General features: G+C 67.2%; 57 protein-coding genes and 2 pseudogenes (2 of these 59 only partly in view). 23 read left to right on the top strand and 36 right to left on the bottom strand.

Annotation, left to right across the window (positions count from 1 at the left end; translation table 11 throughout):
• The 8 genes from AACL56_RS07330 to dksA form a co-directional block, all read right to left on the bottom strand.
• Positions 1–666 carry the 5' end (the start) of a peptidoglycan D,D-transpeptidase FtsI family protein gene (locus AACL56_RS07330; RefSeq protein ID WP_339089164.1) on the bottom strand. 1089 nt of this gene lie to the left of the window's left edge, so the window shows 666 of its 1755 coding nt (coding positions 1–666); its start codon is at positions 664–666; the stop codon falls past the left edge of the window.
• A complete protein-coding gene (gene ftsL / locus AACL56_RS07325) occupies positions 663–1028 on the bottom strand; it encodes a cell division protein FtsL (protein ID WP_339089163.1) in 366 nt (121 codons plus the stop codon). The genes AACL56_RS07330 and ftsL overlap by 4 nt, the downstream gene beginning before the upstream one ends.
• Before the next feature lie 94 nt (positions 1029–1122).
• Entirely contained in the window at positions 1123–2046 is a 924-nt protein-coding gene (gene rsmH / locus AACL56_RS07320) for a 16S rRNA (cytosine(1402)-N(4))-methyltransferase RsmH (protein WP_339089162.1), read from the bottom strand.
• An 8-nt stretch (positions 2047–2054) separates the two neighbouring features.
• Positions 2055–2483 carry a division/cell wall cluster transcriptional repressor MraZ gene (gene mraZ / locus AACL56_RS07315; RefSeq protein WP_012746060.1) on the bottom strand — a complete coding sequence of 143 codons (429 nt, stop codon included), beginning with the start codon at positions 2481–2483 and terminating at the stop codon, positions 2055–2057.
• Between the two features lie 272 nt (positions 2484–2755).
• Positions 2756–4084, bottom strand: a complete 1329-nt coding sequence (hslU, locus tag AACL56_RS07310) for an ATP-dependent protease ATPase subunit HslU (protein WP_339089161.1) — start codon at positions 4082–4084, stop codon at positions 2756–2758.
• A gap of 2 nt (positions 4085–4086) precedes the next feature.
• On the bottom strand, positions 4087–4632 hold the full coding sequence (gene hslV / locus AACL56_RS07305; protein ID WP_339089160.1) for an ATP-dependent protease subunit HslV: 546 nt from the start codon (positions 4630–4632) through the stop codon (positions 4087–4089).
• A gap of 56 nt (positions 4633–4688) precedes the next feature.
• Positions 4689–6374 (bottom strand): STAS domain-containing protein, encoded by a 1686-nt coding sequence (locus tag AACL56_RS07300; RefSeq protein ID WP_339089159.1) that lies wholly within the window; start codon positions 6372–6374, stop codon positions 4689–4691.
• Between the two features lie 45 nt (positions 6375–6419).
• Entirely contained in the window at positions 6420–7388 is a 969-nt protein-coding gene (dksA, locus tag AACL56_RS07295; RefSeq protein ID WP_339089158.1) for an RNA polymerase-binding protein DksA, read from the bottom strand.
• A 418-nt stretch (positions 7389–7806) separates the two neighbouring features.
• On the opposite strand from dksA, the gene AACL56_RS07290 reads away from it, so the two are divergent.
• Positions 7807–9327: a YdgA family protein gene (locus AACL56_RS07290; protein ID WP_339089157.1), complete on the top strand. Its 1521-nt coding sequence runs from the start codon at positions 7807–7809 to the stop codon at positions 9325–9327.
• Between the two features lie 131 nt (positions 9328–9458).
• Here the strand turns inward: AACL56_RS07290 and AACL56_RS07285 are convergent, their stop codons facing one another.
• The 6 genes from AACL56_RS07285 to dapF form a co-directional block, all read right to left on the bottom strand.
• On the bottom strand, positions 9459–10520 hold the full coding sequence (locus AACL56_RS07285; RefSeq protein ID WP_339089156.1) for a CobW family GTP-binding protein: 1062 nt from the start codon (positions 10518–10520) through the stop codon (positions 9459–9461).
• A gap of 142 nt (positions 10521–10662) precedes the next feature.
• A complete protein-coding gene (locus AACL56_RS07280) occupies positions 10663–11877 on the bottom strand; it encodes a class I SAM-dependent rRNA methyltransferase (RefSeq protein WP_339089155.1) in 1215 nt (404 codons plus the stop codon).
• 15 nt (positions 11878–11892) lie between these two features.
• Entirely contained in the window at positions 11893–12891 is a 999-nt protein-coding gene (locus tag AACL56_RS07275; protein ID WP_425336993.1) for a tyrosine recombinase XerC, read from the bottom strand.
• Complete coding sequence (locus tag AACL56_RS07270; RefSeq protein WP_339089153.1) at positions 12875–13522, bottom strand: YdcF family protein; 648 nt, start codon at positions 13520–13522, stop codon at positions 12875–12877. Before AACL56_RS07270 ends, AACL56_RS07275 begins: the two co-directional genes overlap by 17 nt.
• A complete protein-coding gene (locus tag AACL56_RS07265) occupies positions 13519–14220 on the bottom strand; it encodes a DUF484 family protein (protein WP_339089152.1) in 702 nt (233 codons plus the stop codon). Before AACL56_RS07265 ends, AACL56_RS07270 begins: the two co-directional genes overlap by 4 nt.
• On the bottom strand, positions 14217–15092 hold the full coding sequence (dapF, locus tag AACL56_RS07260) for a diaminopimelate epimerase (protein WP_339089151.1): 876 nt from the start codon (positions 15090–15092) through the stop codon (positions 14217–14219). Before dapF ends, AACL56_RS07265 begins: the two co-directional genes overlap by 4 nt.
• Before the next feature lie 72 nt (positions 15093–15164).
• Between dapF and AACL56_RS07255 the strand changes: the two genes are divergently transcribed.
• Positions 15165–16571, top strand: coding sequence for a DUF4303 domain-containing protein (locus tag AACL56_RS07255; RefSeq protein WP_339089150.1), 1407 nt, complete (start codon positions 15165–15167; stop codon positions 16569–16571).
• A gap of 9 nt (positions 16572–16580) precedes the next feature.
• On the opposite strand, the gene AACL56_RS07250 is transcribed toward AACL56_RS07255, so the two are convergent.
• From AACL56_RS07250 to AACL56_RS07235, 4 genes and pseudogenes are all read right to left on the bottom strand, one after another.
• The gene (locus AACL56_RS07250) at positions 16581–17210 is read right to left on the bottom strand and encodes a 2-hydroxychromene-2-carboxylate isomerase (RefSeq protein WP_339089149.1); all 630 of its coding nucleotides are present in this window, start codon (positions 17208–17210) and stop codon (positions 16581–16583) included.
• Between the two features lie 1235 nt (positions 17211–18445).
• Positions 18446–19193: pseudogene (locus AACL56_RS07245) on the bottom strand (anti-sigma factor).
• Positions 19190–19768: a sigma-70 family RNA polymerase sigma factor gene (locus tag AACL56_RS07240; RefSeq protein ID WP_425336992.1), complete on the bottom strand. Its 579-nt coding sequence runs from the start codon at positions 19766–19768 to the stop codon at positions 19190–19192. The pseudogene AACL56_RS07245 and the gene AACL56_RS07240 overlap by 4 nt, the downstream one beginning before the upstream one ends.
• Before the next feature lie 81 nt (positions 19769–19849).
• A pseudogene (locus AACL56_RS07235) lies at positions 19850–20333 on the bottom strand (DUF3455 domain-containing protein).
• Here AACL56_RS07235 and AACL56_RS34305 point away from each other — a divergent pair.
• The 4 genes from AACL56_RS34305 to AACL56_RS07220 all read left to right on the top strand — a co-directional run bounded on the left by AACL56_RS34305 (position 20257) and on the right by AACL56_RS07220 (position 21822).
• Entirely contained in the window at positions 20257–20436 is a 180-nt protein-coding gene (locus AACL56_RS34305) for a hypothetical protein (protein ID WP_425337080.1), read from the top strand. The pseudogene AACL56_RS07235 and the gene AACL56_RS34305 overlap by 77 nt on opposite strands.
• 162 nt (positions 20437–20598) lie before the next feature.
• On the top strand, positions 20599–20826 hold the full coding sequence (locus AACL56_RS07230) for a hypothetical protein (protein WP_339089147.1): 228 nt from the start codon (positions 20599–20601) through the stop codon (positions 20824–20826).
• A gap of 43 nt (positions 20827–20869) precedes the next feature.
• Complete coding sequence (locus AACL56_RS07225; RefSeq protein WP_339089146.1) at positions 20870–21433, top strand: Imm21 family immunity protein; 564 nt, start codon at positions 20870–20872, stop codon at positions 21431–21433.
• 146 nt (positions 21434–21579) lie between these two features.
• Positions 21580–21822, top strand: a complete 243-nt coding sequence (locus tag AACL56_RS07220) for a hypothetical protein (protein ID WP_339089145.1) — start codon at positions 21580–21582, stop codon at positions 21820–21822.
• Positions 21823–21834: 12 nt separating this feature from the next.
• On the opposite strand, the gene AACL56_RS07215 is transcribed toward AACL56_RS07220, so the two are convergent.
• A complete protein-coding gene (locus AACL56_RS07215; protein ID WP_339089144.1) occupies positions 21835–22146 on the bottom strand; it encodes a hypothetical protein in 312 nt (103 codons plus the stop codon).
• Between the two features lie 519 nt (positions 22147–22665).
• On the opposite strand from AACL56_RS07215, the gene AACL56_RS07210 reads away from it, so the two are divergent.
• The 5 genes from AACL56_RS07210 (at position 22666) to AACL56_RS07190 (ending at position 28642) form a co-directional block, all read left to right on the top strand.
• Positions 22666–25272 (top strand): hypothetical protein, encoded by a 2607-nt coding sequence (locus AACL56_RS07210; protein WP_339089143.1) that lies wholly within the window; start codon positions 22666–22668, stop codon positions 25270–25272.
• A 223-nt stretch (positions 25273–25495) separates the two neighbouring features.
• Positions 25496–26698, top strand: a complete 1203-nt coding sequence (locus AACL56_RS07205) for an MFS transporter (RefSeq protein ID WP_339089142.1) — start codon at positions 25496–25498, stop codon at positions 26696–26698.
• Between the two features lie 51 nt (positions 26699–26749).
• Positions 26750–27565, top strand: a complete 816-nt coding sequence (dkgB, locus tag AACL56_RS07200) for a 2,5-didehydrogluconate reductase DkgB (protein WP_339089141.1) — start codon at positions 26750–26752, stop codon at positions 27563–27565.
• A gap of 10 nt (positions 27566–27575) precedes the next feature.
• A complete protein-coding gene (locus tag AACL56_RS07195; RefSeq protein WP_339089140.1) occupies positions 27576–27929 on the top strand; it encodes a MoaF-related domain-containing protein in 354 nt (117 codons plus the stop codon).
• 287 nt (positions 27930–28216) lie between these two features.
• Entirely contained in the window at positions 28217–28642 is a 426-nt protein-coding gene (locus AACL56_RS07190; RefSeq protein WP_339089139.1) for a nuclear transport factor 2 family protein, read from the top strand.
• A gap of 25 nt (positions 28643–28667) precedes the next feature.
• Here AACL56_RS07190 and AACL56_RS07185 read toward each other — a convergent pair whose 3' ends face one another.
• From AACL56_RS07185 to AACL56_RS07175, 3 genes are all read right to left on the bottom strand, one after another.
• Entirely contained in the window at positions 28668–28937 is a 270-nt protein-coding gene (locus tag AACL56_RS07185; RefSeq protein WP_339089138.1) for a hypothetical protein, read from the bottom strand.
• Positions 28938–29032: 95 nt separating this feature from the next.
• Positions 29033–29401 carry a hypothetical protein gene (locus AACL56_RS07180; RefSeq protein ID WP_339089137.1) on the bottom strand — a complete coding sequence of 123 codons (369 nt, stop codon included), beginning with the start codon at positions 29399–29401 and terminating at the stop codon, positions 29033–29035.
• Between the two features lie 27 nt (positions 29402–29428).
• Positions 29429–30679 (bottom strand): YbfB/YjiJ family MFS transporter, encoded by a 1251-nt coding sequence (locus AACL56_RS07175; protein WP_339089136.1) that lies wholly within the window; start codon positions 30677–30679, stop codon positions 29429–29431.
• Positions 30680–30780: 101 nt separating this feature from the next.
• Here AACL56_RS07175 and AACL56_RS07170 point away from each other — a divergent pair, with 101 nt between their 5' ends.
• From AACL56_RS07170 to AACL56_RS07160, 3 genes are all read left to right on the top strand, one after another.
• The gene (locus AACL56_RS07170; RefSeq protein WP_339089135.1) at positions 30781–31740 is read left to right on the top strand and encodes a LysR family transcriptional regulator; all 960 of its coding nucleotides are present in this window, start codon (positions 30781–30783) and stop codon (positions 31738–31740) included.
• Between the two features lie 124 nt (positions 31741–31864).
• Positions 31865–32620 carry an SDR family NAD(P)-dependent oxidoreductase gene (locus AACL56_RS07165; protein ID WP_339089134.1) on the top strand — a complete coding sequence of 252 codons (756 nt, stop codon included), beginning with the start codon at positions 31865–31867 and terminating at the stop codon, positions 32618–32620.
• Between the two features lie 30 nt (positions 32621–32650).
• Positions 32651–32884, top strand: a complete 234-nt coding sequence (locus AACL56_RS07160; RefSeq protein ID WP_339089133.1) for a tautomerase family protein — start codon at positions 32651–32653, stop codon at positions 32882–32884.
• 61 nt (positions 32885–32945) lie between these two features.
• On the opposite strand, the gene AACL56_RS07155 is transcribed toward AACL56_RS07160, so the two are convergent.
• The 7 genes from AACL56_RS07155 to AACL56_RS07125 form a co-directional block, all read right to left on the bottom strand.
• Positions 32946–33203, bottom strand: coding sequence for a hypothetical protein (locus AACL56_RS07155; protein WP_339089132.1), 258 nt, complete (start codon positions 33201–33203; stop codon positions 32946–32948).
• Between the two features lie 130 nt (positions 33204–33333).
• Complete coding sequence (locus AACL56_RS07150) at positions 33334–34578, bottom strand: alpha/beta hydrolase family protein (protein WP_339089131.1); 1245 nt, start codon at positions 34576–34578, stop codon at positions 33334–33336.
• Between the two features lie 58 nt (positions 34579–34636).
• Positions 34637–35131: a nucleoside deaminase gene (locus AACL56_RS07145; RefSeq protein ID WP_339089130.1), complete on the bottom strand. Its 495-nt coding sequence runs from the start codon at positions 35129–35131 to the stop codon at positions 34637–34639.
• Between the two features lie 3 nt (positions 35132–35134).
• A complete protein-coding gene (locus tag AACL56_RS07140; RefSeq protein ID WP_339089129.1) occupies positions 35135–36409 on the bottom strand; it encodes a cyanate transporter in 1275 nt (424 codons plus the stop codon).
• Positions 36406–37608 carry an amidohydrolase family protein gene (locus AACL56_RS07135; protein ID WP_339089128.1) on the bottom strand — a complete coding sequence of 401 codons (1203 nt, stop codon included), beginning with the start codon at positions 37606–37608 and terminating at the stop codon, positions 36406–36408. Before AACL56_RS07135 ends, AACL56_RS07140 begins: the two co-directional genes overlap by 4 nt.
• A gap of 33 nt (positions 37609–37641) precedes the next feature.
• Positions 37642–39117 (bottom strand): sodium:solute symporter family protein, encoded by a 1476-nt coding sequence (locus AACL56_RS07130; RefSeq protein WP_339089127.1) that lies wholly within the window; start codon positions 39115–39117, stop codon positions 37642–37644.
• The gene (locus AACL56_RS07125) at positions 39114–39335 is read right to left on the bottom strand and encodes a DUF3311 domain-containing protein (protein WP_339089126.1); all 222 of its coding nucleotides are present in this window, start codon (positions 39333–39335) and stop codon (positions 39114–39116) included. The genes AACL56_RS07130 and AACL56_RS07125 overlap by 4 nt, the downstream gene beginning before the upstream one ends.
• 165 nt (positions 39336–39500) lie before the next feature.
• Between AACL56_RS07125 and AACL56_RS07120 the strand changes: the two genes are divergently transcribed.
• From AACL56_RS07120 to AACL56_RS07110, 3 genes are all read left to right on the top strand, one after another.
• Entirely contained in the window at positions 39501–40292 is a 792-nt protein-coding gene (locus AACL56_RS07120; protein ID WP_339089125.1) for a GntR family transcriptional regulator, read from the top strand.
• 117 nt (positions 40293–40409) lie between these two features.
• Positions 40410–41360 (top strand): DMT family transporter, encoded by a 951-nt coding sequence (locus AACL56_RS07115; RefSeq protein ID WP_339089124.1) that lies wholly within the window; start codon positions 40410–40412, stop codon positions 41358–41360.
• A gap of 50 nt (positions 41361–41410) precedes the next feature.
• Positions 41411–42241, top strand: a complete 831-nt coding sequence (locus AACL56_RS07110) for a TorF family putative porin (RefSeq protein ID WP_339089123.1) — start codon at positions 41411–41413, stop codon at positions 42239–42241.
• Here AACL56_RS07110 and AACL56_RS07105 read toward each other — a convergent pair whose 3' ends face one another.
• A complete protein-coding gene (locus AACL56_RS07105) occupies positions 42242–43249 on the bottom strand; it encodes a Bug family tripartite tricarboxylate transporter substrate binding protein (protein ID WP_339089122.1) in 1008 nt (335 codons plus the stop codon).
• 138 nt (positions 43250–43387) lie between these two features.
• Between AACL56_RS07105 and AACL56_RS07100 the strand changes: the two genes are divergently transcribed.
• From AACL56_RS07100 to AACL56_RS07080, 5 genes are all read left to right on the top strand, one after another.
• On the top strand, positions 43388–45064 hold the full coding sequence (locus AACL56_RS07100; protein WP_339089121.1) for an MBL fold metallo-hydrolase: 1677 nt from the start codon (positions 43388–43390) through the stop codon (positions 45062–45064).
• Entirely contained in the window at positions 45061–45777 is a 717-nt protein-coding gene (locus AACL56_RS07095) for an RNA pseudouridine synthase (protein WP_339089120.1), read from the top strand. Before AACL56_RS07100 ends, AACL56_RS07095 begins: the two co-directional genes overlap by 4 nt.
• Before the next feature lie 19 nt (positions 45778–45796).
• Positions 45797–46330: a hypothetical protein gene (locus tag AACL56_RS07090; protein WP_339089119.1), complete on the top strand. Its 534-nt coding sequence runs from the start codon at positions 45797–45799 to the stop codon at positions 46328–46330.
• A 207-nt stretch (positions 46331–46537) separates the two neighbouring features.
• Positions 46538–47605, top strand: coding sequence for a hypothetical protein (locus AACL56_RS07085; protein ID WP_339089118.1), 1068 nt, complete (start codon positions 46538–46540; stop codon positions 47603–47605).
• Positions 47602–48144, top strand: coding sequence for a hypothetical protein (locus AACL56_RS07080; RefSeq protein WP_339089117.1), 543 nt, complete (start codon positions 47602–47604; stop codon positions 48142–48144). The genes AACL56_RS07085 and AACL56_RS07080 overlap by 4 nt, the downstream gene beginning before the upstream one ends.
• A gap of 1 nt (position 48145) precedes the next feature.
• Here AACL56_RS07080 and AACL56_RS07075 read toward each other — a convergent pair whose 3' ends face one another.
• Genes AACL56_RS07075 through AACL56_RS07050 form a run of 6 tightly spaced genes read right to left on the bottom strand, consistent with a single transcriptional unit; the run spans position 48146 to position 54606 of the window.
• Positions 48146–49363 (bottom strand): multidrug effflux MFS transporter, encoded by a 1218-nt coding sequence (locus AACL56_RS07075; RefSeq protein WP_339089116.1) that lies wholly within the window; start codon positions 49361–49363, stop codon positions 48146–48148.
• Positions 49360–50853 carry an efflux transporter outer membrane subunit gene (locus AACL56_RS07070; RefSeq protein WP_339089115.1) on the bottom strand — a complete coding sequence of 498 codons (1494 nt, stop codon included), beginning with the start codon at positions 50851–50853 and terminating at the stop codon, positions 49360–49362. Before AACL56_RS07070 ends, AACL56_RS07075 begins: the two co-directional genes overlap by 4 nt.
• 4 nt (positions 50854–50857) lie before the next feature.
• The gene (locus AACL56_RS07065) at positions 50858–51799 is read right to left on the bottom strand and encodes an efflux RND transporter periplasmic adaptor subunit (RefSeq protein WP_339089114.1); all 942 of its coding nucleotides are present in this window, start codon (positions 51797–51799) and stop codon (positions 50858–50860) included.
• Between the two features lie 15 nt (positions 51800–51814).
• Positions 51815–52021, bottom strand: a complete 207-nt coding sequence (locus AACL56_RS07060; RefSeq protein WP_108135854.1) for a DUF1656 domain-containing protein — start codon at positions 52019–52021, stop codon at positions 51815–51817.
• Positions 52018–54144 (bottom strand): FUSC family protein, encoded by a 2127-nt coding sequence (locus tag AACL56_RS07055; protein ID WP_339089113.1) that lies wholly within the window; start codon positions 54142–54144, stop codon positions 52018–52020. The genes AACL56_RS07060 and AACL56_RS07055 overlap by 4 nt, the downstream gene beginning before the upstream one ends.
• Positions 54145–54606, bottom strand: coding sequence for a MarR family winged helix-turn-helix transcriptional regulator (locus AACL56_RS07050; RefSeq protein ID WP_339092816.1), 462 nt, complete (start codon positions 54604–54606; stop codon positions 54145–54147).
• A 98-nt stretch (positions 54607–54704) separates the two neighbouring features.
• Here AACL56_RS07050 and AACL56_RS07045 point away from each other — a divergent pair, with 98 nt between their 5' ends.
• Positions 54705–54781: the 5' end (the start) of a hypothetical protein gene (locus AACL56_RS07045; protein ID WP_339089112.1), read on the top strand. 352 nt of this gene lie beyond the right edge of the window; the window shows 77 of its 429 coding nt (coding positions 1–77); its start codon is at positions 54705–54707; its stop codon lies off the right edge, out of view.

Genomic DNA, 54781 nt, shown 5'->3' with positions numbered 1-54781 from the left:
GTCGCCCACGCCCTCGACCACGCGGCCCAGGCGGTCCTTGATGACGCGGCGCGACCCGGCCTTGCCGGCCAGGTCCTTGTTGAACGCGAGCTCGATGCCCTCCTGCCCGCTGTCTTCCACGTTGGTGAAGCCCACCACGTGCGCGGCGGCCTCGCCCTCGGGGTACTGGCGCTTGTATTCGCGGCGCTGGTAGATGCCCTTGATGTTGAGCGCGGCGATCTGCTTGGCGATCGGCTCGTCGACCTGGCGCTTGACCCAGACGAAGGTCTTGTCCTCGTCCTCGAGCTTCTTGTCGAAGTCCTTCTGCGGCATCTCGAGCAGCTTGGCCACCTGCTTGAGCTTGGTGCGAACCTCGGGGTCGTCGCGCTCGATGTCCTCGGGGATGGCCCAGATGCTGGGCGCCACCACGCTGGACGCCAGGATGAGCCCGTTGCGATCGAGGATGCGGCCTCGGTTGGCCGGCAGCTCGAGCGTGCGCGCGAAGCGCACTTCGCCCTGCCGCTGGAAGAAACTGTTGCCGAACACCTGCACGTAGGCCGCGCGGCCGGCGAGCATGACGAAGCCCAGCGCGATGCCGGCGACGATGAACTTGCTTCGCCACACCGGCGTCTTGCTCGCGAGCAAGGGGCTGGTGGTGTAGCGCACGCTGCGGTTGCCGCGGGTCATCGTGCGGACCTCGCTGCAGCGGCGGGTTTGGCGGCGGGCTTGCTGCCCGGCGCGGCGGGCATGGCAGGCGCCACCGGCGCCACGGCCGGAATCACCGAGCCGTCGGGGCGCACGTACTGCGTGATCGCCGGCGAGGTGGTGCGCATCTGCAGCTGCTCCTTGGCGAGCTTCTCGACGCGCAGCGGCGTGGCCTGGGCGCGCTTCTCGACCTGCAGGCGGTCGCGATCGAGTTCGAGGCGGCGCGCCTCCTGTTGCGAGCGGTCGAGCTCGGTGTAGAGCTGGCGCGACTGGTACTGGGTATGCACCAGAAACAACGCCGTCGCGATGACGGCCAGCATCAGCAGGAGGTTCACGCGGGCCATGGTCAGAGAACCTCGCCCAGGCTGCGCCGCCGCAAGGCTCCGCCGAGCCCCTCGCAGTCGAGGGTGCGAGCGCCTTCGAGAAGACGGGCGGCGTTCATGCGGCCTCCGTGCGTTCGGCCACGCGAAGGATCGCGCTGCGCGAGCGCGGGTTGCCCCGCACTTCCTCTTCGGACGGCTTGATGCGCTCGAGTGCGCGCAGCTTCATCACCTTCGGCGCGGCAAACGGCGCGCGGCGGTCGTAGACCTCCTTCGAATGCTTCGCGATGAACTGCTTCACGATGCGGTCTTCCAGCGAGTGGAAGCTGATCACCGCAAGCCGGCCGCCAGGTTGCAACACGGACAGGCTCGCTTCTAGCGCCTGTTGCAGCTCTTCAAGCTCGGCGTTGATGAAAATCCGAAAAGCCTGAAATGTGCGCGTTGCAGGGTTCTGGCCCTGCTCGCGGGTTTTGACCGTGCCAGCCACGAGCTCGGCCAGTTCGGTGGTGGTTGAAATTGGGCCCCGTTCTTGTCGGCGAGCAACAATCGCCTTTGCAATCTGAACAGCAAACCGTTCTTCGCCATAGTCACGGATCACCTCTGCAATCTGCTGGAGTTCGGCCGTTGCCAGCCATTCAGCCACGCTCTCGCCGCGCGTGGTGTCCATGCGCATGTCGAGCGGGCCGTCGAAACGAAAACTGAAACCGCGCACCGGGTTGTCGATCTGGGGCGAGCTCACGCCCAGGTCCATCAGCAAGCCGTTGACGCTCGCGTCGGGCAGTTCGCCCAGCGACCGGAATCCCTGGTGGCGGATGGAAAAACGCGCATCGGAGATGCGCGCTGCTTCGGCCACTGCTTCCGCATCCTTGTCGAATGCGATCAGCCTGCCCTGCGGCCCCAGCCTGGAGAGGATCGCGCGCGCGTGACCTCCGCGCCCGAAGGTGGCGTCCACGTAGGTGCCGGAGGCTTCCGTGCTGCCTGAAAGAAGGGCTTCCACCGCTTCGTTCAGCAAGACGGTCGTATGGGTCCATGGGGTGTTCACGTGAGCCCTCAGAACGCGAAGTCCTGGAACACATCCGGCATCTCGCCCTGGGTGGCCTCGGCCTCCTTGGCCTCGTACGTGGCCTTGTCCCAGAGTTCGAAGTGGTTGCCCATGCCCAGCAGCAGCGTGTCGCGCACGATGCCGGTGGCGGCGCGCAGTTCGGGCGACACCAGGATGCGGCCGGTGCCGTCCATCTCGACATCCATGGCGTTGCCCAGGAAGACGCGCTTCCACCACTGCGCCGACATCGGCAGCGCGGCGATGCGCTCGCGGAATTTTTCCCATTCGGGACGGGGGAACACCATCAGGCATCCGTGCGGATGCTTGGTAATCGTGAGCTGGCCGCCTGCCGTGGCGCTCAGGACGTCGCGATGCCGGGTCGGCACGGAGAGCCGCCCCTTGGCATCCAGACTGAGCGATGAAGCGCCTTGAAACACGACCACGAAACCCCTGTGTTGGGAGGTGCTGCAACACCCGAAAGGGGCACTACCCGCACTTTTTCCCACTTAACTGCACTTTTTTGCACTGTAGCAGGAAACACTTAGGAAGCAACTGGCCGTTAGTGGTATTTTTTGTAATGGAATCAACGACTTAGCGCCGATTCCAAATCCTTGGAATCGGCGAATTTCGTTGAGAATGAACTACTTAGCTCACGCAGTGAAAGTGATGCGTGAAGGATTGCCCCGTAACAGGGGCGAGGGAAGCGGCTTCAGAGAATGAAGCGCGAAAGGTCTTCGTCGTGACTTAGTGCCGCGAGGCGCTGGTCGACATAGGCGGCATCGATGCGGATCGATTGCCCTTCGAGGCGGGTCGCGTCGAAGCTTACCTCATCCAGCAGGCGCTCCATCACGGTCGACAAACGGCGTGCGCCGATGTTCTCCGTGCGCTCGTTCACCTCGAAGGCAATGGTGGCGAGCCGATTCACACCCTCTGGCGTGAACTCGAGCGTCACACCCTCTGTGGCCAGCAGCGCCTGGTACTGCTTCACGAGCGACGCACGCGTCTGCGTGAGGATGCTTTCGAAGTCCGCCACCGACAGCGACTGCAGCTCCACGCGAATCGGCATGCGCCCTTGCAGCTCGGGAATCAGGTCGCTCGGCTTGCTCAGGTGGAACGCGCCGCTCGCGATGAAGAGCATGTGATCGGTGCGCACCACGCCATACTTGGTGGTGACCGCTGTGCCCTCCACGAGCGGCAGCAGGTCGCGCTGCACGCCCTGGCGCGACACGTCGGAACCCTGCGCCTCGCTGCGCGTGGCGACCTTGTCGATCTCGTCGATGAACACGATGCCGTTCTGCTCGGCGTTGGTGATGGCCTGCGCGCGGATCTCGTCCTCGTTGACCAGCTTGGCAGCCTCCTCGTCGATCAGCAGGCGCATCGCCTCGCCGATCTTGAGCTTGCGCGTCTTGCGCTTGCCGCCGCCCATCTGGCCGAACATGCCGCGCAACTGCTCGGTCATTTCCTCCATGCCCGCCGGACCCATGATCTCGAGCGGCGCGCGCGTCTCGGCGAGGTCGAGCTCGATCTCCTTGTCGTCGAGCTGGTGCTCGCGCAGCTTCTTTCGGAAAGCCTGGCGCGTGGGATTGGGGCCGTCCAGCGCAGGCGTAGCGCCATCGGCACCGCGCGCGGGCGGTAGCAGCACATCGAGAATGCGCTCCTCGGCAGCGTCCTCGGCGCGCGCGCGCACCTTCACGCTTTCGGATTCGCGCGTCTGCTTGACGGCGATCTCGGCGAGATCGCGAATGATCGAGTCGACGTCCTTGCCCACGTAGCCCACCTCGGTGAACTTGGTGGCCTCCACCTTGATGAAAGGCGCATCGGCCAGGCGCGCGAGGCGCCGTGCGATCTCGGTCTTGCCCACGCCCGTGGGGCCGATCATGAGGATGTTCTTGGGCGTGATCTCATGGCGCAGCTTGTCGTCGACCTGCTGGCGGCGCCAGCGGTTGCGCAGCGCGATGGCCACGGCGCGCTTGGCGGCGGGCTGCCCGACGATGTGGTTGTCGAGCTCGGAGACGATTTCCTGGGGGGTCATGGACATGGTCAGAGCGCTTCCACGGTGTGGTTCATGTTCGTGTAAATGCAGATTTCTCCGGCGATCGCCAGCGATTTGCGCACGATCTGCTCGGCCGTGAGTTCGGTGTTTTCAATCAGCGCCTTGGCCGCCGACTGCGCGTAGGCGCCGCCAGAGCCGATGGCGATCACGCCGTCCTCGGGTTCGAGCACGTCGCCGTTGCCGGTGATGATGAGTGAAGTGGTCGCGTCGGCCACGGCCAGCATGGCCTCGAGCTTGCGCAGCACGCGGTCGGTGCGCCAGTCCTTGGTGAGCTCGACCGCCGCGCGGGTCAGGTGGCCCTGGTGCTTCTCGAGCTTGGCCTCGAAGCGCTCGAAGAGCGTGAAGGCGTCGGCCGTGGCGCCGGCAAAGCCGGCGAGCACCTTGCCGTGATAGAGGCGGCGCACCTTGCGCGCCGTGCCCTTGATGACGATGTTGCCGAGAGTGACCTGCCCGTCCCCGCCAATGGCGACCTGGTCGCCTTGGGGGGTCTTGCGGCGCACGCTCACGATGGTGGTGCCGTGAAACTGTTCCATCGCAGCCATCTGGGGGTGCGCGGCGCCAATGCAACCGCCAGCTGGCGGCGCAGTTTTTAGTTTTTCCTAACCGCCACGGTGGCGTGATCGGCGATGCCTACCAGGTTGAACAGCGCGGCAATCAGCCGATGCGCATCGACGAACTGCACGCGTTCGCCGTTGGCGTCGCGTGCGCGCACCCAGCTCAGCAGCGTGCCCGCCGCGGCCAGGTCCATCCGCAGGAGTGCCGCGCACGAGATGACCGGCGCAGTGGTGTGCCGCAGGTCGTTGTCGAGCCGCTGCCAGCACGACAGCGACTCGCCCCGCAAGTCGCCGGCCAGCGCGGCGAAGCCGCTGTCGGTGGACGGGAAGCTCTCGGAATCGCCGCCGACCGACAGCAGCGACCACACCGAGTTGGAACGGCTCACCGGCGGCGCGGCCAGCGAGGTGCATTCGCCGCGCGGGTCTTGCCATGACGGCGGCGACACCTCGTAGGTGATGCAGTAATTCAGCGCCACCAGTTCGAAATCGTCGGGCATGTGCATCAGCCGCAGCGCCGCCAGATGCAGCTGCCACCAGACGTCCGGGGTGCTGCGTTCGTTGTTCGGCGCGGCTTCCGAGAGCACGGCCAGCAGCTGGGCCGAACCCATGAAGCGGATCTGCACCGGGGAGTCGGCCCAGTGGTTGAACAGCACGCGCAACGGCGAAGCCGCATCGGCCTCCACCGCGGTCAGCGCGCGCCAGTCGAGCGTCCAGACCGACCCGGCCTTCGAGAGGGCCCGCGTGAGTTCCACCAAACCTTCGCGCGCCAGACGCGGCGGACAGGCCCAGTCCGCATGCGCCGCACCGCCGGAAGCCGTGACCGCCTCCTCGCTGGCAGTGACCGCCTTGACGCTGCGAGCCAGTTCCTCGAGCGAGACCCAGTCGGGGCCCATGCGGCGCATGCGCTGCGCATAGCGCATGCGTGCGGCCGCGAACTTGGCGGCGTCACCCGTCGCACGGTACAGGTCGAACAGCGCGCGCCAGCGGTCGTCGTCGCGCTGGACGGCGGGGGCGTTCTCGTCGTCGTCGGGCGCGGCGCCCTCGGAAGCGAGCGCCTGCAGCAGGATGGCTTCGACGCCGGCGTCATCGCCGTGCGCGAAGCGGATCACCGCTTCCTCGAGCGCACCGTCGTGCGCCAGGCGCGACGACATCAGCGGAACGCCGGCAGCGGGCACGGATAGCTGGGCGTCGTCGAGGACGTCCGGCTCGGCATGCTGAACGGAAGGGGCCGTGGCAGCAGGCACGCGCGGGGCCGGTTCCTCGAGCAGGTCGTCGGTGTGCACCGGCGGCAGCGTCTCGGCGCCGGCGTCGGGTGGCGCGTTGACCAGGGTCTCGCCGTTCGGCCCCCGGCCCTTCCACCATTGCTGCGACATCTGCTCTTCGATCTCGTCGATCTTCTTGAGCGTGAGCGCGCGGCCGTCGTGCTTTCCGGAGGCGCTGTTGGGATTGAACGACGATGGCGTCACCGTCGCGTCGAAGGCATGGGCGGCGGCTTCGCGCTGGCGCAGCTTGCGCAGCATGTCGAACTCGCGGCGGCGCACGAAATCGTTGCGCTGGCGCCGCTCGATCATCTCCTTCAGCATCTCGCGGCTGTAGGTCTGGTCGGGCAGCGACGAGTCCGACGCCGAGGGAGGGGCATCCAGTTCCGACCAATCCTTCAGTGGATTGCGGACAAACTTGGCCACCTTGGAGAGCAGGCGACCCGATTCTTCCTTGGCCATGCGATGAAGACTATCGAACGGGGGGTGTCCTGTGCCTGTTCTCGATCAATCCCCGAACATCTTCTGCTTGAGCTCGCGGCGCTGCTGCGCTTCGAGCGACAGCGTGGCGGTCGGGCGGGCCAGCAGGCGGCCGACGCCGATGGGTTCGCCGGTCTCGTCGCAGTAGCCGTAGTCGCCGGCGTCGATGCGCTGGATCGACTGTTCGATCTTCTTGAGCAGCTTGCGCTCGCGGTCGCGCGTGCGCAGTTCGAGGGCGTGTTCTTCCTCGATGGTGGCGCGGTCGGCCGGATCGGGCACCACCACCGTGTCTTCGCGCAGGTGCTCGGTGGTCTCGCCGGCGTTCTCGAGGATGCCGCGCTTGAGTTCTTCGAGCTTCAGGCGGAAGAAGGCCATCTGCTTTTCGTTCATGTACTCGTCATCGGGCATGGCGATGACTTCGGCATCGGTCAGCTCGTTGGCGGACTTGGTCTTCCAGTTGTTGGCCAGCTTGGGATCTTTCTTGACGGCCAGCGGCGGCGGCGGCACCAGCGCATTGGAAGGCGCCTGCGAGAAACTGGACTTGGCCGCGGTCGACGCCACGGATTGCGGCATCGAGGGAACGGTCAGTTGCGACAGCCGGGACACGCGGCCACCACGCGCGGGAGCGGGCGTGGCGGTTTGAGCGGGCATCGAGGGTGTCGCCGGGGCGGAAGTGGAGGCGGCAGCCGTTTTTTTCATGGGACTCGAGGGGACGGAAGGAACGGCAGCAGGGCGGCCGACGGGTTTGGATGACGATGGACCCGCGCCTGCGGTCTTGGTGGCGGCAGTAGCAGGCTTGGCGGACTTCTTGGTCGCAGCGGTCTCGGCCTTGGCCGTGGGTACTGCGGGCTTTTTGGATGCGCTTGTCTCTTTCGCGCCGGTGTCATGTGCAGCGGAGGAAACCTTCCTGGCCGCAGGTACAGCCTGCTTCGCAGCCGGCGCCTTCTTGACGGCGGGCTTGGTGGCGGGCGTGGCCTTTGCGGCGGGTTTCTTCACGGTGACTGGCTCCTTTGACGAACTGGAACGCGCTTTCACTGGGTGTCTCCTCCCATGGAACCTCGCGCGGCGTTCAGACCGCCCGTGGTCCCTGGTGTCGGGGTGCCCGCCAGTGGCGAACCCCGGGGTTATACCCCCGAAAGCCCGCCACAAACGTGCGGCGCCCCGTGCCGGAAGTCACTTCTTGTCCATGCGGATCGAACGTGGCTGCCGGAACAGGCGCGCGATTGTATAGAGAACTCGCCAGCGCGGGCGATGTGTCTGCATGCGGCCGGAGCCGATGGGTAACTCCCTCGGCAACTCCGTTAGCATCGCCCGGCGTTGTCGGAGGGGGCAACGCGGGCCCGGCGCCTTGCCTGTGCTTGTCCACATGGCGGCGGGGGCCTATCCGATCATTCGACATAAAAGAGAGAAAGCCTTGAGCAAGAAAGCAGTTTTGGGAGTGGGAATCCTGGCCGCGGCCATCGCGGTGGCCTACGGCGGCAGCACCTGGTGGGCCGGTTCGCAGGTCAAGTCGCGCTACGACACGGCGCTCGACGAGTTGCCCAAGCAGACCGCACTGGTGCGCGTGATCGACCGCCAGTACGACCGCGGCTTCTTCGGCGCCGTCAGCACCGTGACGCTCGAGATCGGCTGCGCGGCCGATGCCGCCGCCGTCGCGCAGGCGCCCGCCAAGCCGGCCAAGCCCGAAGGCGCCGAGGAGGACGAATCGGAGGAAGACGAGGCAGAAGCCGACGCCACGCCGCCCAAGCCGATCCGCTTCACCCTCCGCGACACCATTCACCACGGCCCGCTGGCCGGCGGCTCGCTGGCGGCGGCCACCATCGACAGCGAACTGGTGCTCGACGCCAAGACGCAGGCCGACGCGAAGAAGCTATTCGGCGACGCCAAGCCCCTCACCGCCCGCACCAAGGTCGGCTTCGACGGCGGCTTCACCACCGACATGACCGTCGCGCCCGCCAGGTTCGCCGAGGAAGGCAAGGGCCAGCTCGCCTGGCAGGGCGCACAGGCGCGCATGCAGGTCAACGCCAGCCGCACCCAGGTGCACTACGACATGACGCTGCCCGGCCTGGACTTCAGCGACACGCGCAGCGGCGTGACCATGAAGATGGGCAAGCTCACCGCCAACGCCGACATGGACAGCAGCGCCGGCTGGTTCCTGGTCACAGGCAAGACCACGGGCAAGCTCGACACGCTCGAATTCGCCGTCAAGAAGAAGAAAGCGGCCGGGGAAGATGCCGAGACGCCCGCCATCGACCCGGTCAAGGCCCTGCCCACCCTGGTGCTCCAGGGCCTGGACCTGTCGGGCGACGCCACCCTCAAGGACGGCCTCTATGCCTCCGGCGGCACGCTCAAGGGCAGCGGCAAGATCGGCGAGACGAAGATCGACAGGTTCGAGATGACCAGCGGCGCACGGCGCATCCATGCCGCCACCTACCGGAAGCTGGCCGACGCCTGGATGCAGTCCAGCGCCGCCAACGGCTGCGGCAAGGGTGGCAACAAGGCCGCGCAGGCGGCCATGAAGGCGCTGGCCGACCAGCTCGCTCCCGACCTGAAGAGCATGGCCAAGTACAGCCCCGAGGGCGGCGTCGACAAGATGCTGGTCGAGATCGACGGCAAGCGCGGCGAGGTCAGCTACTCGGTGAGCATGACCGGCGTGACCGACGAAGACCTGCAGCTGCCCGGCACCGCCCTGCTCATGAAGCGCGGCGTGCTCAAGGCCAACGCCCGCCTGCCCGTGAAGTGGCTCGAGAAGATGGCCGAGACCGGCGCCCAGACCGGCCAGACGCCGCCGCCCGAGATGGTGGCCGGCTTGGTCGAACAGGGCGAGGAACAGGGCTACGTCAAGCGCGACGGCGACGACGTGACCGGCCAGGTCGAGTTCAGCGACGGCAGCCTGAAGATCAACGGCAAGCCGCTGGGCGAACTGGGCAAGTAAGGTATTTCTCCCTCCCCCGCTGGGGGAGGGCCGGGGTGGGGGCACAGCGGCATTCAACGCCATGCAGCCTCGAAGGCCGCTGTGCCCCCATCCCAACCTTCCCCCAAAGGGGGAAGGAGCAAGTCAGAGCTTCAGACCAGGCACTGCTCCAGCCCCTGCTCCAGGATCTCGCGCGGCAGCTCGATGCCGATGAACACCATGCGGCTCTGGCGCGCCTCGTCCTTGCCCCATTCCGGACCCAGGTCGCTGCCCATCAGCTGGTGCACGCCCTGGAAGATCACCTTGCGCTCGGTGCCCTTCATATTCAGCACGCCCTTGTAGCGCAGCATGCGCGGGCCGTAGATGTTGACGATCGCGCCCAGGAAGTCTTCGAGCTTGGCCGGATCGAAGGCGCGGTCGGCCTTGTAGACGAAGCTCTTCACGTCGTCGTCCGTGTGGTGGTGGTGCCCGTGGCCGTCGTGCTTGTGCGAGGGATGGTCGCAGTGCTCGCCATGCGCGTGAGCATGCCCATCGTGGTCGTGGTGATCGTGGTCGTCTTCCTTCAGGAAGTCGGGGTCGATGTCGAGCTTTGCGTTCAGGTTGAAGCCGCGCAGGTCGAAGATGTCCTTCAGCGGCACGTCGCCGAAGTGGGCCTTCTGCTGCGGCGCGCGCGGGTTCATGTGCTTCAGGCGATGGATCAGCGCATCGGTTTCCTCGGCCGACACCAGCTCGCTCTTGCTGATGAAGATCTGGTCCGCAAAGCCCACCTGGCGGCGCGCTTCCTGGCGGTCGTTGAGCTGCTGCGGCGCATGCTTGGCGTCCACCAGCGTCAGGATCGAGTCGAGCAGGTAGCTCTCGGCGATCTCGTCGTCCATGAAGAAGGTCTGCGCCACCGGGCCGGGGTCGGCCAGGCCGGTGGTCTCGATCACCACGCGGTCAAAATCGAGCAGGCCCTGGCGTTTCTTGGCGGCCAGCAGCTGCAGCGCTTCGCGCAGGTCTTCGCGGATGGTGCAGCAGACGCAGCCGTTGCTCATCTGCACGATCTGCTCCTTCGACTCGGTCACCAGGATGTCGCTGTCGATGTTCTCCTCGCCGAACTCGTTCTCGATGACCGCGATCTTCTGGCCGTGGGCCTCGGTCAGGATGCGCTTGAGCAAGGTGGTCTTGCCCGAGCCGAGGAAGCCGGTGAGGATGGTCGCGGGAATGAGTGCCATGGGGGAGTCGCTCCGGAAGCGGAAAACAAGGAAAGAGCCTGGAAAAAGGCGTGGCAGGCAGTTTAGCCAATGCCACTGAGTTGCGTTGGTGGCAGGGTCAAGCCACGCGCGGAGGCATGGTCGAAGCGCCGTCGATACCGCATCAGAGCGGTTTTTTCACCACCACCAGCCCCTTGAGGTATTCCCCTTCCGGGAACTCGATGGTCATCGGATGGTCCGGCGCCGCGCCCAGGCGTTCGGCGATGTAGCCGTCCACGCCCGCGTCCAGCCCGGCCGAGGCCACGATCTTGTGGAACAGGTCGGCGCTGATGCCGCCAGAGCACGAGAAGGTCAGCAGCACCCCGCCCGGCTCGAGAATCTTGAATGCCAGCCGGTTGATGTCCTTGTAGGCGCGCGCGGCCCGCTCCGCGTGCGCCACCGTGGGCGCGAACTTGGGCGGGTCGAGCACGATCGCGTCGAAGGTGCGGCCCTGGTCGACGTACTCGCGCAGCATCGTGTTGACATTGGCGTCCAGGAATTCCGCCCGGATGCCGTGCCCTTCGAAGCCGTTGAGCGCCAGGTTGGCGCGTGCGCGTTCCAGCGCCGGCAGCGACGAGTCGACCGACACCAGCTCCGCGCCGTCGAGCGCGCCCGCCGCCTTCAGCCCGGCCAGCGCCGCCACCGTGAAGCCGCCCGTGTAGCAGAAGCAGTTCAGCACACGGCGAAAGCGCCGGTGCTGCGCCAGTTCGGCGAAGCGCTGGCGGCTGTCGCGCTGGTCGAGGTAGAAGCCGGTCTTGTGGCCGGTGGCGATGTCGAGCGACAGCTTCCAGCCGTGCTCGCGGATGACGATCTCGGTCGGCCCGTCGCCGCGCAGCCACCCCGTGACCGGCTTCAGGCCCTCGCGCTCGCGCCCGCTGGCGTCGGAGCGCTCGTAGAGCCTGGTGAGGCCCGTGGACTTCAGCAGCGCGTCGGCCAGCGCGTCCTTCCAGCGCTCCACGCCGGCGGAGAGAAATTGCGCCACCAGCGTGTCGCCGTAGCGGTCGACGATCAGCCCCGGCAGGCCGTCGGCCTCGCCGTGGATCACGCGCACGCCATCGCTCTGCAGGTCGAACAGGCCGCGGGCCTTCACCGCGCGCTCGCACACCGAGGCCAGGAAGGCCGCGTCGATGCGCTGCGTCTCGACGAAGCTCCAGGCGCGCGCGCGGATCTTGGAGTCGGGGCTGAACGCGGCCCAGGCGAGAAAGGCGCCGTCGTGGGATTCCACGCGCACCGTCTCGCCCGAATCGGCGCCCCCGCGCGCAATGGCGGATTCGAAGACCCAGGGATGGCGGCGCTGCATCGAGCGCTCCTTGCCGGGCTTGAGGCGAAGTGTTTTCATTGTTTTGTTGCTTGCTTACTTGTCGTTTTCGGGCTTGGCCTTGGCGCGCGGATGCGCCGCGTCGTAGACCTTGGCCAAATGCTGGAAATCCAGCCGCGTATAGACCTGGGTGGTCGCGATGCTGGCGTGGCCCAGCAGTTCCTGCACCGCGCGCAGGTCGCTGCTCGACTGCAGCACGTGGCTCGCGAACGAGTGGCGCAGCATGTGCGGGTGCACCGGCGCCGCCAGCCCGGCCCTCAGGCTGCGCGCACGCAGCAGCCTCCACACCGCATGCGACGACATGCGCATGCCCTTGGTGCTGATGAAGAGCGCGGCCGCCGATTCCGGGTGCACGGCCTGCGAGACGGCGAGCCCCGTGCACTCGCCGCGCACCGCGAGCCAGTCGCGCAATGCCTCGGCCGCCTTGCTGCCCACGGGCACGATGCGGCGCTTGCTGCCCTTGCCGAGCACGTTGGCTTCGAGCGCGTCGAGGTCGATCCAGCCACGCGCCGTACCGCTGGCCTGCGCATCGAGCCCCGTGAGTTCGCTCACGCGCAGGCCGCAGCCGTAGAGCACCTCGACGATGGCGCTGTCTCGCGCCTCGGTCCACGGGTCGGCCTCGGGGTCGTACAGCTCGGCGAGGCGCACTGCGTCGTCCACGCCCAGCGCCTTGGGCAGTGGCCGGCCGGCCTTGGGCGCGTGCACGTCCTGCACCGGATTGAAACCGACCAGGCCCTCATGGCCCAGCCAGCGGTAGAAGCTGCGCCAGCATGACAGCACCAGCGCGATGCCGCGCGGCTCGCGGCCGCTCGCGTGCAGCTTCGCCATCCAGCGGCGCACGTGGGCGGTCTGCACGCGGTCCAGCGGCAGCTTCGCCTCGGCGGCGTTGTCGACCAGCGACTTCAGGTGGAAGCTGTAGAGCTCGAGGGTGCGCGGCGCGAGCCGGCGCTCCACGCGCACATGCTCGAGGTATTTGTCGATCCAGCCGGCGTCATGGGATGCAGCCGGCACCGCCGGTTCAGAAGAGGAAGCCACGGAAGGCATTGTTCACGATGGCTGCCGGCTCGCGCAACGCGCCCTTCGACAAAGGCCCCAGCGCGTTCCAGCAGGACGTGGGCGCCGCCGCGTACTGCACGTCGAAGCTGCGGTCGAAACCGCTCATCTTCACCAGTCGCTCGATGCGCCACAGGTGGAACGGCTCCGACACGATCACCACGCTGCGCACGCCGGCCGCCAGCAGCAGCGGGCGCGACAGCGACAGGTTGAGCCGCGTCGAGGTCGAGGCCGGCTCCAGCAGCATCGGCCCGGCAAAGCCCGCCGTGACGGCACGCTCCTTCATGGCCGTCGCCTCGGTGCGGCCGTCTTCCGAGTCGACGCCGCCCGAGAACGCGAGCTGGCGCACCAGGCCGGTCCTGGCCATGGCCACTGCGGTGTCGACCCGCCCTGCCAGGCACGGATGCGGCTTGCCGTCGAGGTAGGCGCGGCTGCCGAGCACCAGCGCCGCGTCGGCCGGGCGCTGCGGCGGGTGCGCCAGCAGCGTCTCGGCATGCCACCAGATGAAGGCGCCGATGGCCGCATAGGCCGCCACACCGGCCAGCAGCACGCCGGCCAGCACGCCGGCCAGCGCGGCCTGCCAGGGCCGCCGCAACCAGCGCGGGCGCTTCAAGGACGCAGCCGCGAGAGCCCGCCCGAGGCCAGCTCGGCGATGCGCTCGAGAAAGTCGGTGCCCATCTCGGAATTGAAGCGCTGCGCGTCGGGCGAGGCCAGCACCAGCATGCCGAAGGCCGGCGACTCGGCGTCGGCGCGCAGCGGAATCAGCGCGATCGACATGGCCGCCTGCGGCTCCGGCAGCCAGCTGGCGGCCTCGAAGCCCGAATTGAGCCCGCAGTAGGGCGAGGTCAGCGAGGTGGCCAGCGCCTTCACGTCGTCGCTCACCCACTGGGCATAGGCCTCGTTGAGGTATTCGCTCGTGCAGTCCCACACCTTGATGGCCGTCTGCGGCACCAGGAACAGCGACTGCAGGTCGACGGCGATGCGGTACGGCAGGCTGCGCGGGTCGCGCGTGGTCAGCAGGCCCTTGGTCCAGCGCTGCAGGCGGTCGGCGATCACCACGTTCTCGGTGCCGTGGCGCACCATGTCCATCAGGCGGTGCTCCAGCGCCTTGATCTTCTCGCGCAGCATCTCGGCCTGGCGCTCCTGCAGGCTCACGGCGCGGTTGCCGTGCGGGCTGGTGAGCTGAACCTGCGCCAGCAGCTGGGCATGGCGTTCGAAGAAGTCGGGGGTGTTGGCCAGGTAGTTCGCGATGTCGTCTTCGGTGATCGGGTTCATGGCGTTGGCGTCGTTGTTGTTCGTGAAAGTGGTCATGGCAGCTCTGGCACCTCGATGTCGCCCTCGAACACCGTCGTGGCCGGCCCGGTCATCAGCACCGGCTGGCCTTCTCCCTGCCACTCGATCGTGAGCACGCCGCCGTGCGTCTGCACGTCGACCCGGCGCTCCAGCAGCCCCAGCCGGATGCCCGCCACCACCGCTGCGCACGCACCCGTGCCGCAGGCCAGCGTTTCGCCGGCACCGCGCTCGAACACCCGCAGCTTGATGTCCGTGCGGCTCACCGCCTGCATGAAGCCCGCGTTCACCCGCTGCGGAAAGCGCGGGTGGTGCTCGATCTGCGGTCCCTGCTCGGCCACCGGCGCGGCCTCGACGTCGTCGACCACCTGCACCGCGTGCGGGTTGCCCATGGACAGCACCGCTACCGAAACAATAGCGCTGCCCGCGCGGGTGCCAAGCGCCAGGTGCCACTTCTCCCAGGAACCTTCGGGTTGCGCGTCGAGGCCCGCGGTGTCGAAGGGCACGCGCGCGGCTTCGAAGATGGGCGCGCCCATGTCCACCGTGACGCGGCCATCGGCGCCCATGCGCGGCTCGATCACGCCGGCCAGCGTCTGCACGCGCACCTCGGACTTGTCGGTCAGCTTGTGTTCGCTGACGAAGCGCATGAAGCAGCGCGCGCCGTTGCCGCACTGCTCCACCTCGCCGCCGTCGGCGTTGTGGATGACGTACTGGAAATCGATGCCTGCCGCCGGCGAGGGCCGCACGGTCAGGATCTGGTCGGCGCCGACGCCGAAATGGCGGTCGGCCAGAAAGCGGTATTGCGCGGCCGTGAGGCCCAGCGTGCCGCGTGTTTCGTCCAGCACGACGAAATCGTTGCCGGCCCCCTGCATCTTGGTAAAGCGGATTCGCATCGCCGGATTATCGCCACCGGCACCGCCCTTTACGATCGCAGGCCCAAACGAAAGCCCGAGGGAGAGGCCCGCATGAGTCACTGGAAAGCCCTGGAACCGCTGGTCGTCGAGGACGCCGTGCGGGCGTTGCGCCGCCTGCTGGACGACAACCCCGAAGAGCGCTTCTACGTCGCGGCCTTCCACGGCGTGTACCGCGAGTGCGACGGCATCATCGCCCTGCCCTCGCTCGCCGCCAACACCGTCTCCGCGCGCGGGGACGAAGACCGCGCATCGCCCGACTTCTGGGACGCCGACTGGAACCCCGCCGACTGGGACCACGAGCTCATCGACTACGAAAGCCCCGCGCTGCGGGCCGCCGCCGAGGCCGCCGACAGCGCCGCCCGCCGGGGTTCGCGCGCCGACTGGCTGCAGGCCGAAAAAGACTGCTTCGACGTGCTGGCGAGCGCATCGCGGAAGGTGCGCGAAGCGCTGGGCGGCGCACCCCCGCTCACGCCCGATTTCGTGGTCTTCGTGCACGACGAGGAATACGCCACCGCCCTGGCGCGGCGCTGCCTCGGCGACGAAACCTTCGAACGCACCTTCACCACGGAGGCCGCTGCCGACCGCGAACGCGCCCGCGTGGCCGCGCTGCCGGTGGCCGAGCGCGTCGCGTTCCTGATCGGCCGGCTCGACCGCTTCGACGGCGCCATCGGCGCAGAGGAAGCCGCCGAACAGCTTTGTGCCATCGGTGCGCCGGCCGTGCCCGCCTTGCTCGAACGCATGCGGCACGGCAAAGGCAAGGACAGGAACGACCACGCCTGGAGAGGCGCACGGCTGCTGGGCCGCATCGGCACAGCCACGCCCGAAGTGCTGGACGCGCTGAAGACGCAGATGGTGAAGTCGCGCGACGAGCCCGGCCGCCATTGGGCTGCACGCGCCCTAGCCTACCTGGGGCAAAGCGACTGGCTGCTTTCGCAACTCGCGCAGGCCGACGGCACCGGAACAGGCGCCCCCAGCGACACCGCCAGGGCCGCCATCGAAGGCCTGTGCGCGCCTTACTCCGCGTTTCGCGATCGCACGCCGCTGCCGCTCGACTACCGCCCGCTCGAAGCGCTGCTTGCCGGCCCGCCCGCCACGGTCGGCGCGGCGCTCGAGATCCTGCGGCCGGGCAGCAGCTATTGCGAGCTGCGCCCCGGCGAAGTCGACGAAGCGCTGCGCGGCCTCGGCTCGCCGCGTGCCTTCGTGCGCCGCCATGCGGCCAGCCTGTGCTGGGAACGCGGACTGGGCACCGAAGCCGGCCAGCGCCTGCTGCCTGCGCTGGCCGAGCGGCTGGCGAACGACGACAACGCCGATGTGCGCTGGGAAGCCGCGCGCAGCATCGGCGCCTGGAAGCACGAAGGCCAGCCGTGGCACGCGGCCGTCGCGCATGCCGCAGCGCACGACACGAACGAGCGCGTGCGCGACGCCGCGCAGTCGGTGCTCGACGGCGAGGACGACTGACGCGCCCGCTCAGCGCGCCGCGCGCAGCTTGTCCAGCGCCCGGTCGAGGAACGGCAGCCGGTCCTGCCCCCAGAAGCGCTCGCCGTTCAGGATGAAGGTCGGCGCGCCGAACACGCCCGCTTCCACTGCCTCTGCGCTGTTCACGCGGTAGGCGGCGAGCACCTCGGCCGACTGTTCCATCGCCTGCAGCGAAGCGCCGTCGTAGCCGTTCTCGTCGGCCACGGCGATGCGCACCTCGGCCCTCGACGTGTCGCGCTCCTCGGCCCACAGCGCGCGCAGCAGCGCATGCGACAGCGGCTGCGCGTCCAGCCCCTGGAGCTGCGCGGCAATCACCATCCAGCCGGGGTACTTGTTCCAGTTCGGATCGCTCGGTGCGCCCTTGGGGTAGTGCGCGGGCGCCAGGTTCATCGGCATGCCGAGGTACTCGCTCCAGCGGGCGAGCTCCAGCGCGTGGTACGTGCGGCGCGGCTCGGGCCGCGTCTTCAGCGGAATCCCGCCGGTCTGCGGCACCACCGCCTGGAAGTCGTAGGGCTTGAGCGTGAGCCGCACATGGTGGCGACGCACGATGTCCTGAAGCTGCGGGCCGCCGAGGTAGGCCCAGGGCGAGGAAAGGCTGTAGTAGCAATCGAGGGCAGTCATGGGCGGGATTATCTTCAGCGCCCGGGCGCGCGCGATGTCAGCCATGCGCCCGAGGTCTGCTGTCGTTCTCCCGGCCCTGCCTTGCTCCCTCTCCTCTTGGGGAGAGGGCGGGGGTGAGGGCTGGCGGCGCTCGATGAAGCACCGAGAGGCAATACCACCGCCGCAGTGCCTCATACATGCCCAAGGTCGTTGCCTTTCTCCCTCCCCCTCTGGGGGAGGGCAGGGGTGGGGGCAAGCGGCGTGCAACGAAGCACCGAAGCGATACCAGCGCTGTCGTGCCCCCATCCCAGCCTTCCCCCAGCGGGGAAGGAGCAATGCAGCAGCCTCCCATCCCGTCGAACGCTCCCGGCGCGCAAATGAAAAGCAGCCTGCTCACACCCCTCCCCTGCCTTGCCCCCTCTCCCCTCGGGGAGAGGGCGGGGGTGAGGGCCGGCGGCGTTCGATGAAGCACCGAGAGGCAACCAGCGCCGCAGTGCCTCATACATGCCCGAAGTTCGTGTCTTTCCCCTCCCCCTCTGGGGAGGGCAGGGTGGGGGCAAGCGGCGTTCGATGAGGCACCGAGGCGATACCAGCGCTGTCGTGCCCCATCCCAACCTTCCCCAGCGGGGGAAGGGCAATGCAGCATTGCCTCCCATCCCGTCGAACGCTCCTGGCGCGCAAATGGAAAGCAGCCTACTCACACCCCTCCCTGCCTTGCCCTCTCCCTCGGGGAGAGAGCGGGGTGAGGGCCGGCGGCGTTCGATGAAGCACCGACGCTATACCCGCGCCGCAGTGCCTCATACCTGCCCGAGGTCGTTGCCTTTCTCCCTCCCCCTCTGAGGGAGGGCAGGGGTGGGGGCAAGCGGCGTGCAACGAAGCACCGAAGCGATACCAGCGCTGTCGTGCCCCATCCCAGCCTTCCCCAGCGGGGAAGGAGCAATGCAGCAGCCTCCCATCCCGTCGAACGCTCCCGGCGCGCAAATGAAAAGCAGCCTGCTCACACCCCTCCCCTGCCTTGCCCCCTCTCCTCGGGGAGAGGGCGGGGTGAGGGCCGGCGGCGTTCGATGAAGCACCGAGAGGCAACACCAGCGCAGCAGTGCCTCATACCTGCCCGAGGTTCGTGTCTTTCCCCTCCCCTCTGGGGGAGGGCAGGGTGGGGGCAAGCGGCGTGCAACGAAGCACCGAAGCGAAACCAGCGCCGCCATCCCCCACCCCAACCTTCCCCAGCAGGGAAGGAGCAACGCACAAAGCGCCTGCTACAGCACCTTCACCGCACGCCCGATGAACTGGATCGGCCCTGTCGGCCGGTCGATCGGCGAGCCGTTCTCCGGCTCCAGCGTCAGCTCGAACAGCTGGTTGGGCTCCAGCGGCGGCAGCTTGTCGATGGGAATGCGCAGCGTCTCACCCTGCTTCACCAGCCCCAGCGACACCGGGCCGCGCCACTGGTCGGCCTTGGTCCAGAACTGCAGCGTCTTCTGCGGCGGCACCTCGAAGGTGCCCAGCGGCACCAGGCTGAGCTGGCGCGAACCGGTCGTCTGGATCACCCAGCCCGGTGCCTTGTCCTGCGGCGCCACCAGCACCACCATGTACTGCGGCGTCGGCAGCGGACGCGTGACCATCACCGCCACCATCAGCGCCGCAGCCGCAAAGCCACCCGCAGCCAGGCCGCGCCACAGGTTCAGGTTGTTCCACCAGCCCGACAGGGCCGACGTTCGTGCCGGCGCCGCCTTCGACGCCGCCGCGCCAGCCACAGGCCCCAGGCTGCGCTCGATGCGCGTCCACAGCGCGGGCGACGGCTCGGCCGGCGGCGCCAGCGCGGTCAGCGGCAACAGCCGCGCCTCCCAGGCCTGCACCGCCTCGCGCAGCGCGGGCTCGCCGGGCATGCGCGCATCCACCGACGCGCGCCTGGGCCGACAGCGTGCCCAGCACGTACTCGCCCGCCAGCGCGTCGATGTCTTCAAAACCGTTGTTGCCGTGGCTGTTGTTATCCGGGGTCGTGCTCATGCCATGCACTCCCGCAGCGCGCGCATGCCGCGCTGTATCCATGACTTGACCGTGCCCAGCGGCGTCTGCAGCCGCTCGGCGATTTCGCCGTGCGAGCAGCCTTCGACATACGCATACAGGATGCAGTCGCGTCGCGCCGGCTCCAGCCCGCCCAGGCAGCCTTCGAGCTTGCCAAGGTCGGCGCGCAGCTCGAACGGATCGGCCGACGAGGCATACGCAGCGAGCGCCGCCTGGTCGTCGATGGCCTCGGCCGCGTCTTCGCTCACATGCACCTGGCGCGCGCCGCTGCGCACCATGTTCAGCGCGGCGTTGCGCACCACGCTGTAGATCCAGCCACGGCCTTCGCCGCGTGCGGGGTTGAAGGTGTCGGCGCGCTGCCAGATGCTGATGAAGGCATCGTGCAGCACGTCTTCGGCCTGCTGGCGCTGGCGCACGATGCGCAGCGCCACACCCATCAGGTAGCGGCCCTCGCGCTGGTAGAGCCGCTGCAGGGCCGAGCGGTCGCCGCGGGCGCAGGCCATGAGTGCGGCGTCGTAGTCGAAGGGGTCTGCAGCGGGCAAGGTGGTGGGCGGCAAGGGTGGCGGGACCGGGCAACGCGTCCGGGCGAGCCCGATGGTAGTCGCAGCCCGCCGCCCTCGCCCCGCATTCACCCCCGGTCAGGACGCCTTCCAGAAGATGTAGTCGGCCTGGTACTGCACCACTTGCTTCTGGCCCTTTGGCCGGCGTGCAGGGCACGGCCGCAGGTGCCACGCCGCCTTGCAGGGCCACGCGCTGGATGTAGGTCACGCCGGTCATGGCGCCCGAGCCCATTGCCGGGTTGGCCTTGACGAGCTGGAACGGCAGGCTGGTCGGGCCCGACGGTGCCACTGCCAGTTGCGTCGCCGTCAGCTTGGAACCGTCCATCGATTCCCAGGTGGCCGGCGGGCCGTAGTACTTGCCGACCTGCTTGCCGCTGCGGTCCCACAGCTTCGCGTCGGGGCCGACGAACACCCACTCCGTTTGGCCAGGGGCGTTGGCCTTGTCGCGGCATTCATAAGTGATGTCGCCCTTGCCCACGGTTTCCATGGCGACCTTGTTGCCGGCCGGCACCTGGATGGTGGGCGGCAGGCTCGACTGGTTGAACGCGGGCTTCATCGACATCGAACCACAGGCCGTCAGGAAAGCGGCGGCGGAAACAGCGCCGAGCACGGCGACAGAACGGGCGGTACGGGAGGTATGCATGGAAGTTCTCCTGGGGTTGTAGAAGGTCAGCAGCTCCTCGCTGCTGGTGGGTCTACACGCCGGGTGCGCGTTTGGATGCAGCAGATGCGAAGTTTTTTCGGGGCCGCGGCGGCGCCGTTCGGTTTCGGACACGCCCGCTACGATGCTGCGCCGGACCATCGGCCATCAACACGAGGGAGCAAGCGTGCAGAACGGAAACTGGCAAACGACGATCCTGAGCGACCCCGGACACGAACACCTTGTCGCCGAGGTGAGCTTCGGCGATCGGTTTTTGCTGTTGCTGGACCGCGAGCAAGGCCGGGAGAATGTCTGCGTGTCGTTCCCCGCGAAGGACGGGGCGCCGGAAGTACGCGTTCCGCTTGCCGACTTCATCGCTCAGTTGCAGGCTGCGGCAGTCGATCTTTGCCGTTGAAGCACCAGCCCCGCCCGCAAATCAACCCCACAGCGAGCATTTCATGAAGTGGATATACACCGATGGCGCTCCCTTCATCTGCTCGACTGCGGGCACCCGAAAACAATGGCGCGGCACGCAGGGGAGTTCAACCGGAGCCGCCGTGACGGACTACGAGCGCGCCTGCAACGAATCCGACTACCTTGCCCGGATTGCTTGCGGCTCTTCTCAAGTGCTGGCGCTTGGCGACGAACCGGCGCAGGCAGCCTTCGTTGCGGCTCCAAGCGGGTTGGTCATTGCGCGCTGGATCGCGTGCGAGTCGCTGGCAGAGGCCCACGCCATGCTCGACGAGTTACCGGGCGACCTGCCGCATCTGCAGGCTGCCGTTCAATTCACGGTGAACGCTTCGGAGCTATGGATGCTCGATGCGTCCGCAACCGGCAGCGACCTGAATGGAATCTGTGCCGTCACCCCTATCGAGCCTGGCACTTACAACGTCACCACCGAGCGGTTTGAGACTGTGGGGTCATTCGAATTCCTGATTCATCGATGGCTCCGAGCGTCGTCATTCAACGAAGACGGCGGGTTCTCGACAAGGCTGGGCGGGAGATCAGGAACTGCTCGATGAAGCAGGCGGCTCGGCTGCAGGAGACGTTCGACTCGATTCAGGTCGAGCCGCGGCGTTGAGCGGTGCGTGGCCCACTGGCGCACGTGTCCGCAGCGCGGCAACAGGGCCGGTCGTGTGCGTGAAAATCACGCCACCCCAAACAGCCCATGACCAAAGAATCACTCACGGCGTTCCTGCTCGGCCCCGCAGGGTTACCCTTGGCCATCGGCCTTGCCGCGTACAGCCTCTACACGTACAGGCGCAACAAACTCGATCTGAGAGATGGTCGGGAACTGCCGAGCGCAGCAGCTCCCGTTCGATTCTGGACAGAGGTCGTCGGCGCGCTGGCGCTCGCTTTGTTCCTGGGCTTCAGCGGAAGTGGGTGGCTATGGCGCCACTGCTTCGCGTGACGACGAGTTGAATCACGCAGCGACCGGGCGCTGCAGCGCTTCGCGCACCGCGCCAACCGTCGTGTTGACGGTGCCGATGCGCGACATCAACGCCTCGTTGAGCAAGCGCAGCAAAGTGCTCAGTTCTGTGCGGCTGGGCGTGAGCGCTTCGCTGTCGTCCAGGGCGCTCGTGTCTACAAGCTTTTCGAGCGCGGTGTAGGCGCGCATCACTTCGTTGAGGTTGTCGGCGTCGTCGCAGGCTTGGATCGCGAGTTCTTCGAGATCAAGTGGCAGCGAAGTGGGATGGGCGCAGGCTTGCGCAAGAGCGGATGCAGATTCAGCCATGGGAGGCCTTTCAGAACTTCGGTTTTGCAACAACCGCCGCAACCGCTTCCAAACAGTGGCGGCAGCTCGAACGGGTTGGAAGACCGGGAAGCTCTGACGAGAACCGGCAAGGCTCGCGCCTTCCCGTTCGAGCCGCCAAAAACTGGAGGCGCAAACAGAAAAGCCGCAGACCATGTGCGGTAGCTGCGGCTTTCGTCGCAGAACTTCGACGGGCTTCCAAACCCGGTCCCGTTTTTTGCGGGACACGGCAGTGTATAGCCAAGCGAACTCGCCCTATCCAGTTTCTCCATTCCTCTGCAGGAACCCAAGGCACCGATCCCTCTTTCAAGTGATGGACAACCAAGTCAGAGCATGTAACGATCCATTCAGACCTCACCACTAGCCGCGCAGTTTTAAAAGAGAAAAAAGTCTTAACCTCGAGAAGAACCTAATGACTCATCCAGTATTCTTTTCCTTTGCCGGAGACAGCTTTTCTTCCGCAGATCGATTGAAAAAAGATTTGCAGACAATTTAGTCTATATGTATGCGCGAACAGGGGTTGACGGCGTTGATTTTCCAACAGAGATATTGTCAGAAATCTCTCAATGCAATATTTTTGTACTATTTTGGAGTAAAGGTTATGTAGATGCCGATCCTCGCAGACCTTGGTGCAGAAAGGAATTGTTGGCAGCAGTAAGCCGCGTTACTTCCGGTGCATCAATGCGATATCTAATCATCCAAATGGATGATACATCGCTCAATGAGAAAATAACAAATCCAGATACCGGAGAAATTACAGACGCACTGAAGCCGCTTAGGGACGAGCGTCGTGCCTTTGGAAATCCTGTTGACTGGAAAAGCGTCGAATCTCGCATAGCACTAGAACTTGCCAGTATCACCGAAGAGCCTCTGCCTCAACTTCCAAGAGTTGGTATCGAACGAAATCTCCGAGCATTACTCGAAACTGGCACCTATCAGACTCGTACGCCGATAATATTTGTCAGCGGATTTCATGGCTCTGGACGCAGAACAGTAATACGCTCAGTAATGAGTTCAGACTACAGGCATTTGACAGAATTCACCTTACCACTAGACGGAAGTGATGGGCCTGCAGACTTACTCAAATTAATTTGGGGCGACGTTCTTTCAAAGCCCTTAAAAGAGCAACGTCAATTTTTATTGGCAGCAGAAAAAAACCCAACCCTTTATAAAAATTATTTTAAGCAAGCAGCCGAGCAGATCACAGAACGTCGAGCATATCTTGTATTAGCCAAAGATGATTTGGCCGACTTCTCAGAACCAATTCCTGAATGGCTCGCAGAACATTTAAATATGTTTTCCGCAGCCGTTCAACCTATAGTTTTTGTGGTGGTTCCGCGACCAATTCCAGTTCCATTGCGCCGGGCCGCAACCATGGCCCAAGAACTGCATGTGCCGACATTAGAAGATGATGAAAGTTCGCGCCTTGTTGGAATGCACATCGGGGCGAGAGACCCTAAACGAGTTGAGCGATGGAAAGAACACGTGCCTTTCATCATCGAGGCTGGATCAAATAGTCCCAAGCTCTTGGTTGATATTGTTCGAGTGGCGGCACGCCGTCCAAATCTTGACTTCCTCAAGCAAGACACTGCCAATGATATTAGCCGATTCGATGAACATGTCAGTCAATTAATAGACTGGGCTTGGGAGCAAATCAAAGAAAATTCATCTCAGGTTTTGCTGTTGGACATTTTGAACTCTCTTGTGGTTGTTCATTACGAAACACTACTTGAGTTGTTTGAGCATCATGATGAAAAGGTTGGCGATGTTCTCTATCAACTGGTTCAAATCGGACTTGTAGAACATCTCTCTGAGTCAACTTACAGAGTTCCTCCTGCTCTCCGAAGAAAATTAAACTTCTATCTCTTAAATGCCAGCACTCGCCAAAAAACAACCACGCTTATAAAAAAATATTCAAAGACAATTTATGTTGGCCACGATGAATGGGGCGGCGTCTATTTAAACAATCAATTGCAGATAAAATTGAGCGCCAACGCCCCGATCACTGAACAAGACTATGCATTCGTAACAGCAGCCATGCTTTTCAAGTCGGGATGGGCCAAATACAGAAGAACCCAATACACCGACGCGCTTCAGTTGCTCAAAAGAGCATTTGAGAGAATTAAAACAATTCAAGACGAATCAACCCGACTTGATGTCGCAAGCTTTTACGGGTTAGCAGCGGCCCGTGAAGGAAATGAAAGCGGCCTCGAAGAAGCACGAAACTATCTTCTAAATATAACCAACTTCAGCAGGAGAATTGCAAATCGTGCAAAGTCATTTGCATTTTTTCTGCGAGGCCTATTTTATAAGAAAAACAGAGAATTTCATTCTGCAGTTTCCGAATATGAAGAAGCACTTTCTTTGCTACCCGAAGCCTCGAACACTGATCAGCAACGCTCTGTCATCTTAAATGAACTAGTTCAATCGATACTTCGCTTGCCGTCACCTGATTATCAGCGGGCTGTAGAGCTCGCAGAAATCTCCTGCTCAATTCGAACAACGCCAAATGGCCTCGATACGCTTTTACGCGCAATTTTGGCGCAAACATTTCGAGATCCGCAAGTCACTTCAGATCAAGTGGCAGCAAATTATTTAAAAATCGATCGCCGTGAAGAAGAGCTTCGCCAAAAATGCGAGGGCACGGATTTGGGATTTTATACAGCCAGACTGGTTGACCGACTAGAACAGGAAGAGTACAAGCGAGCCAAACTGGAGAATTCAAAGTTTGGAGAATTGAATCTATCTGTCCCCATACAGTTGTGCATTGAAGAATACGCAAAACACAAAGAGTCGATCATTTTGAACAGAAAATGGGAACTTCTCTTGAGAACAGAAGTGGCTAGGGATTGGCCTACTCTTCATCGCGAGGCATCCGAGTATTTAATGTCTGGCACACTTAATCGAGCGAACAGGAGCGCGGCGACTCGCATTCGCCTATTAACCTTCGACATGTCCAACATTGAACAGAGAAAAGTCGCATTTGCAGAATTGGAAAAAAATCGAACCAGCGGTACATTTAGTCGACAGGACTTCAAAGATATCAGCATGAGAATGAACAGCCCAGAATGGCCGCGAACCAGAATCATTGACTGGCATCCGGAATAAGAATCCCTCAATACAAATTCAAATATTCAACTTTAATTTGCAAACTCAATTTACCCACCTTAATGCGGATCGAGGTGATATCCAAGCGCACGGGAAGGAAGATCGTAAGCTGAGAGAAAAATTCAGATATTTGCTTTGACAGCAACTATCTTCTGCTCAAACCTCCATTTATCTGCAAAGATAGCCGCGAGACACTCCTTCCAATCCAAGAAGGAGTGCCCTCATGCCCATCGCCTTACTGGCGCTAACCCTCAGCGCCTTCGCCATCGGAACGACAGAGTTCGTCATCGTTGGCCTCATCCCCACCGTCGCTGCCGACCTCGGCATCGGCCTCCCCTCCGCCGGCCTGCTGGTCAGCCTCTACGCACTGGGCGTCGCCATTGGCGCGCCGGTGCTCACGGCCCTCACGGGCAAGCTGCCGCGCAAGGCGCTGCTGCTCGGGCTGATGGCGCTGTTCACGATCGGCAACCTGCTGGCGTGGCAGGCGCCGAGCTATGAATCGCTGATTGCGGCGCGCGTGCTCACGGGGCTGGCGCACGGGGTGTTCTTCTCGATCGGCTCGACGATTGCCACCGGCCTGGTGCCGAAGGAAAAGGCGGCGAGCGCGATTGCGATCATGTTCACGGGCCTCACGGTGGCGCTGGTCACGGGCGTGCCGCTGGGCACGTTCATCGGGCAGCACTTCGGCTGGCGCGAGACCTTCCTGGCGGTGTCTGCCCTGGGCGTTGTCGCATTCATCGGCAGCTGGATCTTTGTGCCCTCCAACATCCGCCACACGCCGCCGGCCTCGCTGGCGCAGCAGGCCAAGGTGCTGGCCGAGCCGCGCCTGCTGCTGGTGTACGCCAAGACGGCCATCGGCTACGGCGGCTCGTTCATTCCGTTCACGTTCCTGGCGCCGATCCTTACCGAGGTGTCGGGCTTCAGCGCGGGCGCTGTGGGCTGGGTGATGCTGGTGTACGGTGTGTCGGTTGCGGTGGGCAATATCTGGGGCGGCAAGCTGGCCGACCGGCTGGGCCCCATTCCGGCGCTGAAGATCATCTTTGCGCTGCTGGCGGCGGTGCTGCTGGTGTTCAACTTCGCGGCGCCGCACAAGTGGCTGGCGCTGCTGGCGGTGTTGATGTGGGGCGCGGTGGCCTTCGGCAACGTGCCGGGCTTGCAGGTGTACGTGGTGAAGCAGGCCGAACGCTTCACGCCGCAGGCGGTGGACGTGGCCTCGGGCCTGAACATCGCGGCCTTCAACCTGGGCATTGCCGGCGCGGCCTGGGCCGGCGGCCTGATCGTGACGCACCTGGGCCTGATGCACACGCCCTGGATCGGCGCGCTGGTGGTGCTCGTTTCGTTCGGCCTCACGCAGTGGAGCGGCACGCTCGACCGCCGCGCGGGCATTCCGGTGCGGGCCTCGGGGCCGGTGCCGGTCGGGCACTGAGCCCACTGATTTGTCTCGACTTCTTTTTTTCCAACGTACAAGGAACCACACATGAACACGAACAACCCCATTCCCGCCTTCGGCCTCGGCACCTTCCGCCTGAAGGGCCAGGTGGTGATCGACTCGGTGAAGAACGGCCTCGACCTGGGCTACCGCGCCATCGACACGGCGCAGATCTACGGCAACGAGGCCGAGGTGGGCCAGGCCATCGCTGAAAGCGGCGTGGCCCGCAAGGACCTGTTCATCACCACCAAGATCTGGACCGACAACTACGCGGCAGCCAAGCTGGTGCCGAGCCTGAAAGACAGCCTGGCCAAGCTGCGCACCGAGCAGGTGGACCTGACGCTGATCCACTGGCCCTCGCCCGGCAACGCGGTGCCGGTGGCGGAGTTCATGGGCGCGCTGGCCGAGGCGCGGGCGCAGGGGCTGACGAAGCACATCGGCGTGTCGAACTTCAACATCGCGCTGATGAAGGACGCCATCGCGGCCGTGGGCGCGCCCAACATCGCGACCAACCAGGTCGAGCTGCACCCCTACCTGCAGAACCGCAAGGTGGCGGAGTTCGCAAAGAGCCAAGGCATCCGCATCACGTCGTACATGACGCTGGCCTACGGCAAGGTGCTGAACGACCCGGTCATCCAGGCGATTGCCGCCGCGCACGGCGCGACCACGGCGCAGGTGGTGCTGGCGTGGGCGATGCAGCTGGGCTACGCGGTGATTCCGTCGTCCACCAAGCGCGCGAACCTCGAAGGCAACCTGAAGGCGCAGCAACTGAAGCTGACGGACGCAGACATGGCGCAGATCGCCGCGCTGGAGCGCAACGAACGGCTGACCGATCCGGCCGGGCTGTCGCCGGCGTGGGACTGAGGAAGCCGCCATGGGCAACCACATGGCTGCGCCATTGCCGTTCGCGGGGCGCACGTTCGAAGTGCACTACGGCGACAAGATGACGGCACTGAACATCTACGCCGCCGACGGCCTGACGATGCGCTACGAGGTGACGGCCGGCCCGTTCAAGGGCGCGACCGCCGAGGTGCGCTACCGGGCCGAGGCGCTGGGCGCCGGGCTCTACGCGCTTTCGTGGCAGGAGGCCGACAAGGGAACGGTGGTGCACGTGGACGACTTCGAAGTGGGCCATTCGTTCTCGTACTACACCACGGCCGCGCTCGAGTTCGTGTGCATGACCGGTTCGTTGCGCGAAGTGAAGGAAGCGGCACAAGCAACGAGATGACCTGGGCATTGCAGGCGCTGGTGGCCTCGCATGGCGGGGCCCGGTCATCAGGCTCGGGCCTTCGCCATGAACAGTGTGAACACGCCCCAGCAGACCACGAATCGCCCGGCGGCGTGTCCGTTGTCGCACAGCATGCGCGTCTGGCGGAGCGGGCCGCACCGGCCGCCTGACTGACAGCCGTCCAGCGCATTGCGAACGCGCCCGAAACGGCGCACCATGCGCCAGTCACCGGTTTCCGGACGGGCCTGCGGGCCCGTCTTTTTCGTGGGCAACCGCTGGAGGCACGCATGACTGCTGAAGAAGATGCAAACGTGAACACGCTGCGCAATGGCTTCGCCGAGTGGCACACAACACGCGGCGCGAGCGTAGACAACTGGATGAACCTCATCGCCGACGAGGTGCGATGGCAAACGCTGGGCGCGGCAGCCGCCGGCGACAAGTTCGCGAAGGGCTGCAGCTCCAAGTCCGAAGTGAAACGCTACTTCGAGGAGCTCGGCACCAGCTGGGCCATGCTCGGCTACAAGATGAATGAATTCATTGCCCAAGGCGACCGCGTGGTGGCGGTGGGCAACGTCTCGTGGCGACACCGCGCAACGGGCAATGAGGTGAACACACCGCTGGTGAATGTGATCCGCATGCGCGACGGCAAGATCGTGGACTTCATGGAGTTCTACGACACGGCTGCGGCAATGGCCGGCACGCGGCCGGCGTAGCAACTGAAGCTGTCACTGGCGTGGTTCAGCACGCCGACTCGTGCGACTCGACCGCGTGCACAAGAAAGAACCGCTTCAGCCCGTCCAGCGTGTCGAAGAAGCCGCGGTGCGACCGTCGCACTGGCGTGCCGTCCTGCAGCCTGTAGCTCACCGCGCCCCTGATGGGCGGGTAGCGCTTGGAGATGCTCACCCGATACAGGCACTCGGTGCTTTCGATGACGGTGTGGGCCCGCTCGCGTGCGTCGACCACATCGAAGCGGCCGGTTTCCTGCAGCACGGATTCGTACGTAGCCATGAGGCTGTTGTCTGCTCCTCGCGGCACGTGGATGCCGCCAGAGGCGCAATGCGGGAGTAGGACATTTCCTTCGGGGGCCGCGCGAGCCGCCGGAACTAGCGCCCGCTGAACCGCTCGGTTTCGAGCACGAAGGCCGTGGCCTGCGCCGCGGCGCTGGCCGCGCGGTAGTCGGCCTTGAGTTCGGCGGAAACCTTCTCCGTCGCCTCGACCAGCTCGGAAATGTTGCGCTCGCCGACGCAGTGCTCGTCCAGCCGAACGTAGATGCGCTTGAAGTTGCCGCCCAGGGCGCGCGCCACATCGCGCAGGCAGTCGGCCAGGGTGGCAAAACCGCTGTTGCTGTAGGAACTGGGGGGAATCACGCCCTTGGAGCTTGGCGCGCGAACGGAGTAGGCGTAAGTGGCGCCCTCCGTGCGGAGTTCCACCACCGGCTGCAGGCCGGGCTGATCGAACGTCGTTCCTTGCATGGCCGCAGTGTAGTGCGGCACCTTCGCTCAAGGGGTGGGGTGCAGCGTGCCGGCAACAAGGTCGGCCAGCAGTGCCAGCACCAGCGCGCCGCCGCCCACCGCAAAGAGAAATGCGTAGTGCCCACCCGAAGACGCCAGCAGCCACGACATGCCATAGGCGGCGCCGGCCTGGAACACGGCAAAGGCGGTGGTCGCGCGGCTCCAGGCGGCCTTCTGCATCGAGGGGTGGTGTGCCAGCAGCTCCTGCACGCGGCCCAGCACGAGCGGCACGATGCCTGGCGTGAACGCACCGACGACGGCACTCGACACGATGAGCCCGCCATGCCCCACCAGCCCGAGCGCCGGCAGCGCGAGCGCGGCGGCCTGCAGCCCGAAGGCGATGCGCAGCGCGGCGCCGAAGCCCAGGCGGTCGGCCATGTAGCCGGCGAGCACCGGGCCGGCGATGGCGCCCAGGCCGAACACCACCCAGTACTGCGCGCCCACGGCCAGCCCCTGCCCGAGGCCGAGCGACACGAACACCACCAGGAAGATCATGTGCGGCACGAGGCCCACGGCGTTCAGCGCGTAAGAGACGTTCAGCGCGCGCAAAGCGCCCCGGGCCACGGCCGGCCTTGCTGCAGTAGCGTGCGAGGCGGCGGCAGCATGCGCCGGGGCCGCGTCGGGCCAGCCGTGCCACGCGAGCGCGGTGAGCACCAGCGAAAGCACGGCCAGGCCGGCCCAGGTTGCGCCCAGGCCCTGGTGCAGCAGCAAGGGCACCAGCGTGCCCAAGGCAGCAATGCCCAGGCCGATGCCCGCGAAGATCATGCCGCTGGCCAGCCCGCGCTGCTGCTGCGGCACATGCGCGAGCACGGTGGGTGCGGCCAGCACCATGAGCGAGCCGCCGGCCACGCCGGAGACCACGCGCCAGCCGAAGAACCAGGCGAAGTCGAGCGGCCAGGCGCACGCGAGCAGCGACACGGCGGTGGCCAGCATCAACCCGCGCAGCACCACAGGCGCGGGCCAGCGTGCCGACATCGGGCCGCCCAGCAGCGCACCCGCGAGGTAGCCGACGAGATTCGCCGCGCCGAGGTAAGTGGCCGCCGAGGCGCTGAACCAGTGCGCGTCGATGATGGCCGGCAGCAGCGGCGTGTAGGCGAAGCGCGCCAGGCCGATGCCCACGAGCGTGGCGCACAGGCCCGCGAAGATGGCCCGCCAGGGGGTCGCGAAGCGGTGCGAGGCTGCATCGGCAGCGGAAGCAGCCGCCTTGCCGGCGGCGGTGCGTGAGGTGGTCGTGGACATGGAGGGCACTCCAGCGAATCGAAGAAACGATGCTACGGATTGCCGCCCGGCGAGTGAATCCCTATGCTTGGGCATTCAGTATTTCGCAGCAAGGAAGAATCGTGGACCGCATCGACGCCATGAAGGTTTTCGTGGCCGCCCTGGACGAGGGCAGCTTGGCCGGCGCGGGGCGCAAGCTGGGCAAGTCGCCCGCCGCAGTGAGCCGCGCCATCGCGTTCCTCGAAACCCATGTGGGCGCCGAGCTGCTGCACCGCACGACGCGCTCCATTCGCCTGAGTGACACCGGCGAGCGTTACGCGGTGGCGTGCCGCCGCATCCTCACCGATCTGGAAGAAGCCGACATCGCCGCGGCCGGCGAGCGCTCGGCGCCGCGCGGCCGGCTCACGGTGACCGCGGCCGTGGCGGTGGGCGAAGCGCTGCTGCGGCCCGTCCTCGACGAGTTCATGAACGCGCACCCCACGGTGTCGGTGCGCCTGCACCTGCTCGACCGGCCGGCCAACCTGATCGACGAGGGTATCGACGTGGCGCTGCGCATCGCGCACCTGGCGGATTCCACGCTGGTGGCGCTGCCCGTGGGCGAAGTGCGGCGCGTGATCACGGCGTCGCCGCGCTACCTGGCGCGCAATCCGCGCATTGCGCAGCCGGCCGACATTGCGCAGCACCAGGTGGTGGCCATGACGCACTTCGGCATCGACTCGTGGAGCTTTCCGCCGCAGCCGGGCTCGACCATGCCGCGCACGGTGCAGTTCGCGCCGCGCTTCGTGGTGAACAGCCTGCGCGCGGCGGTGGCGTCGGCGGTGGAGGGACGCGGCGTGCTGCGTTCGTTCTCGTACCACGTGGCCGACGAAGTGGCGAGCGGGCGGCTGCGCATCGTGCTGGCCGGCGACGAGGCGCCGCCGCTGCCGGTGCACCTGGTGTCGCCGCATGGGCGGCTGTCGGTGCCGAAGGTGCGGGCCTTCGTCGACTTTGCGCTGCCCAAGCTGCGCGCCCGCTTCGCGGCCTGGAGCGAGGCCTGCGCAGAGCAGGTGCCGCAGAAGAAGACGCGCGCCAGAAGCGGCTGATTCGACCGTGATACGGAAGAGTGTTCGCCGAATGGCGTCTATTCACTCTTGGGCCGGTCGAATCCACACTTCCTTCCACGACGGAACCGCATCTCGCGGCCCGCGAACCGGAAGGAAATTCACCATGAGCAACCAAAACTCCAAGGGCGGCAAGACCGCCGTCGTGACCGGCGCCAGCAGCGGCATCGGCCTGGCGATCACCCGCCGCCTCCTGGCCGATGGCTGGAACGTGGTCGGCAACGCGCGCAGCGACGCCCGCCTGACGGAAGCCGCAAGCCAGTTCGGCGCAGGCGACCGCTTTGCCGGCGTGGCCGGCGACATTGCCGACCCGCGCGTCGCGCAGGCGGTGATCGACCAGGCGGTGTCTCGCTTCGGCGGCATCGACGCGCTGGTCAACAACGCGGGCATCTTCCTGCCGAAGCCCTTCGTGGAGTTCACGCCGGAGGAAATCGAGCAGCAGATCGCCACCAACGTGAAGGGCACCATCTTCGCGTCGCAAGCCGCTGCGCGCCACATGGTCGGCCGCGGCGCGGGCGCCATCGTGAACATCACCGCATCGGTGGCCCTTCAGCCGCGCAGCAACGTGCCGGCCTTCATGGCAGTGCTGCTCAAGGGCGGCCTGAATGCCGCCACGCGCGCGCTGGCCATCGAGCTGGCACCGCACAACGTGCGCGTGAACGCAGTCGCGCCCGGCATCATCGACAGCCCGATGCACTCGCCCGAGTCGCACGGTTTCCTGAAGACGCTGCAGCCGACCGGCCGCCTGGGCACGGTCGAAGAGATCGCCGACGCGGTCGTCTACCTGGTGGGTGCGGGCTTCACCAGCGGCGTGGTGCTGCCGGTGGACGGCGCGGCAAGTGCCGGCAACTACACCGCCTGAGCTTCGGTAGCGGAAACGAAGGAGCCCACCATGCCTTACGTCAACGTACGCATCACACGCGACGGCGTCACGCGCGAGCAGAAAGCCACCGTCATCGCGGAGATCACCGACACGCTGCAGCGCGTGCTCGGCAAGAAGCCGGAGCTCACGCATGTGGTGATCGACGAGATCAACACCGACGACTGGGGATTTGCTGGCGAGACGACGACCGTCGTGCGAGCCCGTGAAGCGGCCGAAGCCGCCGCCCGGGCCCGGAAGGCCTGAGCGCGGCTCAGGCGCGGTTCAAGCGCGGCTCAAGCGCGTTGAGGGGAGCGAGGGGCGCGGGTCAGCCCGCGTCCTTCAGCGCCTTCTTGGCCTTGTCGGCGGAAGCCTTCGAACGGTTCTTGTGATAGCCAGACTTCACGTTGTTCACGGCCTTGCCGACCGGGCCGCTCTTCTTGGCCTTGCTCTCGGCCTGCTTCTGGTCGATCTTGTGCTCGGCCGCGTCGGTCGCGTCCGATGCGGCCTTGCCGAGCTGCGCGCTGGCGGTGCCGGCGGCGAACAGGGTCAACGAAGTGGCGATGGCGATCAGTGCTTTGTTCATCGGGCTGTCCCTCCAGGTGTTTGAATGAGCCTCGATGGTTGCACCGGGTGCGGATTCGCCATGTCAGCCGCGACCGCGCTTGGCGTGGGGCACGCGCCCGACAGAAGAGCCTGGCACCAGGCTCGCGCGTTCAGCGGATCGACGCCAGGTACGCGTCCACCGATGCACCCCAGAGACGCTGCACGGTATAGGTGCTGTGACCATCCAGCCCCTTCGGCGGCATGAGCACTTCGAACGAGCCTTTTCCACCCGCTGCCTGGAATGAGTTGAAGTTGGTCCGACTGTGGGCAATGGGGTAGTACGGGTCGGCTTCGCCGTAGAGCCAGAGCGTCGGCTTCGGGAAGGAAGCACCGCGCGTGAACAACTCCCCGTTCACCTTGCCTGCATCCGGGCACGACGCGCCGATCCAGCCGCCGACGAAGTTGATCGCGCCAACCACCTCTCGGGGATGCAGGCCCGCATAGGCTGTCGCGAGAATGCCGCCTCGCGACACGCCGCCGATCACGATGCGTTGCGGGTCCACATCGCTGCGTTGCCGGATGCTCGCCATGGCCACCTCGACGTCTGCCAGCGCGCGTTCGGCACCAGGCAACGCCAATGCCGCCCTGCATGAATAGCGCGAGCGGTCGGCTTCAAAACCCTCGTCGTACAGCCCTTCCGAATGGCCGCGGCCGCGGCGTTGCGGATAGATGACCTGCCAGCCGCGTGCGACGAAGAACGCGCTCACCTCCGGGCTGGTCCACGTCAGGCCGAACCACTCCGGGCGATTGCCCATGCCGGTCGACCCGTGGTTCATGACAAGCGTGGGAAAAGGTCCGTCGCCTTCGGGCCGGTGCACCACCATCTCGAGCCGCACAGGCTTGCCGTTCTCGGTGAACGGCGAGTCCAGCCATTCGACGCGGCGCACATAGGCGGGCACGCGCCGCGACAGAACGCCCGCGGACAACAACGACCCGTTCCGCCAGATGCCCAGCTCCATGTCGCCATCCTTGCGCAGGCGCAGCACGAGGTCGGCGCTGGTCTTCAGCCGCATGTGGAGTTCATCGTTCTCGAAGCGGCCAGGTGCTTCGTCGACAACGGTCTGCAACTGGCTGGCGCCGGCATAGGTGACCGTCGCACCTTCGACGGAGAGATCGCGGATGGCAACCTTGATGTCGCAACCTGCCGCCTGACACGCCCAGCCGCGCCAGATACCGCCCCACTGTGCAAGCCCGGTGGGCGCGACGGCCTGCTCCGCGAGAGCGGCCGACTGCGGCGGCAGCTCGGCGGCCACGCTGCTCTCCGACACCGCACGCGGAAGATCACCCATGTAGCCGGGCCACGCAGTCTGGGCCGATGCGGCCATGCAGACACCGAACAGGAACGCACTGAACAACACTCGCCTCACTGTGACCCCCCCGAAGTTCTCGGGAATTGAATCACAGCGCGGCAGCTCAACCCGCCCGTCGCGTGGCCGCCCAGTCAGACAGGATCTTCACCGCCTCGCCGTCCATCTTCTGCTCGGCCGGCAGGCTGCGCTGTGCCAGCGTGGCGCCGGCCTCGATGCGCAGCACCTCCACATCGATGGGATGGCGCGCGGCCACGGTCACGCCGTCGAACGCCTGGCCCGATTGCGCGAGCGTCGCGGCGTAGTAGAGCTTTCCGATGCCTGCGATGTGCATCGCCGCCACGCACATGGCGCAGGGCTCGCACGAGGTGTAGAGATCGCACCCCGCGAGGTTGACGGTGCCCAGCTTGCGGCAGGCATCGCGGATCGCCTCGACCTCGCCGTGCGAGGTGGGATCGGAATGCGCGACGGAATGGTTGAAGCCTTCGCCGACGATCGCGCCGTCCTTCACGACGACGGCGCCGAAGGGCTCGGTTCCGGGCTCCTGCAGGGCCTGCGCCGACAGGGCCAGCGCGCGTTGCATGAATGCTTGGTTGTACATGGGTCAGGCCTTTCTTGCGGTGTCGAGTACGGGAAGCTGTTGCGCACCGGGATGCGACGGCGATTCGAAGAGCCCTGCCATGGCCCTGCCGTAGCGCCCGGGATCGAAGCGCAGCGCCAGCGGCAGCAGCACCACGACCACCGCCGCCAGGTAGGCCCATGCGAGCGTGAAACCGCCGGTGTGCTCGCGCACCCAGCCGGTGACGAAGGGCGCGAGCGCGGCGATCATGAAGCCCAGCCCCTGCATGAAGCCTGCCAGCGCACCGGCCTGCGCGGGGTCGCCCAGGTGGTCGAGCGCCAGCACCATGCACAGCGCGAAGGCGCCGCCGAGGCCGAAGCCCAGCACGACGGTCGTTGCCACGGCGGGCACGGGAAGCGCGAAGGTCAGCGTGCAGAAGCCGGCGAGCTGCGCGAGCAGCGTGAGCACCAGCCAGGGGCGCATGTCGCGCCCGCGGCTGCGCGCGAGCGCGGGCATGGCCAGCGCGGCGACCACCTGCGCGAGGGTCATCAGCGCAAGCACCGAGCCGCCCTGCTGCGCGGTCCATCCCTGCTGGGCATAGAAGTGCGGCAGCCACGCGACGAGGCTGGTGTAGCCGCCGTTGATGAGGCCGAAGCACGCGGCGAGCAGCCAGGCGCGGCGGCTGCCGAAGCAGCGCCGCCACGAGAGATTCTGGCGCGGCGCGTCGGCGGTGAACGCCATGCGGCGCATGTTCAGCCAGTAGAGCAATGCGAAGGTGGCGAGCAGCGCCCAGATGGCCAGGCCCGCGTGCCAGTCGGGCTGCGCGCCGCCGAAGACATGCGCCACCCAAGGGCTGGCCATGGCACCGAGGCCGCCGCCGCCCATGATGGCGGCGGAATACAGCCCCGTCATGACGCCGATGCACGTGGGATACGCCTGCTTGACCACGCCGGGCATCAGCGCTTGCACCAGGCCCACGCCGGCGCCGGCGAGCGCGGCGCTCCACAGCAGCGCGGGAGCGCCGCCGGCAACGTAGCGGCTGGCGCAGGCGAACGCGATGGCCGCCAGCCCGCAGGCGATGCCGGCGCGCGCGCCGATGCGCTGGCCGACTCCCGCGCCGAACAGCGACATCGCGCCCATGGCGAACATCGGCAGCACCGTGAGCAGCGCCACCGCATGGAAGCCGATGCCGGTGGCCTGACGGATGGGCGCGAGCAGCGGGCTGCTCGAGGTGAGGAAGGCGCGCAGGTTCAGCGCCACCAGCACGATGACGACCGCGAAGGCCATGCCGCCATCGGCGCGGCTGCGCTGCACCGTCACAAGGCCGCGGCCTCCGGCTGCAGCGCGCCGTTTCGCGCCACCACGCGGCCACCCGACACCACCAGCCTGCGCACGGGGCGGGCCACCACGGCCTGCGCCACCGTCTGCGCGTCGACCAGCACCAGGTCGGCGCGGTTGCCGGGCACGAGGCCGTAGCTGTCGAAGCCGCAGCCGCGCGCGCCGGAGTGGGTGACGGTGTCGAGCGCCACCTCGAGCTCGTCGTCGCGGCGCAGGTTGTAGCGCAGGCCGATGATCATGGCGCGCTCGAGCATGTCGGGGTTGCCGTAGGGCGACCAGGTGTCGCGGATGCCGTCGTTGCCGCCGAGCACGGTCACGCCGGCCTGGCGGCAGGCCATGAGCGGCGGCACGCTGCGCGAAGGCGGCGCGCTGGTGACGAGCACCACGTCGAGGCGGGCCATGCGCGCGAGCAGCGCTTCGCGCTCGCGCTCCGAGACGTCGCCCAGGCAGAAGCCGTGGCTGATGGCCACCTTGCCCTGCATGCCGAGCGCCTCGGTGCGCTGCAGGATCAGGTCGAGCGAGAACGCGCCCATGGCGCCGGGCTCATGCAGGTGGATGTCGAGCGGGCGCTGGTGCCGGTGCGCGATGCCGAACAGCACGTCGAGCGACTTCACCGGGTCGCCGTCGATGGCGCAGGGGTCGAGGCCGCCGAGCACGTCGGCGCCCATGGCGAGCGACTGGTCGAGCAGTTCGGCGGTGCCGGGCCGGCCGAGCAGGCCCGACTGCGGGAACGCGACGAGCTGGATCTGCTGCACCTCGCGCAGCGCCTCGCGCGTGCGCAGCGTGCCTTCGAGATGGCGCAGGCCGGCCTGCGTGTCGACGTCGACGTGCGTGCGCAGCCGCGTGGTGCCCAGCGCGAGGAAGGCCTTGGCCAGCACCTTGGACTGCGCGGCGGCGTCGTGGCCGCTCGCATGGCGGAAGGCGCGCTCGTTCTCGATCTTGTCGGTGAGGTTGGTGCCGACCTCGTTGCGGTACCAGTCCATGCCCCACATGGTCTTGTCGAGGTGGGTATGGCCTTCGACCAGGCCGGGCAGCAGCAGGGCGCCGCCGCCGTCCTCCACTGCCGTGCCGGCCGGCGCGGCCAGGCCGGCGCCAAGCTCGGCGATGCGGCCGTCCTGCACGCAAACGTCGGTGGCGGCGCCGCCCATCGGGCGCACGTTGCGGATCAGGAGCGAGGACATGGATTGCATTCCTTCGAGGGCATCAGGCAGACATCAGGCAAGTTGGGCCGCCACGGGGCGCGGCGCGATGCGCGGCGTGAACAGCGCGACGATCACGAACACCAGCGCGTTGGTCGCCAGTGCCACCAGGCCGGTGTTGAGCGACTTGAACACCACCGGCGCCGACGGGAACAGCGTACCCAGGTTCGAGCCGGTGGTCATCATGAAGCCGAGGACTGCGCCGCCCGCCAGGATGCCGGCGAAGGCCGCGTGCTTGCTGCCGAAGGGCTTCTTCATGAGGCTGAACAGCAGCGAGGGCAGCAGCTGCGTGAGCAGGCTGGAGGCGAAGATGGCCACGGCCACGATGGTGGTGCCGCCGCGCAGCACGAAGTACACCGCCACCAGCGCGAACACCGGCAGCACGGTGCGGGCCACGCGCGAGACCTGCCTGTCGGTGGCGTGCGGCGCGAAGCCTTCCTTGTAGACGTTCTTGCCGATGACGGTGGACGCGGTGAGCAGGATCATCGAGCCCGGCACCAGCGCCGTGAGCACGCCCGTGCCGCCGATGACGCCGACGAACCACGGGTCGAAGGTGTGCTTGACCAGGCCGAACAGGGCCAGGTCGACCTCGGCGCCCTTGAGCCCCGGCACCTGCAGGATGGCCGCGAAGCCCACCAGGAACAGGAAGGCGATGACCACCTGGTACAGCGGCATCAGGATGGTGTTGCGCCGCACTGCGCTCGCGCTCCTGGCGGCGTACACCGACGTGAGGTTGAACGGGTAGAGGTAGTAGCCCAGCGCGGTGAGCAGGATGGTCGAGTTGTACCACGTGAGGTTCAGGCCCTCTTTCGGGAACTCGAAGAAGCCGGGGTTGGCCGCATGGATGGCGGTGAACATGGGCGCGACGCCGCCGTAGTAGTGCCACGGCAGGTAGATGCCCAGGAACACCGCGAGCGCGAGGATGAGGATGTCCTTCACGATGGCGATGCTGGCCGAGCCGTGGATGCCCGAGAACAGGATGTAGCTCACCATGACCAGCGTGCCGATCCAGATGGCCACCTGCGGCGCGATGGTGCCGTACGAGGCTTCCGACACGATGATGCCGAGCCCGCGCAGCTGGATGGTGAGCAGCGCCACCATGCCCATGAGCGCCACGATGGACACCAGCACGCCCAGCGGGCGGCTGTCGTACTTGTGAGCGAAGAAGTCGGAGAACGACACCAGCTTGTGCGTGGTGGCGTAGCGCCACACGGCCGGCAGCATCCAGAAGGCCATGAGATACGCCAGGCCGCCGTAGGCCAGGATGTAGAAGGCCGGCGTGCCCTTGCTGTACGACCAGCCGCTCGCTCCCAGGAAGGTGAAGGTGGAGAACGATTCGCCCGCCATCAGCAGGAACACCATGATGGCGCCCAGCCCGCGCCCGCCGAGCGCCCACTGCTCCAGGCTCATGGTGCGCCCGCGCCGGGCAAGCACCGCGAGGCCCAGCGCGCCGACCACGAACAGCGCGATCACGCCGAGTGCGGCGTTCATCGCGCGGCTCCCCGGGCATCGGCCGCGTCAACGGCATCCAGGTCGCCCTCGGCGCGGTCGATGACCACCATGATCAGCGAGGTCAGCACCAGCCAGCTGACGTTCCACACCATCAGGAAGGGCATGCCGAGCACGAAGGCGGGCGCGACGGAGGACAGCCATCCCCCGCTGAAGAAAGCGGCGACAGGCAGCGCGGCGAGCCATTTGGCGGATTTCATGGTTGTCTCGATCTGTGCTTTGGTTGAGATTTTTCTTTTGCATGGTCAACCATATAAATATGTTTTGGTTAACCAAACGAGGCGAATGGTACGGAGCCGAAGGGGCCGAGTCAATCCGGGGGATTTCCCGCGGGTCCGGGGAGGCGGGCAATAATCCCGACGCCTATGCCTTCCACCGCTCGCAAATCCCCCGCCCTTGCCGCCGCTGCAGCCCCCGAGGAACCGGCCGATGCCGACGAAGCCAACGTGGACGAGCGTGTCTATGCAGCGGTCTCGAAAGCCCTGCTGAGCGGCAAGCTGCGCCCGGGCACGCCGCTGCGCGAACGCGCGCTGGCCGAGGCGCTGGGCTGCACGCGCGGCGCGGTGCGCAAGGTGCTGGCGCGGCTGGGCTCCGAGAAGCGGCTGGTGCTCGAGCACAACCGCGGCGCCTTCGTGCCCAACCCCTCGATCGACGACATGCGCGGCATCTACCGGGCGCGCCGCATCGTCGAGGCCGGGCTGGTGAGCACGCTGCACGGCCAGCTCGAGCGCGAGCAGGTGGCCGCGCTGCGCAAGCACGTGCAGGCGGAGCAGAAGGCGTTCAAGGAAGGCCGGCGCGAGGACGCGATACGGCTGGCGGGCGAGTTCCACATGCTGCTGGCGCAGATGGCGCACAGCGACGAGCTGATTTCCTACCTGCAGCGGTTGATCTCGAACACCGAGCTCTACAAGGCGCTGTACGACTCGGCCGAGGCCGCGAGCTGTGCGCCGCGCGAGCATGAGCAGATCATCGAGGCGCTCACGGGCAAGTCGCTCGACGCGGCACTGGCCGTGGCGCTGGAACACCTCGACGAACTGGAGCAACGCGTGATCGCGGGTGCGGCGGCCGAGCAGGAAGTGGATCTGGCGACGCTGCTGAATGGCGGCGCGCCGGGCCGCGGGCACGGCCACAAGCACGGCCACAAGCACAACCACTGAACGCCCACGCGCCGCCGGAGGGCGGCGGTTCATGTTCATGCACCGCCTGCGGGCGGCTTCCACATTTCGCCGGCGAACGAAGTGTCGGCGCGCCGGTCTGGCCAAGATCGGCGCACCATGCACAGCGCTTCTTCTCCTGCCGCTCCAGGCAAACCCCGAGCCGTCTTCCTCGAGTGGGCGCTGCTCGCCGTGCTCGCGACCTGCTGGGGCGCGTCGTACACCTTCATCAGGGTCGGCGTGGCGACGATTCCACCGGTCACGCTGATCGCGGCGCGCACCCTGATCGCCGGACTGCTGCTGCTCGCGGTGCTGCGCCTGCGCGGCGTGCAACTGCCTGCGGAGGCCGCGATGTGGCGGCGCTTCATGCTGCAGGCCTGCCTCAACAGCGTGATGCCGTTCACGCTCATCGCATGGGCCGAACGCAGCGTCGACGCGGGGCTGGCGACCATCCTCAACTCGACCTCGCCGATCTTCATCTTCCTGCTCGGGCTGTGCATCGGTGGGTCGGAGAGGCCCACGCTGCGCCGGCTGCTCGGCGCGGGTGCGGGGATGGCGGGCATCTGCCTGATCGTGGGCTTCGAGGCGCTGCACGGGCTCGGGCATTCGCTGCTCGCGCAGCTGGCGCTGGTGGCCGCGGCCGTGTGCTACGCCTGTGCCGCCATGTTCGGCCGCGTGTTCAAGGAGCTGGACCCGATGGTGCCCGCCGCAGGTTCGCTGCTGTGCGGTGCGGCCCTGCTGCTGCCCGCGAGCATGGCGATCGACCGCCCGTGGACGCTCGCGCCATCGCCGGCTTCGATGCTGTCGGTGCTGGCGCTCGCGGTGCTCTCGACGGCGCTGGCCTTCACGATCTACTTCCGGCTCATCAGGACGCTGGGGCCGATGTCGACCGCCGCGCAGGCCTACCTGCGCGTGCCCATCGGCGTGGCGATCGGCGTGGTGTTTCTCGGTGAAGCGCTCGCGCCCACGGCATGGATCGGGCTGGCCTGCGTGATGGCCGGCGTGGTGGCGATGACAATGCCGCAGGCAAAACTTTTGCGCCGGGGCCGGCATTTTTTACGCGGCTTTTAGACGCCCGCTCCTACGCTGCCGGCTTCTCCATCCGTCAGCGAATTTTCTCGATGAAACACCTCTCCCGCATCGCCCTGCCGATGCTCGTTCTGCCCACCCTCGCCGCCCTCCCCTTGCTTGCGAACGCGCAGCTCACGGGCAACGTGGCACTCACCACGAACTACAAGTTCCGCGGCCAGGACCAGGACATGCTGGGCAGGAACGACTACGCGAAGACCAAGGCCTTCAAGCCGGCCATCCAGGGCGGGCTCGACTACGCCTTCGGCGACAGCGGCTTCTACGTAGGCAACTGGAACTCCAGCGTCAACTGGCTCAAGGGCAACAGCATCGAGAGCGACATCTACGGCGGCTACAAGTTCAAGGCCGGCCCTCTCGACATGGACGTCGGTGCGCTCACCTACCTGTACCCGGGCAACGCGTCGGGCAACACCACCGAGCTGTACGGCAGCGCGGGCTACACCAGCGAGGCCTTCGGTTCGTTCACGCTGAAGTACTCGCACACGGTGTCGAAGGATTACTTCGGCTACGCCGGCAACAAGGCCGGATCGGGCCTGAAGGGCCGCAACACCGGCTACCTGAACCTGTCGTACTCCAAGGAAATCGTGCCCAAGCTCACGCTGAAGGCCGCCGTGGGCTACACGAACATGTCGAGCGACATCCGCAGCCTGGGCTACAGGAACTACGTCGACTACAACCTCGGCGCGTCCTACGACTTCGGCAACGGGCTGTCGCTGGCGGGCTCGGTGCAGGGTGCCAACAGGAAGAGCTCGTACCTCTCGGTGGCGAACCCGGGCGTGGACTACGGTTTCGGCACGTTCGGCGCCACCTACTACTCGCCGAACAAGGCACGCTTCATCCTGACGCTGACGAAGACCCTCTGATCAGTCGATGCTGATGTTCGCGGCCTTCGCGACCTCGGCCCACTTCACACGGTTGTCGTGCACGGTCTTCCTGAACTGTGCCGGCGTCTCGATGCGCACCGTGTTGCCCTGGCTCTCGAAGCGCTCGCGGATCTCCGGCGTCTCGAGCACGGTCTTCACCGCGGCGTTGAGCTTGTCGACGATGTGCGGATCGGTGCCCTTGGGCGCAAAGATGCCGAACCAGATCGAGCTGTCGAAGCCCTTGGTGCCCGGCACGCCGCTCGATGCGATGGTGGGCACCTCCTTCACGGCCGGCACCGCGGTGGCCGTGGTCACGCCCAGCAGGCGCACCTTGCCGGCCTTGTAGTGCGGCAGAACGGTCTGCACCTGGTTCATGATGCAGCAGGTTTCGCCGCGCACCACCGAAGTGATGGCCTCGGGGCCGCCCTTGTAGGGCACGTGCACCATCGTCAGGCCGAGCCGTGCGTTGAACTCCGCGAATGCCATGTGCGTGCCCGCGCCGTTGCCTGTAGAGGCATAGTTGTACTTGCCCGGATTGGCCTTGACCAGCTCGACGAATTCCTTCAAGGTCCTGACGTTGATCACGTCCGGATTGATGGTGAGCACGTTCGACACGTCGAGCACGGGTGCCACCGGAATGAAGTCGGCCTCGACGTCGAACGGCAGCTTCTTGTACAGCGCGGCGTTGCTGCCGTGCGTGGCGGCGGTGCCGAACGACAGCGTGTAGCCGTCGGGCTTCGAGTGGGCCACGTAGTCGCTGGCGATGTTGCCGGCGGCGCCCGACTTGTAGTCGATGATGACCGGGCGGCCCAGCTGCTTTGCCAGCGGTTCCTGGATGGTGCGTGCGACCACGTCCACGCCGGAGCCGGCGGGGAAGCCCATGATCAACGTGACGGGCTGCTGTGGCCAGTCCTGCTGCGCGAAGGCGGCGGGAACGGCGAGCGAGGCTGCAGCCAGCAGGAATGCGCGGCGGACGAAACGCAGGGGAGAGGAGGGAGAATCGGCCATGACAGTCTTTCGGTCTTTCTTCGAGGCAGGCGGTGCAAGCGCGGATTGTGGCGCGCCGCTGATGCCTGAATCCATATGAGCTTATGCACGCGCCCCCCGTGCCAAGCACGTACCGCGCCCGCTTCCGATAATCGTCCCATGGTCCGTTCCTCCCAACAACTCCACCCCCACCGCGAGCCCGCGACGGTGCGCGCCGCCGCCACCGTGCTGCTGCTGCGCGACACCGACGCCGGCATCGAAGTGCTCATGACCCGCCGTTCGGCGACCGCGAGCTTCGCGCCCGGCGCCTACGTGTTTCCCGGCGGCCACATCGACGCCGCCGACGAAGCGGCCAAGCGCATCGCCACGCGCCGTCCCACGCAGAGCCGCGTGCAGCGCACGCAGGCCATCGCGGCCATCCGCGAAGCCTTCGAGGAGCTGGGGATCCTGCTCGCGCACCATGCCGACGGGCGCCCGGTGAGTGCGCAGGACATCGCCTCGATGGACCGCAACGACACCGCCGGCGCCGCCTTCGCAGACCAGTGCGCCGCGCGCGGCCTGGTGCTGGGCTCCGACCGGGTCTTCACCTTCGCGCACTGGATCACCGACCGCGACCTGCCCAGGCGCTTCGACGTGCCCTTCCTGGTGGCGCGCATGCCCGAGGGCCAGGAGCCCAAGGCCGACGAGAGCGAGCAGTTCGAGCCCTGCTGGGTGCGCCCCGCCGACGCGCTGGCGCGCCACGACGCAGGCACCTTCTTCATGATCTTCCCGACCGTGCGCACGCTGCAGCGGCTGGCCGCCTACGCGAGCGTCGACGCGGTGCTCGCAGCCTGTGCGCCTGCCGGTGCGGGCGAATCGCCGCTGTGGACCAGCTGCCCGCGCGGCGGCCTGCTCAAGGGCGCGGACGTGCGCTACATGGAGCATGAGCCGCCGTTCGGCGAACTCGCGCTGGTGTGCCCCGACGGGCAGATGCTGCACGCGCTCGACTGGCAGAGCGCGCAGCCCGTGCCGCTGCTGCGCAACGTGATGCGCCTCACCGCACCCAACCCCAGCGCCATGACCGGCCCCGGCACCAACACCTACATCGTGGGCGACGCGGCCACCGGCTACATCGTGATCGACCCGGGCCCGAACGACTTCGACCACATCGGCCGTCTGTGGCGCATCACGCAGGGCGACGTCCGCATGATCGTGTGCACGCATTCGCATGCCGACCACTCGCCCGGCGCCGCGCCGCTGCAGGCGCTGTGCAAGGACACGAAGCCGCCGGTCCTCGGGCTGTCGTCCGCACCGACCGCGCGCTCGTCCGCGCGCTTCACCGCGGATCGCGAGCTGGAAGACGGCGAGCGGCTCGTGCTCTCGGGCACGGGGCCCGATGGCGCAGCGCTCGCGCACACCCTGCGCGTGATCCACACGCCCGGCCACGCGGCCAACCACCTCTGCCTGGTGCTCGAGGAAGACGGCCTGCTGTTCTCGGGCGACCACATCCTCAACGGCAGCACCACGGTGGTCGATCCGCCCGACGGCGACATGACGGCCTACCTCGATTCGCTCGACGCGCTCGATGCGGCCTGCGAGGCCGGCGGCATCGAGTTCATCCTGCCCGCGCACGGCTACGTGATCGGCTTTGCGCGCACCGCCATCGGCATGCTGAAGGCGCACCGCCTGAAGCGCGAGGCCAAGATTGCCGCGGCCATGCAGAAGCTGCCCGACGGCACGCCCGAAGAGTGGCTGCCGCTGGCCTACGACGACGTGCCCGATCGCATGTGGCCGGTCGCTGCGCGCTCGCTGGCGGCGCACGTGGCGCGCCTGCGGCAACTGGCCGGGGCGCGATGAACCGCAGCACACCGGAGAACGGAGGCATCCGCCTGGCCAAGCGCGTGGCCGCCATGGCGGGCGTGTCGCGCCGCGAGGCCGAGCTGCTGATCGAGAACGGCGCGGTGCGCGTCGACGGCGTTGCTCAAATGCTGCCGCAGTCGCGCGTGCTGCCGCACCAGCAGGTCGAGATCGCGGCCGGTGCCAGGCCCGAGCCCTTGTTGCCTGTCACATTGCTGCTGTACAAACCGGCAGGCATGCCGACCGATGACGCGCACCGCCTGCTGGTGGCCGCGAACCACCATGAGCCCGAGCGCGCCGGCCAGCGTTTCCTGCCGGCCCATGCGAAGGGGCAACGCTGCATGACGCCGCTCGAAACCGGCGCCAGCGGACTGGTCGCGTACACGCAGGAGTTCCGCGTCGAGCGCAAGCTGCACGAGGATGCCGCCTTCATCGAGCACGAGGTGATGGTCGACGTGGCCGGCGAAGTGAGCCCCGAGGTGCTGGCACGTCTCGAACGTTCGCCGGCGCGCGTGAGCATCGGCCGCCAGAGCGGCGAACAGACCGGCCTGCGCTTCGCGCTGAAGGGCGCGCGGCCGGGACAGATCGCGCACATCTGCGACAACGCGGGGCTGCGCATTCTCGCGATGCGGCGCATCCGCATCGGCCGCGTGCCGCTGGCGGGGCTGCAGCCCGGCCAGTGGCGCTACCTCGCACCCCAGGAACGTTTCTGAAGAAAGGACGACAACGACGATGCACGGACGCGCCGCCCTCGCCTGCACCCTGCCCCTGACACTGGTGACAGGCTGCTCGCTCTTCCAGCCCGATCCACCCCCCGTACCCCCTGCACCGCAACCGGCGGTGATCTCCAGGGACGGCCTTGCGCCGATCACCGAGGACCAGGTGGAGCGCATCCGCGAAGCCATCGGCAGCAAGCCGCCAAGCCCCGCCATCGGCAAGGTGGTGCGCAGCGCGTCGCCCACCATCGAGTCGTTCGTACGCACCGAGGGTTGCATCACCGCGCGCAACGGCGCAGTGCTCAATCCCTTCGCAGCGCCCGGCCGCCTGTTCGACGGCACCGGCTTCCAGGGCGGCCCGATGGCCGAGATGCAGTACCACGACAAGACCGCCTGCGTGACGGTCAAGCGCATCCAGAACTGGAAGATGGTCACGCCGAAGCTGGTGCGCTTCGAGGTGGTCTACGTGGGCGACGACGGCGAGGAACGCGCCGTGAAACGCCACGAGCTCACGCGCCAGCCGAAGGGCGGCTGGCTGTTCACGCGCTGAGCCCGGCGGACAAACCCTCGGAACGTCGGCATTTCGCACGGTCCGGGCATCCGCGAACGCAACCCGTGTCGAACAACACGTAACTGCATGTACGATCCCCGCCGGCCGAAAAGGTTGGCAGACCTTGGCCGAAGCCTCATCGCCGCAGACACCCGGAAAAAAGGGGCACGGCGATGCGATCGAATCACATGTCCGAGGGAAAGATCCATGTTCGCTATTCGCAGCGCCGTTATTCCGGTGTTGGCATCGTTCGTCTTCGCCGGTTGCACGCACTTGCCGCCCACGCAGCCGGTCAAGCCCGAGATGCTGGGAGCGCTCCAGCCCGTCGAGGTGAAAGTCGGCATCACCCAGCCCGAGCTGTATGCGGCCTTCGTCCGCTCGAATGCGGCTGCCGGAGGCGCCGCGGCGTGCGGCGCCGTTCCCGGCTTGGGCATCCTGCTGGCAGCCGCCTGCGGCGGTGCGATGGGTGCGGTGGATGCGAGCATCAACGCCACGCGTGCCAAGGCAGCAGAAGAGAGCGTTCGCCCGCTGAAGGACGAGCTGGTCGAGGTGAACTTCGACCAGCTCATGCGCGAGTCGGTCACGCAGTCGCTGCAGTCGGTGCCCCGGATGCAGCTTGCGGATGTGGCCGTGACCAAGACGGTCACCACGGAGGCCTACGAGAAGACATTCAAGGCCTCGACCTCGAACGCAGTGATGTTCATCAACCTCGACTACCACCTGTCGAGCGACTTCTCCACGCTGGAGGTCTCGGCGCGGGGCCTGATCTATGCGCGCGGCGCCGAGGCGCGCAAGGCTGCCAAGCTGCCGGCCGCTCTGTCCGCGACGCCGTCGGAGCCCGCGCTGGCGCTGCAGAACTCGAGCTACCGCAGCACCATCATCTACACCGCGAAGCATCCCGCCGCCAGCGATGACGCCGCGAAGAACATCGATGCCTGGAAGGCCGACAACGCCCGCCTCTTGAAGGTCGCGCTGCTGGACGGCATTGCGCAGTCGACGGCGCTGCTGGCCGCCGACCTGCAGAGCAAGCACCCCGTCTATGCGCCCGCCACGGCCAATGTCGACACCCCGACCGGCATGAAGGCCAACCTGGTGTCGCAACGCAATACCGGCAAACTGCTTCGCTATCCCAACGGATCGCTGTACTTCGACGCGGCGCTGGCCAATGTGGCGGCCGCCGCGCCAGCGGCGGTGGCCGCACCCGTGGCCGCCCCCGTGGTCGCTCCTGCCCCGGACTCGGCCGTGCAAGCCGTCGTGGACACGGCGGCGAAGTGACTTCGACGGGTGGGCGCCTCGCCGCCTGCTTCGTGCTGGCCGCACCGCTGCTGTCGATGATGGGCTGCGCGTCGGACGAGGTGACGGGCCTGCAGCGCCGGTCTGCAACCGCGCCGCCGAGCCCCGCCTCGACGGCCTGTGCGTTCTCCCTCGGCGCCCTGGACGACCAGCGCGACGCACAGAGCCTGGGGCAGATGGGCCGCACGCACATCGACGGCGCGGGCTTCGACGGGTGGTTCAGGAACGGCATCGCCTCCATGCCCGGCTACACGCGCGATGCAGGTGCGCCGGCGATCCGGATCACGGTGCTGAAGGCCTACGTGCACGGTCTCGTCTCGCTGAAGTCGGCCAACCTCGTCGTGCGCGTTCGGTTCCCGGCGAACGGCACGGCCGCGGCGATGACGAAAACCTACCGGGGCTTCGACGACTCGATGAACTGGTCCACGTCCCAGGGCGAAATCCAGGAGGCCTTCAATACGGCGCTGGACAATCTCACGGCGCAGATCGGCACAGACCTCGGGAAGCGCTGCAAGCGCTGATTCACGTCGCGCACGCTTGGGCCCTCTGCGTGCGCAGCGCCACCGCGAACGACAGCTGCGCCACGATGCCCGCCCCCGCCAGCACGATGGCCGAGGCGAGCGCCGGGTTGCGGTGGCCCATGCCGGCCAGGGCCGTGCACAGCGCACCCACAGCCATCTGCGTGAAGCCATAGAGGCCCGAGGCCGAGCCGATGACCTGCGGGTTCACGCTGATCGCCTGCGTGAGTGCGGCCGGCGAGGCCATGCCGGCGCCCACGGTGTAGAGGAACATGCACGCGACGATGAGCGGCACCGACAGGTGGCCAGTCAGCGCGGCGCCCAAAAGCACGAAGGCCGCGGCGACGCTCAGCGAGTTCGAGCGGGTCATGAGGCGATCGACGCGCACGCGCGAGATCAGGTGGCTGGTGAGGAAGCTGCCGAGCCACACGCCAGACACCAGGATGGCGAGGTAGATGCCCGCCTCGTGCGCGGGGCGGTGCAGCTGGTCCACGAAGATGAAGGGCGCCGAGGCGATGAAGGCGTACATCGACGTGGTGGCGCAGCCGCCGCCCACCGAGAAGCCGAGGAACGCCGGCGAAGCCAGCAGCTTGCGGTAGTTGCGGGCGAGGTCGCGCGCATTCACCGCCGCACCCGGCGCGCCCGTTTCGGGCAGCAGGCGCCAGGTGAACAGGAAGCCGATCACGCCGAGCCCGAACAGCGCATAGAAGATCGAGCGCCATCCCAGCGCGGTGGCCAGCGCACCGCCGAGGAGGGGCGCGAGGCTCGGGCCGATGGTGACCATGAGGTTCATCAGGGCGAGGCGGCGCGTGGCCTCCTGCGGCTCGGCGGTGTCGCGCACGATGCTGCGGCCCAGCACGAGGCCGGCGCAACCGCCCACGGCCTGGAACAGCCGCGCTGCGATCAGCGAATGCACCTCGGGCGCCACCGCGGCCGCGAGGCCGGCCGCGCAATACAGGCCGAGCCCCAGCAGCAGCACCGGCCTGCGCCCGTAGCGGTCGGCCAGCGGGCCGTACACCAGCTGCCCCACGGCCAGGCCGAGGATGTAGAGGCTCACCGTCATCTGCATGGCACCGATGCCGGCACCGAGGCTCTTCGCGGCGATGGGCAGCGCGGGTACGAAGATGTGCATGGCCAGCGTGCCGCTGAAGGTGACCAGCGCAAGCAGCCACAGCGGCGCGTGCGGGCGGCGCTGTGGCGCGGTGGTGGTGATGGGGGTCATTGCCGGGTGGAGGTGCTCGCAGGTTCGTTCGCGTCGTTTGCGGCGCCTTGTGCAAGGTTCGTATCGTCGGGTTCCCAGCCGCCGCCCAGTGCCATGAAAAGCACCACCTGGTCGTCGGACAGCTGCGCCTCGCTGGCGGCCAGCGCGGCCTCGCTGGCGGCCAGCGAGCGCTCGGCGTCGAGGGAGTCGAGGTACGCGGTGCGGCCGTTCTGGTAGAGCTGGCGCGCCTGCGCGGCGACCTTGGCGCTCTCGTCGCGCGAGGCCTGGAGCGCGGCGCGGCGGTCCAGCTCGCGGGCGTAGGTGGCGAGCGCGGTTTCGGTCTCGCGCAGCGCGGCGAGCACGGTGCCGTCGAACTTCGCCAGCGCGGCGCGCGTGCCCGCCTCGGCCTGCGCGATGTGCGACTGCACGACGCCGGTGTTCGGCAGGGTCCACGAGATCAGCGGGCCGAGGCTCCAGGCGAAGGTGTCCTTGCGGCCGAAGCCGTCGGCATGGCCGGCCGAGGAGCCCGACAGGCCCAGCGTGATCTTCGGGTACAGGTCGGCGGTGGCCACGCCGATGCGCGCGGTCGATGCGGCCAGGCTGCGTTCGGCCTGGCGGATGTCCGGGCGGCGGCGCAGCAGCGCGGCGCCGTCGCCGACCGGCAAGGTGCCGGCCACGCGCGGCGGCACGGTGCAGTCGGCCACCTCGCGCGGGAAGTCCTGCGGCAGCGCGCCGGTGAGCGTGGCCAGGCGGTAGAGAGCGCCCTGGCGCTCGGCCTTCAGCGGCGGCAGCGCGGCATTGAGCTGCTGCAGCTGCGCCCGGGCGCGGTTGGCGTCGATGGCACCGGCACGGCCCGCGCGCTGCAGGCGGTCGGTGACGTTCACCGCGTCCTGCTGCAGCGACACCGACTTCTGCGCGATCTGCAGGCGCAGGCCGGTCGAGCAGGCCTCGGCGTAGGCACGCGCGGTGCCGGCCGCGACGTTGACGCGCACCAGGTCGAGCGCGGCTTCGGCGGCCTGCGTGTTGGCCTGCGAGGCCTCGATGCCGCGGCGGATCTGGCCGAAGAGGTCGACCTGGTAGGACAGCGAGGCGCCCGCGCTGTAGTTGAAGGTGCTCGGCGGCTCGTAGCCCTTCTGCAGCAGCGACAGGCCCGAGACGTGGCCGAACGACGGGCCGCCGTTCACGCCGATGGTCGGGTATCTGGCGCCGGCCACTTCGTCCTCGATGGCGCGTTCGCGCTCGAGGTTGGCCACGGCTTGGCGCAGGTCGGTGTTGTGGGCCAGCGATTGCGCGACCAGCTTGTCGAGCAGCGGGTCGTGGTACAGGCGCCACCAGTGCGCGGGCAAGGGCGCGGCGTTGGCCGGGGCCTCGGCGAAGGGCCGGGCGGCGCCGGGCTGGCTGGCCAGCGCCTCGGGCGGCTGGCGGTAGTCGGGGCCGACCGCCGCGCAGGCTGCGAACGCGGCCGCGGCGGCCAGCGTCGCGAAGCGGAATACGAAGCGTGTCGTGGTCATGGTGTCATCCCTTCTGCGGCGTGGCGACAGGCTCGGCGACCGTCTTGTTCTGCGCCGTCTTGCTCTCCAGCACCTGCACGGTGACCGTCTGGCCGGCGACCAGGCGTGCGCCCTGCGGCAGCGGGTCGAGCTTGACGCGCACCGGAATGCGCTGCGCCAGGCGCACCCAGTTGAACGTGGGGTTCACGCTGGGCAGCAGGTTGGCGCTGGTGGAGCGGTCATGGTCGGCAATGCCGGCGGCCACGCTGTCGACCGCGCCCTCGAGCACCGCGCCGCCGCCCATGGGCGTCACGCGCACGCGGTCGCCGAGGTGGATGCGCGGCAGCTTGGTTTCCTCGAAGTAGCCTTCGACGTAGAAGGATTGCGCATCGACCAGCGCGAGCACCGGGCGGCCGGCCGCGGCGTAGCTGCCCTGGCGCAGGTCGAGGTTGGTGACGAGGCCGTCGGTGGGCGCGCGCACTTCGGCGCGCTGCAGGTTGAGGCGGGCCGAGTCGAGCGCCACTTCGGCCTGCGCGACGGCGGCATGCATCTGCTCGACGCGCGAGCGGGTCTGCTCGCGCGACTCCTTCGAGACGAGGTCGTCGAGCCCCACGTTGCGCTGGTTCTCGCGCTGCACCTGGGCGCTCATGGCGCGCTGCGCCGACAGCGCGGCCTCGGCCTGGCGCACGGCGAGGTCGTAGCGCGCGCGGTCGACCTCGAACAGCAGCGTGCCGGCGGCCACCGGCTGGTTGTCGCGAATGGGCACGGCCGTGACGAGGCCCGACACGTCGGGCGCGATCTGCACGACGTTGGCGCGCACGCGGCCGTCGCGCGTCCACGGCGCGAGTTCGTAGTGGTCCCACAGCCGCAGCCCGGCCCACACGGCGGCGGCCACCACCAGGACGGTCAGAAGAACACGCCCGAGGCGCTGCGCCCAGGGGTTGTCGAAGGAAGGACTGGCTTTCATGGGAATCTCGTTTGTTTATTGAAGGTAGGAGGTCGCGCGGCTCAGCGCGTAGAGCAGCAGCAGGTACAGCGCCATGTCGAACAGCGCGGGGTGCCACACCCAGCGGTAGGCGCCGGTGGCCGCGAGCAGACGGCGCACGGCCCACAGGGCCAGCAGCGCGCCGAGGGCCAGCACCATGATCCAGGGCAGGTACAGGCCGTAGAAACTGGCTTCGCCGATCATGCGGAGGCTCCTTGAATGACTTGCGTGGGCGCGCCCGCCAGCATCGGCGGCGCTTCGGGAAAGAGGTTGCGGCGCAGGCCGACCAGCGCGGTGACGGCCGCGCGCGAGGCGCTGGAAACCGATGCATCGCGATCGGCGAGCACGGCACCCAACGCTTCGTCGATCTGCGGCAGCAGGCCCGGCGGGCGCGGGTTCATGCGGCCTTCGCCGCGCTGGCGGAAGAAGCCGGCGATGCCGCCCAGCAGCGCGTTGGCGGTGGCCACCGGCAGCTGCGCGCGAACGCGCTGCAGCACGGCGATGTCGGCGCCCATGCGCAGGTCGCGCAGCGCGTCGTTGGCCGCCACGCCCTCGACCGTGCCGCCGGCCTGCGCGATGCGCGGCGCGAGCAGGCCGATGCGGTCGAGCATGCGCACGGCGTAGGCGTCGCTCTGCGCGTACTGCGGCTGCGAAGACGCGGCCATGTCGCCGAGCTCGCGCCAGGTGGCGCGCTGGATGCGCCGCGCGCTCCAGTCGGCACCGACCGAACGCACCAGGCGCGTGACGCGCGCCGCGACCACCACGCCGACGATCTGGCCGATCATGCTGTTGATGAAGCTCACCAGGTCGGAGCTGGCGGTGTCGTGGAGCGCGAGCGTGCCGGCCACGCCGAAGATCAGCGCCATCGCCGGCATGAAATGCGTGGGGCGCGGCAGGTAGAGGCCCAGCACCAGGAAGAGCGGCGCGCAGATGGCCACGAGCATGCCGAAGTCCTGCACCGTAGGCATGAGCACCAGCACGTAGACCGCGGAGATCGGAATGGACCAGAGCGTCCACTTGAGGAAGCCGTGGATCGCCGGCACCGGGTCGTCCATGGTGGCGAAGAAGCAGCAGAAGACGGCGGCCATCATGGTGGCGGCCGAGCCCATGGGCCAGCCGGTGACGATCCAGAAGGCGCCGCACAGGCAGATGGCGATGACGGCGGCCAGCGCCGACAGCAGCGCCATGCCGTAGTCGCGGTGCAGCGCGCGGGCGCCGAGCGCGGCAGTGCGGCGCAGCGGCGCGGCGCCCTTCAGGCCTTCGTCGATGTCCTGGCGCAATTGCGCGCAGGCGGTCCAGCCGTCGACCAGCTCCTCGAGCCGGCCCGAGAGGCCGATGCGCAGGGCGCGGCCCCATGCGGCGGGTGGCGTTGCCGCATCGGCGGGGGTGGCGCTCAATGCGCCGATGGCCTGGCGCAGCGCCTGCAGGGCCTGCGCGCGGGCAGCAGGGTCGCCGCCGGGTTCGGCTTCGTCGCGCAGCCATTGCGCAGCCTGGGCGAGCACGGCGGTGACGTCGGGCGCGAGCCGGCCTTCGGTGTCCTCCAGCGCCTGCAGCCGGTCTTCGACGGCGGACAGCGCGGGCGTGAGCGCGGCGACGCGGTCCTGCATCGTGCGGATGGCACCGGCGGTCCAGCGCAGGTGCGTGGTGTCGAAGGGCACGTGGGTGGAGAGCAGGCGCAGCTGCGTGATGTCGCCGGCCAGGCGGCGGCGGTCGTCGTCCAGGCGGCGCGGGTCGGCCTGGCTGCTGCGTCCGGCGGGCTGCAGCAGGTCGCCGAGCCACTTGCGCGCATCGACCAGCGTACGGTCGAGCAGGCCGAGCACGGTCGGCGCGAGGCCCGCGGGAAACACGAGGCTGTGGACGAGCGTGGCGCAGAAGATGCCCAGGCCGATCTCTTCCACGCGCGCGACAGCGGTGTCGAACAGCGCGAGCGGCGTCTGCACGGACGGGAAGCCGATCAGCGCGGCCGTGTAGCCGGCGAGCATGAACACATACGAGCGCGGCGTGCGGTCGAACAGCGAGATGCACAGGCACAGCCCGACCCACAGCGCGAGCACCAGCGTGAGCAGCTCGGGCGCGTTGGACAGCGCGGGCACCAGCAGCACGGTCGCGGTGCTGCCGATGAGCGTGCCGCAGAACCGGTACAGCGCCTTCGAGCGCACGGCACCGGCCAGCGGATGGGCCACGACGTAGGTGGTCATGAGTGCCCAGAACGGGCGCGGCAGGCCGGCGCGGCTGGCGAGGTACATCGCCAGCATGGCAGCGGCGAAGCTCTTGCCGGAAAAGAGAAGCTCCGCGCGGCTGAAGCGCGGAAGAGAAAGCCCGGCCATCTACTTGCGCCCTTCAGGTTCCTGCGGCGGCGGGGGCGTCATCACGGCGCGCACGCCCATGCGCTCTTCGAGCACGGCGAACACGCGCAGGCAGGCGGCGATGTCCGCGTCGGGCACGCCCTCGAACAGCGATGTGCGCATCAGCGCCAGCGAGGCCTCGATGGGTGCGAAGGTGGCCTTGCCGGCGTCGGTGAGGTGCAGGGTCTTGGCGCGGCGGTCGGCCGGGTCTTCGCGGCGCTCGACCAGGCCCGCCTCGACGAGCTGGTCGACCGATCGCACCAGTGACGGACCTTCGATGCCCAGCGCTTCGGCCAGCACGCCCTGCCGGACCTCGCCGTTCATGCGCCCGAGCATCACGATCGGATACGCCAGCGTCTGCGAGACGCCGACGTGTGCCACCGCCTTGTCGGCCGCGGCCCGGTAACCGCGCTGCAGCGCCGCGAACGACGTGCCGAGCCGCATCAGCGCCTGTGCGCGCGTTGGCTGGGAGGGGGACGTGTCGGTCACGATAGCTGCCTAATAGTTAGTCTGCTATCGATTATAGGGGTTACTACTGATTCGTGCAGCCGGCGCGGCAGCCCACGGAAAATCACCGGATGAACATGGAACAGTTCAAAAGCGACATCGAAGCCACGCT

Source organism: Variovorax paradoxus (genome assembly GCF_902712855.1).
Classification (GTDB): Bacteria; Pseudomonadota; Gammaproteobacteria; order Burkholderiales; family Burkholderiaceae_C; genus Variovorax; species Variovorax paradoxus_Q.
The sequence above is the reverse complement of the archived record's forward strand: the minus strand, read 5'-3'. Positions and strand labels throughout refer to the sequence as shown.

What these genes read in the sequence shown, in the direction of transcription:
- ftsL (WP_339089163.1), bottom strand. Translation starts at nt 1,028, where the DNA reads ATGGCCCGCGTGAACCTCCTGCTGATGCTGGCCGTCATCGCGACGGCG.
- hslU (WP_339089161.1), bottom strand. Translation starts at nt 4,084, where the DNA reads ATGTCCATGACCCCCCAGGAAATCGTCTCCGAGCTCGACAACCACATC.
- hslV (WP_339089160.1), bottom strand. Translation starts at nt 4,632, where the DNA reads ATGGAACAGTTTCACGGCACCACCATCGTGAGCGTGCGCCGCAAGACC.
- AACL56_RS07300 (WP_339089159.1), bottom strand. Translation starts at nt 6,374, where the DNA reads ATGGCCAAGGAAGAATCGGGTCGCCTGCTCTCCAAGGTGGCCAAGTTT.
- AACL56_RS07285 (WP_339089156.1), bottom strand. Translation starts at nt 10,520, where the DNA reads ATGGCACTCATTCCCGCGACCATCCTCACCGGCTTCCTCGGCTCGGGC.
- AACL56_RS07280 (WP_339089155.1), bottom strand. Translation starts at nt 11,877, where the DNA reads ATGAAAACACTTCGCCTCAAGCCCGGCAAGGAGCGCTCGATGCAGCGC.
- AACL56_RS07265 (WP_339089152.1), bottom strand. Translation starts at nt 14,220, where the DNA reads ATGACCACTTTCACGAACAACAACGACGCCAACGCCATGAACCCGATC.
- dapF (WP_339089151.1), bottom strand. Translation starts at nt 15,092, where the DNA reads ATGCGAATCCGCTTTACCAAGATGCAGGGGGCCGGCAACGATTTCGTC.
- AACL56_RS07255 (WP_339089150.1), top strand. Translation starts at nt 15,165, where the DNA reads ATGAGTCACTGGAAAGCCCTGGAACCGCTGGTCGTCGAGGACGCCGTG.
- AACL56_RS07250 (WP_339089149.1), bottom strand. Translation starts at nt 17,210, where the DNA reads ATGACTGCCCTCGATTGCTACTACAGCCTTTCCTCGCCCTGGGCCTAC.
- AACL56_RS34305 (WP_425337080.1), top strand. Translation starts at nt 20,257, where the DNA reads ATGGCGACCTTGTTGCCGGCCGGCACCTGGATGGTGGGCGGCAGGCTC.
- AACL56_RS07225 (WP_339089146.1), top strand. Translation starts at nt 20,870, where the DNA reads ATGAAGTGGATATACACCGATGGCGCTCCCTTCATCTGCTCGACTGCG.
- AACL56_RS07220 (WP_339089145.1), top strand. Translation starts at nt 21,580, where the DNA reads ATGACCAAAGAATCACTCACGGCGTTCCTGCTCGGCCCCGCAGGGTTA.
- AACL56_RS07215 (WP_339089144.1), bottom strand. Translation starts at nt 22,146, where the DNA reads ATGGCTGAATCTGCATCCGCTCTTGCGCAAGCCTGCGCCCATCCCACT.
- AACL56_RS07210 (WP_339089143.1), top strand. Translation starts at nt 22,666, where the DNA reads ATGTATGCGCGAACAGGGGTTGACGGCGTTGATTTTCCAACAGAGATA.
- AACL56_RS07205 (WP_339089142.1), top strand. Translation starts at nt 25,496, where the DNA reads ATGCCCATCGCCTTACTGGCGCTAACCCTCAGCGCCTTCGCCATCGGA.
- dkgB (WP_339089141.1), top strand. Translation starts at nt 26,750, where the DNA reads ATGAACACGAACAACCCCATTCCCGCCTTCGGCCTCGGCACCTTCCGC.
- AACL56_RS07195 (WP_339089140.1), top strand. Translation starts at nt 27,576, where the DNA reads ATGGGCAACCACATGGCTGCGCCATTGCCGTTCGCGGGGCGCACGTTC.
- AACL56_RS07190 (WP_339089139.1), top strand. Translation starts at nt 28,217, where the DNA reads ATGACTGCTGAAGAAGATGCAAACGTGAACACGCTGCGCAATGGCTTC.
- AACL56_RS07185 (WP_339089138.1), bottom strand. Translation starts at nt 28,937, where the DNA reads ATGGCTACGTACGAATCCGTGCTGCAGGAAACCGGCCGCTTCGATGTG.
- AACL56_RS07180 (WP_339089137.1), bottom strand. Translation starts at nt 29,401, where the DNA reads ATGCAAGGAACGACGTTCGATCAGCCCGGCCTGCAGCCGGTGGTGGAA.
- AACL56_RS07175 (WP_339089136.1), bottom strand. Translation starts at nt 30,679, where the DNA reads ATGTCCACGACCACCTCACGCACCGCCGCCGGCAAGGCGGCTGCTTCC.
- AACL56_RS07165 (WP_339089134.1), top strand. Translation starts at nt 31,865, where the DNA reads ATGAGCAACCAAAACTCCAAGGGCGGCAAGACCGCCGTCGTGACCGGC.
- AACL56_RS07160 (WP_339089133.1), top strand. Translation starts at nt 32,651, where the DNA reads ATGCCTTACGTCAACGTACGCATCACACGCGACGGCGTCACGCGCGAG.
- AACL56_RS07155 (WP_339089132.1), bottom strand. Translation starts at nt 33,203, where the DNA reads ATGAACAAAGCACTGATCGCCATCGCCACTTCGTTGACCCTGTTCGCC.
- AACL56_RS07145 (WP_339089130.1), bottom strand. Translation starts at nt 35,131, where the DNA reads ATGTACAACCAAGCATTCATGCAACGCGCGCTGGCCCTGTCGGCGCAG.
- AACL56_RS07135 (WP_339089128.1), bottom strand. Translation starts at nt 37,608, where the DNA reads ATGTCCTCGCTCCTGATCCGCAACGTGCGCCCGATGGGCGGCGCCGCC.
- AACL56_RS07130 (WP_339089127.1), bottom strand. Translation starts at nt 39,117, where the DNA reads ATGAACGCCGCACTCGGCGTGATCGCGCTGTTCGTGGTCGGCGCGCTG.
- AACL56_RS07125 (WP_339089126.1), bottom strand. Translation starts at nt 39,335, where the DNA reads ATGAAATCCGCCAAATGGCTCGCCGCGCTGCCTGTCGCCGCTTTCTTC.
- AACL56_RS07120 (WP_339089125.1), top strand. Translation starts at nt 39,501, where the DNA reads ATGCCTTCCACCGCTCGCAAATCCCCCGCCCTTGCCGCCGCTGCAGCC.
- AACL56_RS07115 (WP_339089124.1), top strand. Translation starts at nt 40,410, where the DNA reads ATGCACAGCGCTTCTTCTCCTGCCGCTCCAGGCAAACCCCGAGCCGTC.
- AACL56_RS07110 (WP_339089123.1), top strand. Translation starts at nt 41,411, where the DNA reads ATGAAACACCTCTCCCGCATCGCCCTGCCGATGCTCGTTCTGCCCACC.
- AACL56_RS07105 (WP_339089122.1), bottom strand. Translation starts at nt 43,249, where the DNA reads ATGGCCGATTCTCCCTCCTCTCCCCTGCGTTTCGTCCGCCGCGCATTC.
- AACL56_RS07100 (WP_339089121.1), top strand. Translation starts at nt 43,388, where the DNA reads ATGGTCCGTTCCTCCCAACAACTCCACCCCCACCGCGAGCCCGCGACG.
- AACL56_RS07095 (WP_339089120.1), top strand. Translation starts at nt 45,061, where the DNA reads ATGAACCGCAGCACACCGGAGAACGGAGGCATCCGCCTGGCCAAGCGC.
- AACL56_RS07090 (WP_339089119.1), top strand. Translation starts at nt 45,797, where the DNA reads ATGCACGGACGCGCCGCCCTCGCCTGCACCCTGCCCCTGACACTGGTG.
- AACL56_RS07085 (WP_339089118.1), top strand. Translation starts at nt 46,538, where the DNA reads ATGTTCGCTATTCGCAGCGCCGTTATTCCGGTGTTGGCATCGTTCGTC.
- AACL56_RS07075 (WP_339089116.1), bottom strand. Translation starts at nt 49,363, where the DNA reads ATGACCCCCATCACCACCACCGCGCCACAGCGCCGCCCGCACGCGCCG.
- AACL56_RS07070 (WP_339089115.1), bottom strand. Translation starts at nt 50,853, where the DNA reads ATGACCACGACACGCTTCGTATTCCGCTTCGCGACGCTGGCCGCCGCG.
- AACL56_RS07065 (WP_339089114.1), bottom strand. Translation starts at nt 51,799, where the DNA reads ATGAAAGCCAGTCCTTCCTTCGACAACCCCTGGGCGCAGCGCCTCGGG.
- AACL56_RS07060 (WP_108135854.1), bottom strand. Translation starts at nt 52,021, where the DNA reads ATGATCGGCGAAGCCAGTTTCTACGGCCTGTACCTGCCCTGGATCATG.
- AACL56_RS07055 (WP_339089113.1), bottom strand. Translation starts at nt 54,144, where the DNA reads ATGGCCGGGCTTTCTCTTCCGCGCTTCAGCCGCGCGGAGCTTCTCTTT.
- AACL56_RS07050 (WP_339092816.1), bottom strand. Translation starts at nt 54,606, where the DNA reads ATGCGGCTCGGCACGTCGTTCGCGGCGCTGCAGCGCGGTTACCGGGCC.